This is a genomic window from Pseudoalteromonas sp. 20-92, from assembly GCF_030847595.1.
Classification (GTDB): domain Bacteria; phylum Pseudomonadota; class Gammaproteobacteria; order Enterobacterales; family Alteromonadaceae; genus Pseudoalteromonas; species Pseudoalteromonas fuliginea.
This window is the reverse complement of record NZ_JANJGQ010000002.1, coordinates 346029-403699: the sequence shown is the minus strand read 5'-3', so window position 1 is coordinate 403699 and position 57671 is coordinate 346029. Positions and strand designations below refer to the sequence as shown.

The 57671-nt window shown below is 38.5% G+C and carries 41 protein-coding genes (2 of these 41 cut by a window edge); 21 read left to right on the top strand and 20 right to left on the bottom strand.

All coding sequences use genetic code 11. From position 1 onward, the window contains the following. From NRL14_RS03675 to NRL14_RS03660, 4 genes are all read left to right on the top strand, one after another. Positions 1-209, top strand: partial view of a GNAT family N-acetyltransferase gene (locus tag NRL14_RS03675; RefSeq protein ID WP_306724037.1) — the final stretch only. 295 nt of this gene lie to the left of the window's left edge; the window shows 209 of its 504 coding nt (coding positions 296-504); its start codon lies beyond the left edge, outside the window; its stop codon occupies positions 207-209. A gap of 170 nt (positions 210-379) precedes the next feature. Next, the gene (locus NRL14_RS03670; RefSeq protein WP_306724036.1) at positions 380-1408 is read left to right on the top strand and encodes an NADP-dependent oxidoreductase; all 1029 of its coding nucleotides are present in this window, start codon (positions 380-382) and stop codon (positions 1406-1408) included. 50 nt (positions 1409-1458) lie between these two features. Further along, positions 1459-2076, top strand: coding sequence for a glutathione S-transferase family protein (locus tag NRL14_RS03665; protein WP_306724035.1), 618 nt, complete (start codon positions 1459-1461; stop codon positions 2074-2076). Between the two features lie 212 nt (positions 2077-2288). Continuing rightward, positions 2289-3908, top strand: coding sequence for a methyl-accepting chemotaxis protein (locus NRL14_RS03660; protein ID WP_306724034.1), 1620 nt, complete (start codon positions 2289-2291; stop codon positions 3906-3908). A 108-nt stretch (positions 3909-4016) separates the two neighbouring features. Here NRL14_RS03660 and NRL14_RS03655 read toward each other — a convergent pair whose 3' ends face one another. The 3 genes from NRL14_RS03655 to NRL14_RS03645 form a co-directional block, all read right to left on the bottom strand. Then, positions 4017-4325, bottom strand: coding sequence for a YkgJ family cysteine cluster protein (locus NRL14_RS03655; protein ID WP_007377413.1), 309 nt, complete (start codon positions 4323-4325; stop codon positions 4017-4019). A 344-nt stretch (positions 4326-4669) separates the two neighbouring features. Further along, positions 4670-5077 (bottom strand): phosphate ABC transporter substrate-binding protein, encoded by a 408-nt coding sequence (locus tag NRL14_RS03650; protein WP_007377412.1) that lies wholly within the window; start codon positions 5075-5077, stop codon positions 4670-4672. 253 nt (positions 5078-5330) lie between these two features. Beyond that, the gene (locus tag NRL14_RS03645) at positions 5331-7259 is read right to left on the bottom strand and encodes an ATP-dependent DNA helicase RecQ (protein ID WP_306724033.1); all 1929 of its coding nucleotides are present in this window, start codon (positions 7257-7259) and stop codon (positions 5331-5333) included. A 247-nt stretch (positions 7260-7506) separates the two neighbouring features. Between NRL14_RS03645 and NRL14_RS03640 the strand changes: the two genes are divergently transcribed. Both NRL14_RS03640 and NRL14_RS03635 read left to right on the top strand, forming a co-directional pair. Continuing rightward, entirely contained in the window at positions 7507-8811 is a 1305-nt protein-coding gene (locus NRL14_RS03640) for an NAD(P)/FAD-dependent oxidoreductase (RefSeq protein ID WP_007377410.1), read from the top strand. Between the two features lie 95 nt (positions 8812-8906). Next, complete coding sequence (locus NRL14_RS03635) at positions 8907-10406, top strand: DUF2235 domain-containing protein (protein WP_008139619.1); 1500 nt, start codon at positions 8907-8909, stop codon at positions 10404-10406. 543 nt (positions 10407-10949) lie between these two features. On the opposite strand, the gene arfA is transcribed toward NRL14_RS03635, so the two are convergent. Together arfA and NRL14_RS03625 are read right to left on the bottom strand one after the other, a co-directional pair. Next, the gene (arfA, locus tag NRL14_RS03630; RefSeq protein WP_008139265.1) at positions 10950-11150 is read right to left on the bottom strand and encodes a ribosome alternative rescue factor ArfA; all 201 of its coding nucleotides are present in this window, start codon (positions 11148-11150) and stop codon (positions 10950-10952) included. A gap of 204 nt (positions 11151-11354) precedes the next feature. Beyond that, complete coding sequence (locus tag NRL14_RS03625; RefSeq protein WP_306724032.1) at positions 11355-13895, bottom strand: TonB-dependent siderophore receptor; 2541 nt, start codon at positions 13893-13895, stop codon at positions 11355-11357. 672 nt (positions 13896-14567) lie between these two features. Here NRL14_RS03625 and NRL14_RS03620 point away from each other — a divergent pair. Together NRL14_RS03620 and hemH are read left to right on the top strand one after the other, a co-directional pair. Beyond that, positions 14568-15896, top strand: coding sequence for an HD domain-containing phosphohydrolase (locus NRL14_RS03620; protein ID WP_007377405.1), 1329 nt, complete (start codon positions 14568-14570; stop codon positions 15894-15896). A 74-nt stretch (positions 15897-15970) separates the two neighbouring features. After that, positions 15971-16990 (top strand): ferrochelatase, encoded by a 1020-nt coding sequence (gene hemH / locus NRL14_RS03615; protein ID WP_008139258.1) that lies wholly within the window; start codon positions 15971-15973, stop codon positions 16988-16990. A gap of 778 nt (positions 16991-17768) precedes the next feature. Here hemH and NRL14_RS03610 read toward each other — a convergent pair. Continuing rightward, entirely contained in the window at positions 17769-18926 is a 1158-nt protein-coding gene (locus tag NRL14_RS03610; protein WP_008139254.1) for a benzoate/H(+) symporter BenE family transporter, read from the bottom strand. A gap of 376 nt (positions 18927-19302) precedes the next feature. Between NRL14_RS03610 and NRL14_RS03605 the strand changes: the two genes are divergently transcribed. Continuing rightward, positions 19303-20007, top strand: a complete 705-nt coding sequence (locus tag NRL14_RS03605) for a hypothetical protein (RefSeq protein ID WP_149615043.1) — start codon at positions 19303-19305, stop codon at positions 20005-20007. A gap of 88 nt (positions 20008-20095) precedes the next feature. Continuing rightward, the gene (locus NRL14_RS03600) at positions 20096-20839 is read left to right on the top strand and encodes a reprolysin-like metallopeptidase (protein WP_007378991.1); all 744 of its coding nucleotides are present in this window, start codon (positions 20096-20098) and stop codon (positions 20837-20839) included. Between the two features lie 94 nt (positions 20840-20933). Here NRL14_RS03600 and NRL14_RS03595 read toward each other — a convergent pair whose 3' ends face one another. After that, on the bottom strand, positions 20934-22157 hold the full coding sequence (locus tag NRL14_RS03595; protein ID WP_306724031.1) for an alkaline phosphatase family protein: 1224 nt from the start codon (positions 22155-22157) through the stop codon (positions 20934-20936). Between the two features lie 190 nt (positions 22158-22347). Between NRL14_RS03595 and dgt the strand changes: the two genes are divergently transcribed. Together dgt and NRL14_RS03585 are read left to right on the top strand one after the other, a co-directional pair. Further along, positions 22348-23814 carry a dGTPase gene (gene dgt / locus NRL14_RS03590; protein ID WP_007378989.1) on the top strand — a complete coding sequence of 489 codons (1467 nt, stop codon included), beginning with the start codon at positions 22348-22350 and terminating at the stop codon, positions 23812-23814. Positions 23815-24052: 238 nt separating this feature from the next. Next, positions 24053-25561 (top strand): cell wall anchor protein, encoded by a 1509-nt coding sequence (locus NRL14_RS03585; RefSeq protein WP_306724030.1) that lies wholly within the window; start codon positions 24053-24055, stop codon positions 25559-25561. A 732-nt stretch (positions 25562-26293) separates the two neighbouring features. Here the strand turns inward: NRL14_RS03585 and NRL14_RS03580 are convergent. The 5 genes from NRL14_RS03580 to NRL14_RS03560 form a co-directional block, all read right to left on the bottom strand. Beyond that, on the bottom strand, positions 26294-27427 hold the full coding sequence (locus tag NRL14_RS03580) for a DUF1570 domain-containing protein (RefSeq protein WP_306724029.1): 1134 nt from the start codon (positions 27425-27427) through the stop codon (positions 26294-26296). 2 nt (positions 27428-27429) lie between these two features. Continuing rightward, the gene (locus NRL14_RS03575; protein WP_008138614.1) at positions 27430-27915 is read right to left on the bottom strand and encodes a hypothetical protein; all 486 of its coding nucleotides are present in this window, start codon (positions 27913-27915) and stop codon (positions 27430-27432) included. A gap of 321 nt (positions 27916-28236) precedes the next feature. After that, the gene (locus NRL14_RS03570; protein WP_306724028.1) at positions 28237-29334 is read right to left on the bottom strand and encodes a Fic family protein; all 1098 of its coding nucleotides are present in this window, start codon (positions 29332-29334) and stop codon (positions 28237-28239) included. Positions 29335-30552: 1218 nt separating this feature from the next. Beyond that, positions 30553-31470, bottom strand: coding sequence for a histone deacetylase (locus NRL14_RS03565; protein WP_306724027.1), 918 nt, complete (start codon positions 31468-31470; stop codon positions 30553-30555). 2 nt (positions 31471-31472) lie between these two features. After that, positions 31473-31937: a hypothetical protein gene (locus tag NRL14_RS03560; RefSeq protein ID WP_306724026.1), complete on the bottom strand. Its 465-nt coding sequence runs from the start codon at positions 31935-31937 to the stop codon at positions 31473-31475. A 773-nt stretch (positions 31938-32710) separates the two neighbouring features. Here NRL14_RS03560 and NRL14_RS03555 point away from each other — a divergent pair. Next, positions 32711-34774 carry a DNA phosphorothioation-associated putative methyltransferase gene (locus NRL14_RS03555; RefSeq protein ID WP_306724025.1) on the top strand — a complete coding sequence of 688 codons (2064 nt, stop codon included), beginning with the start codon at positions 32711-32713 and terminating at the stop codon, positions 34772-34774. Positions 34775-34812: 38 nt separating this feature from the next. On the opposite strand, the gene NRL14_RS03550 is transcribed toward NRL14_RS03555, so the two are convergent. From NRL14_RS03550 to NRL14_RS03540, 3 genes are read right to left on the bottom strand one after another with little or no spacing between them, the layout of a single operon-like run. Then, on the bottom strand, positions 34813-35502 hold the full coding sequence (locus NRL14_RS03550) for a hypothetical protein (protein ID WP_306724024.1): 690 nt from the start codon (positions 35500-35502) through the stop codon (positions 34813-34815). Between the two features lies 1 nt (position 35503). Beyond that, a complete protein-coding gene (locus NRL14_RS03545; RefSeq protein WP_306724023.1) occupies positions 35504-37990 on the bottom strand; it encodes a hypothetical protein in 2487 nt (828 codons plus the stop codon). Beyond that, a complete protein-coding gene (locus tag NRL14_RS03540; protein ID WP_306724022.1) occupies positions 37990-40884 on the bottom strand; it encodes a hypothetical protein in 2895 nt (964 codons plus the stop codon). The genes NRL14_RS03545 and NRL14_RS03540 overlap by 1 nt, the downstream gene beginning before the upstream one ends. Before the next feature lie 196 nt (positions 40885-41080). Here NRL14_RS03540 and dndB point away from each other — a divergent pair, with 196 nt between their 5' ends. Genes dndB through dndE form a run of 4 tightly spaced genes read left to right on the top strand, consistent with a single transcriptional unit; the run spans position 41081 to position 46045 of the window. Next, a complete protein-coding gene (gene dndB, locus NRL14_RS03535; RefSeq protein ID WP_182725028.1) occupies positions 41081-42166 on the top strand; it encodes a DNA sulfur modification protein DndB in 1086 nt (361 codons plus the stop codon). Further along, positions 42159-43742 (top strand): DNA phosphorothioation system sulfurtransferase DndC, encoded by a 1584-nt coding sequence (dndC, locus tag NRL14_RS03530; RefSeq protein WP_306724021.1) that lies wholly within the window; start codon positions 42159-42161, stop codon positions 43740-43742. Before dndB ends, dndC begins: the two co-directional genes overlap by 8 nt. A 3-nt stretch (positions 43743-43745) precedes the next feature. Next, positions 43746-45701, top strand: a complete 1956-nt coding sequence (dndD, locus tag NRL14_RS03525) for a DNA sulfur modification protein DndD (RefSeq protein ID WP_306724020.1) — start codon at positions 43746-43748, stop codon at positions 45699-45701. Next, positions 45698-46045 carry a DNA sulfur modification protein DndE gene (dndE, locus tag NRL14_RS03520; RefSeq protein ID WP_306724019.1) on the top strand — a complete coding sequence of 116 codons (348 nt, stop codon included), beginning with the start codon at positions 45698-45700 and terminating at the stop codon, positions 46043-46045. The genes dndD and dndE overlap by 4 nt, the downstream gene beginning before the upstream one ends. Before the next feature lie 522 nt (positions 46046-46567). Here the strand turns inward: dndE and NRL14_RS03515 are convergent. Further along, positions 46568-47812: a UPF0149 family protein gene (locus tag NRL14_RS03515; protein ID WP_096794215.1), complete on the bottom strand. Its 1245-nt coding sequence runs from the start codon at positions 47810-47812 to the stop codon at positions 46568-46570. A gap of 229 nt (positions 47813-48041) precedes the next feature. Between NRL14_RS03515 and NRL14_RS03510 the strand changes: the two genes are divergently transcribed. The 3 genes from NRL14_RS03510 (at position 48042) to NRL14_RS03500 (ending at position 51346) form a co-directional block, all read left to right on the top strand. Further along, positions 48042-48779, top strand: a complete 738-nt coding sequence (locus NRL14_RS03510; protein WP_033030064.1) for an ABC transporter substrate-binding protein — start codon at positions 48042-48044, stop codon at positions 48777-48779. Between the two features lie 46 nt (positions 48780-48825). After that, on the top strand, positions 48826-49563 hold the full coding sequence (locus NRL14_RS03505) for an ABC transporter substrate-binding protein (RefSeq protein WP_306724018.1): 738 nt from the start codon (positions 48826-48828) through the stop codon (positions 49561-49563). A 184-nt stretch (positions 49564-49747) separates the two neighbouring features. Then, the gene (locus tag NRL14_RS03500) at positions 49748-51346 is read left to right on the top strand and encodes an ABC-F family ATPase (protein WP_081824564.1); all 1599 of its coding nucleotides are present in this window, start codon (positions 49748-49750) and stop codon (positions 51344-51346) included. Positions 51347-52106: 760 nt separating this feature from the next. Here NRL14_RS03500 and katG read toward each other — a convergent pair. Further along, complete coding sequence (gene katG / locus NRL14_RS03495) at positions 52107-54287, bottom strand: catalase/peroxidase HPI (protein WP_306724017.1); 2181 nt, start codon at positions 54285-54287, stop codon at positions 52107-52109. Between the two features lie 670 nt (positions 54288-54957). Between katG and NRL14_RS03490 the strand changes: the two genes are divergently transcribed. After that, on the top strand, positions 54958-55866 hold the full coding sequence (locus NRL14_RS03490) for a tetratricopeptide repeat protein (protein ID WP_033016400.1): 909 nt from the start codon (positions 54958-54960) through the stop codon (positions 55864-55866). 20 nt (positions 55867-55886) lie between these two features. Here the strand turns inward: NRL14_RS03490 and NRL14_RS03485 are convergent, their stop codons facing one another. From NRL14_RS03485 to NRL14_RS03475, 3 genes are all read right to left on the bottom strand, one after another. After that, positions 55887-56207, bottom strand: coding sequence for a hypothetical protein (locus NRL14_RS03485; protein ID WP_007379036.1), 321 nt, complete (start codon positions 56205-56207; stop codon positions 55887-55889). Positions 56208-56216: 9 nt separating this feature from the next. Further along, positions 56217-56978: a nuclear transport factor 2 family protein gene (locus NRL14_RS03480; RefSeq protein ID WP_306724016.1), complete on the bottom strand. Its 762-nt coding sequence runs from the start codon at positions 56976-56978 to the stop codon at positions 56217-56219. An 81-nt stretch (positions 56979-57059) separates the two neighbouring features. Then, positions 57060-57671 carry the 3' portion of a ferredoxin--NADP reductase gene (locus NRL14_RS03475; protein ID WP_306724015.1) on the bottom strand. Its footprint extends 132 nt past the window's final position, so only the last 612 of its 744 coding nucleotides appear in the window; its start codon lies off the right edge, out of view; the stop codon is at positions 57060-57062.

The following is a 57671-nucleotide window of genomic DNA, read 5'->3' as shown; positions in this document are numbered from 1 at the left end:
CTATTGAACTTACCTGCGAAGAAGCGTTTGCGCAATCTAACCTAAATAGAATTTTTGGCGCTGTGTTTGCTGGTAATACTGGCTCTATGAAGGCACTTACTAAGAGCGGCTTTGAGCAAGAGGCTGTGCTTAAACAGGCCATTTATAAAAACGGGGTGTTTTACAACAATCATATATTTAGTAAGCTCAAAGCAGACTCATTACTCTAATTAAATCTGCGCAAAGGTTGAATTATCAACCACCCGCCCAAAACTCCTTTATCAAGGTACGAATTGTACATATTCATACTGCTTAGCCGCGCATTATTGTTTAGCTGAACACGATTTTTAAAGCGTGAACATTCGGTAAGTAGTTTATTTATATTAATAGGAGATCTTTTATGTCTACGACTAGTCGCCAACTTACTCTTGAATCACGCCCTAATGGCGCTCCAACAGATGAAAACTTTAAATTAAAAACGGTAGAGCTTCCTGCATTAAAAGACGGCGAAGTTTTACTACGCACTATTTACCTATCACTAGACCCGTATATGCGTGGTCGTATGAGCGATGCTAAGTCGTACGCAGATCCAGTTAATATTGGCGATGTAATGGTTGGCGCAACAGTGTGCCAAGTAGAAGAGTCTAAAAACGATAAGTTTAGGATCGGTGAATGGGTCCTTGCCTACACCGGTTGGCAAGACTACGCCATTACCGACGGCGAAGGCTTAATGCAATTAGGTAAAGAACCTGCAAACCCTTCATACGCATTAGGTATTATGGGTATGCCTGGCTTTACAGCGTATATGGGTTTACTTGATATTGGCCAGCCTAAAGAAGGCGAAACCGTAGTTGTTGCAGCAGCAACAGGCCCTGTAGGCGCAACCGTTGGTCAAATAGCTAAAATTAAAGGCTGTAAAGTGGTGGGTGTTGCTGGTGGTAGCGAAAAATGTGCACAAGCAGTTGAAAAACTAGGGTTTGATGCCTGTATTGATCACAAAGCTGATGGCTTTGCGGAGCAGCTAGAAAAAGCCTGCGATAAAGGCATTGATGTTTACTACGAAAATGTGGGCGGTAAAGTATTCGACGCCGTACTACCACTCTTAAATACCGCAGCGCGCGTACCACTGTGTGGTTTAGTATCGCAATACAACGCTACTAGCTTGCCAGAAGGCCCAGACCGTTTAGGTATGCTAATGGGTCAATTGCTTACTAAGCGTATTAAAATGCAAGGCTTTATCATTTTTGATGATTACGGTGACCGTTACGACGAGTTTGCACAAGACATGCAAAAATGGCTACAAGACGGAAAAATTCAATACCGTGAGCACATGGTAGAAGGCATCGAAAATACAGTAGGCGCGTTCAACGATATGATTTGCGGCAAAAACTTTGGTAAAACAGTGGTTAAAATTAATAACCCACTTTAATTTTAAACGGCTTGTAAGGCCAAGCCCTTACAAGCCATAAAAGGACTGACATGATTAAACTACACCATTTAAATAAATCCCGTTCTAAACGTATAATTTGGCTTTTAGAAGAGCTAGATGTTGACTACGAAATTGTGGCTTACCAGCGCAATAAAGACACCTTCCTAGCCCCTGACGAATTAAAACATATTCATCAACTTGGTAAGTCGCCGGTAATTGAAGACGGCGGTTTAATTATTGCTGAATCAGGTGCTATTACCGACTACCTTATTTCTAAATACGGCAACGGTAAATTTGCTCCAAAAGTTAATACAGCTGAATATGTTGACTACCAGCAATGGCTGCACTTTGCAGAAAGTTCAGCAATTTTACCGCTTTTACTTAAAATGTTTGTACTAAAAGATGGCGCTAAAACACAGTTTTTAGAAGGCTATGCCAACGCTGAAACAGCTAAAGTAATTAGCTACTTTAACGACCGCCTTGAAAGTAAACGTTATTTAGTGGGCGATACCCTAACGGGCGCTGATTTTATGATGTCGTTTATTGTTGAAATTGTTAAAAACTCAGGCCAATTAGCGCACTTTAAAAACCTCGTCAAATACGACGAGCAATTACAAAGCCATGAAAAGTTTCATACAGCTAATGAGCTAGAAGCAAAGTACGACTAATAAATGATTTAATATAGATAAACTCAAGAGGCCTTAGGCCTCTTTTTTAGCTTTATAGCTTAACCATAAATTTTATATACATATTTTTTACAAAAAAAACTTATTATTGTGCTAAAACTAGTAGTCATGGTGCATAATGCATTCATTATTCTAAAATTTCTTAATTGTACTGGTAAGCTTAAAACGAGTACTTTTCATATTTGGGACAAACCATGACAATAAATATGCGCTTAGCTACTGGTTTCGGCGTGATCTTATCAATGATGCTTATTTTAACCATTATCGGAATTTCACGTGTTAGCCTCATTAACTCTAATATTACTCACATAACAGACGTAAATTCGGTAAAACAGCGATACGCTATTAATTTTAGAGGCAGTGTACACGACAGGGCTATTGCAGTTCGCGATGTTGTGTTAATAACAAGCCAGAGCGATTTAAATACTGTTTTTAATAATATAAAAGAACTCGACGCATTTTATCAAACATCGAGCCGCGCTATGGCCGAGTTAACTACAGATATGTCGAGTACAGAGCGCTCTCTTATAAATAAAATTAACCAAATAGAACGACGTACCCTCCCTTTTATACAAAATGTAATAAGCGCTAAAAATGCGGGTAATTTAAACGAGGCTTCGAATATTTTATTAAACGATGCCCGCCCTGCTTTTACCGAGTGGCTCAATACCATAAATCAATTTATAAACTTGCAAGAGCAAGCAAATCAAATAACAACTATCGATACCCGCGAAGTAGCCAGCTCATTTAAAATATGGATGATTTCGTTAACGGCACTCGCTATTATCATTGGTGCAAGCGTCGCTTATATTATTAGCCAGCTGATCAGAAACTCAGTCGGTGGAGAACCGCAAGAAGCCGCTGAAGTAATTGCACTTATCGCACAAGGCGATTTAAGAGGCGATGTGCACTCGTGTTGTCCTAACAGCATGATGGCATCAGTAGAAGTAATGCAAAGCAAATTAAAAAACATTGTAGATAGTATTATTAATTCATCTAAAGAGCTCTCAACACATTCAGCAAGTGTGGCATCTGGCTCACAACAAGCACTAAGCGCAGCCGATACACAAGTAACATATACCAATTCTGCAGTCAGTAGTTTAGAAGAAATGAGTCGCAGTATTCATTCTGTTGCCGATGCAGTAAGGCAAACTGAAGACAATTCAAAAATTACGGCCCAGTTATCGCAGCAAGGCAGTACGGCAGTGCAAAAAGTAGCAGCCGAGATTGAACAAATATCAGTAACGGTAAAAGCGACGGTTACCCAAATAAATGTACTTCAAGAACATGTAAAGCACATTGGCGATATTTTAAGTGTAATACGCGGCATTTCTGATCAAACAAACTTGCTTGCACTAAATGCTGCAATAGAAGCCGCAAGAGCAGGCGAAACAGGCCGAGGGTTTGCTGTTGTTGCTGATGAGGTAAGGCAACTTGCCCAGCGTACCGGTGATGCAACAGGCGATATTGAAAAGATGATTTTGCAAGTACAAGAAAACACGCAAGCATCGGTAACAGCAATGGAAACCACTGTACCGCAAGTCGAAAACGGCTTAACGCTTACTCACGAGGCAAACGAGTTACTACACCAAATACAGCAACAAGCTAACGACTCATTAAGTAACGTACTTGAAATTGTTGAAGCAACATCAAACCAAGTAGCCACCGTGGCACAAATTAGTACCGGCGTTGAAGAAATTGCCAGTATGTCGAAAGAAACCAGTATGTCACTTAATAGTAACGCACAAGAAGCCGTTGCATTAGCTGACCTTTCAAACACGCTTAAGAAATATATTAGTTACTTTAAAGTTTAAGTGTTTAGCGTTTTACAGTAATTAAAAAAGGGGCTTTAAGCCCCTTTGTTGTAGGTAGCAATAAGTTGTATGTAGGTATAATCTAGTTAACTAACTTGGATGCTATCACTATATACCCGCTAAATCGCGCTCAGTAATACACTCACCCGACGCCATTTCAAACTCGCGGCATACCAATGGGCGGTTTTCGTAAATAGAGCACATAAGCGTATTTCTATCGAGCGCTTCGCACCAACCATCGTCTGCGCGCTTCATTACCTCGCTCCCCCATTTATCGTATTCAATATAGTTAAAGGGCACGCCGGTATCGGTTACTATGCGCACTTCTAATTGGCAACAACAGGCTTGGCAGTTAGCACATGTAACTGGCTCTGAGATAGTAGAAATATTTTCAACGGGGATAACAATATGCGGCATAGTGGCTTAAATAAGAGAAACTCGTCAATTAGGATACACGAGCAAACAAAACGTGCTAGTAAATTTTATTGTAGTTGATAAATATAATACTAATCCGAAAAAATACTTAATCAATTTGATTAGTTAATCTGATACTAAAATTTCTTATATACGACTGTATGGGTGCAGGAGGTAGAGCAATGCAGGGAGCAATTATCGATAACAACTAAATAACAAAATTTTTGTCTTGTTATAAACAATACTTTTTTACCTTAAAGTAGCTCATTTAATTAAACGAGCGGGTATGCCAATTAAAAAGATTAAGCGTGCTATTACTTAGCACGCTTGTTTGGTGTTTTTTAATATTAAAAGTTTAAAACCACTTTAACATCGCCCGATACCGCAGAGGTAGAAACAAAACCAATGGTATTTGGGTTAGTTGCAACCATTTTAATGACCTCAGCGTCATTTTCGAGCGCTTTAGGTGGCGTGCCTTTGCCTGTAAAAATAAGTTTTGACCAATATGCTCTCAACTGTGAAGCGCTTTTATTGAGTAACTTGCTGTTAAACTGCTCTGTAGCGGTATTTTTTTCTTCTTGAGATACAGGAATAATTGTATTGCCATTACTAAACGACTTTTCTTTTCCGGTGTAAATTCGAGTAATAACAGACTCGTCAAAGCTGCTATCATTCGAGGGATGCACAATAATGGCAAAATCTGCAAAGGCAACATTACTAAACAAAAACAGAACACATAACACTAATTTTTTCATCTCTATCCCCTTAAAAAAAAATACCAAACGTGGTTACTTTACTATTACTCATTACTGCTGATGAAAACGAGCCACTTTGTCTCTTTCTTGCAGCAGTTTTAAACACATCTAAAACAATCAATTTTGAAGTCTCGATGCTCACATCATCTATGTATGAACGAAATATCCACGTTGAGTATAGTTAAACCACGAGAAAACAAACAAAAATTTAACATTTTTTATCGTTATTCTGGTTTGGTAATTATTTAAATACCTATCTAGCAAGAAGTGTTGCTTTAATTTCGCTATAACGCATCTGCTCGCACAGTGCAAAACCACTCAGCTGGCGCACTTTATTACGCGCAAATAACGGCACACTCATCCCCGCTAAAAAGCGGCATTGGGTTTCAATACCCACATTATGATTACCCTTACCTGCCATATGCGCTAAAAACTCATCTACCTTTTGATAAATAAGTTGCTCGTCAATATAGGCAGGCTCTATAGAGTATTCAAGCTTAACCGCATGGCCTCTACACACACTACAATGCCCGCATTGCTCAGGTGCATTTTGATCGTCAAAATAGCGCGCTAAGTTATAGCTTAAGCAACTTTGTAGCTCAAAAAAGCGAACCAGTGCAGCAATACGTTTAATTTCGGCCTGTTCTTTATCGCTAAAGTAGTCGTGCAGTTGCTGGGCAAGTTCAGGGTTGTTTATAACCTCTCCATGCACTTTGTATACTTGGGTAATACGTTTAGTTTCAAGCGTTATTAGGTTTTTTTCGACTAGGTAGTCAAGAGCAGCCACTACACGTTTTCGATCAACCTGCGCGGCTTGTGTAAGGGAGTCAAAATTTAGCGTACCCCATATTTTTTTAAAATCGGTATGGCTAAATATTTGTGTTAAAAATGCTTGGCGCTGCTGGTCAAACTGGCTTAGTAGCTCGTTTTTATCAACCAAAAATTTGTATTTAAAATCGGCATAGTAGGCATATTGTGGCGTTATTGCGCCTTGCATTTCTAGTTGTACTAGCAAGGTTTTAAGGGCCAGTTGCCTAATATTACTTTCACTCGATAAGCTATATTCTTGCATTTCCCATTGCTGGTGGCTTTGGCGAATATCGTTAATTACATATTCAATACCGCTAAGCTCTGGGGTGTCGCCATATACAAAGTTTTCAACCGTATTTAGCCCATCTAAATTGGCAAGGGTGTAGCAATTTGATGGATTGCCATCGCGCCCTGCACGGCCAATTTCTTGGCTGTAGTTTTCTATCGATTTAGGTAAGTCATAATGTATAACAAAGCGAATGTCCGACTTATCAACGCCCATACCAAAGGCAATGGTAGCCACCACTACGTTAATTTTACCCGCCATAAAGTCATCTTGAATTTGCCAGCGTAGCGTATCTTCAAGCCCTGCATGGTAAGCAACAGCGTGAATACCTTGCGCGCTTAGCACATTAGCGACTTGCTCTGCGCTTTGCTGTAGCGTTACATATACAATACCAGGGCCACTTTGCGCGCGCACAATGTTGGTAAGCTCGGTATTTTTATCGGCTGTTTTAACACTCAACACGCTTAAATCTAAATTAGCGCGGTAAAAACCCGTTTGTACAATGCACTCAGGCGATATAGCAAATCGCTCTGCCATATCGCGTTTTACTTTTTTTGTGGCCGTTGCAGTAAGCAACAACACTAAAGGAATATTAAGCTCTTCGCGGTAACGTGGCAGTTTAAGGTAGTCGGGTCTAAAGTTATGGCCCCATTCTGATATACAGTGCGCTTCGTCTACCACTAACATCGAAAGCGCCACTTGGCTTATAAATTCTCTAAAGCGTTCGTTTTTAAATCGCTCAACCGAGACCATTAATACTTTAATTTTACCGTTTCGCACGTCGTTCATTACAGTGCTGCTTTGCATTTGATCTTGGCTCGAATCAAGGCTGGCAGCATAAATGCCTTTGCTATTTAAAAAGCTAATTTGATCTTTCATCAACGCAAGTAAAGGCGAAACCACTAAGGTTAAATTAGGTAAGTGCAAAGCAGTGAGTTGGTAACACAACGATTTACCCGAGCCGGTCGGAAATATAGCCAACGACGATTGACCATTTAAAAGCTGCTCTATAGTTTGTTGCTGCCCTGTTCTAAATTGGCTAAAACCAAAATGTTGTTCAAGTGACTGAATTAATGGCGTGGTCATAAATACCCTTTTCGTTGTTTTTCAAACAGCGATTTAACTGCACAGCTAAGCGATAAAAAAGTGAGTATAACTTATATGCCTTTAATCATCATTTTTTGCTGACATATCCTTTATTTAAGCGCAAAATAACCTCACTAAAGAGTATGTTATTACGTTTGCCAAAAATAATTTTCATAATACCCAAATAACCTCAAAACACTAAAAATAATACAGATTATTTGGGTATATTATTTTTAAGGGCAACGTTATGAGTATTACAATACCTAAAATCGTCGTTATTGGCGGTGGTGCTGGCGGGCTAGAGCTTGCAACCCAACTAGGGCATAAACTAGGGAAAAAAAACCAAGCAGATATACTGTTAATAGACAAAAACCGTACCCACATATGGAAGCCGTTACTGCACGAAGTAGCGACAGGCTCTATTGACCCCGATTTAGATGGCGTTGTGTACTCAGCCCATGCCGCAAAACATCATTACCGTTTTCAACTTGGTACTTTTTGCAATATAGACCAAAGCAATAAAACAATTACTCTCTCCGCGCTCAACGACGAGTTAGGCCACACCATTTTACCTGGGCGCACGGTACGCTACGATCACCTTGTTATTGCCATTGGCAGCGTAAGTAACGACTTTAATACCCCAGGTATAAAAGAGCATTGTTACTTTTTAGACTCAAGCCAACAAGCAGAACGCTTTCAGCATTCATTACTCGACAGCTTTACGCGCCTTCATCAGGACGACAATCAACAGCAATCACTTAATATTGCCATTGTAGGCGGCGGTGCTACCGGTGTTGAACTCTCAGCTGAGCTTTACCATGTGTCTGAGCTATTAAAGTTGTATGGCTTAACAAATATGTCCTCTAAACGTTTACATATACATTTAATAGAGGCAGGCCCGCGTATTTTACCTGCATTACCAGAGCGCATAGCCACCAGCGCCAAACGCGAACTATTAAAACTCGGCGTAAACGTACGTGAGCAAACGCAAGTAAAAGAAGGCACCGCACAAGGCTTTATCACCAAAGATGAAGAACACATTGATGCCGATATTATGGTGTGGGCAGCAGGCGTAAAAGCGCCTGATTTTATAAAAGATTTAGGTGTTTTTGAGTTGACCCGCAGCAACCAAATTCAAGTAAACGAGTTTTTACAAAGCACCGTTGATGAAAGCATTTTTGTGTTAGGCGATTGCTGCGCATTTACGCAGGCAGATGGTAAGCAAGTACCACCACGCGCACAATCGGCGCACCAAATGGCGCAGTGCGTCGAAAAAAACCTTATCGCCACGCTAAAACAGCAACCACTACGCGGCTTTAAGTATAGCGACCATGGCTCACTTGTTAATTTATCAAGCTACAGTACTGTGGGTAATTTAATGGGTAACCTCACCAGTAATACCTTTTTTATTGAAGGTAAAATTGCCCGCTTTATGTATATATCGCTTTATAGAATGCATCAACGCGCTATTCACGGCAGTGCAAAAACCTTTGCATTATGGATAAGCGAAAAAGTACTGCGTGTAGTTCGCCCAAAAATGAAGTTACATTAAAGGCGATTTAAATTAAAGGCAGTGAGCGTTATCACTGTCTTTAATTTTTAACATTGGCTGTGTAGAGTATTTAAAACAACTAAGGAAATTGGGTTATGACGGGCAAAACGCTAATTTTCAACTTTGATGGCACAGGGAATGAGCCCCGTGACGCAGAGCAATTTAGCTCAGAACACTTTAAAGAAGACGCCAGTATTTCTAATATTCTAAAATTACACTTACTGCTTGGCGGTAAATTAGAAGACTCCCCCATTACCCCACAGTCAAACCAACTCAGTTTTTATTATCAAGGGATAGGCACTAAAGGTAGTCGTTTAAAGCGTGTATTAAACCAAACATTTGCACCTCGTGGTGACGATGTAGCCAGTATTTTAAATCAGGCTTTAACCGATTTTAAAACTCATTACCAACTAGGCGATTCACTACTTTTAACAGGTTTTAGTCGAGGTGCAGCACTTGCCAGGCGCTTTGCAAAATGTCTGGAGTTATTAATATGTGAGCGAGTCTACCTTTGTGTATTTGATACAGTAGCCTCAATTGGCTTATCAAAAGTAAGTAAAGCAACGCGCGGCGCTGAACATGTTATTTTTGAAAACCACACCATAGCCACAAACGTATCTCAAGCTCTGCACTGTGTATCGCTTGATGAAAAACGCCGCGCCTTTGAACCCACACTAATGAACCATCAAAATAATATTACCGAGCTGTGGTTTGCTGGCGCGCATTCAGATATTGGCGGCGGTTACTACCGCGATGGCCTAGCCGATATTAGCTTGCGTTATGCACTTGAGTGGTTAATAGAGCAACCGCTTAATATTTCGTTATTAACTAGCCGCGATATAGATTACACAACACTACTACCCGATAACAACTTAGTTGCGCAAGATGATGTGACGGTTATTCCTGATCCGCTCGCATTAAGTCATCAGCAAAATTACTTTTGGTTTAACCCCTTATTTAAACTAGTAGACAGAGAATGCTATGTACTTATAGATAACGAAGCTAGCAATCTTAAACCTTTAGTGCATCACAGCGTTGCAGAGCGTATTAACAAGCTAACCAGTTACCGCCCAGAATCGCTTAAAAAACTGCATTACAAAATTAGCTATAACGACAACACCACGCTTAGCTTTATTGGTTTAAGCCAACATATAGAACTGGCTAATCAAAATATGAATGTGCTGAGCGTTAACCAAAGCCAAGATGTAATAGTATTTGCTAGTGAGCAATACAATGCAACTGGCCTTATGCTAGAGCAAGGCGCTACTTACCGTTTTACCCCATATCCAAATCAATACTGGTTTGACGATGGTATAAAGTGCACACCAATAGGTTGGCATCGCGATAATGTGAAGCTTGGCGTAAAAGAAATCCCAATGGCAGTGCTTGAACCATTTAGACGATTGCCTCATGCACAATGGTTTTCGTTGATAGGAGCGATTAATAAAAACGACGAGCACCTATTTAAAATAGCTGACGGCGCTGATATTAAAATTACTAAATCTGGTGAGTTTTGCCCATTTGCAAACGACTTAAGCCGCTTTTATGGTGCGAACGCAGGAAAAATAAAAGTAAAAGTAACAAGACTGGAATAGCCTGTAGACGCGCAGCTTGCTGGCGTGTAAAAACGCAGTTTTTAGGATATTAAGTAATGAGAAGCTTTGCTTCTCGCGTGAGCAAGCTCTACGCCTACAAGAAATCGTAACCGCAGCTCAATGATCATTCCCCTGTAGACGCGCAGCTTGCTGGCGTAACGAGTGCAGCTCGTCATATTTTAAAATGAAAAACAGACTTTAGATTAGAAGCTGCGCTTCTCGCGTGAGCAAGCTCTACGCCTACAAGAAATCGTAACCGCAGCTCAATGATCATTCCCCTGTAGACGCGCAGCTTGCTGGCGTGTAAAAACGCAGTTTTTAGGGTATTAAGTAATGAGAAGCTTTGCTTCTAACGTGAGCAAGCTCGACGTCTACACATCATATTCTGAAACTTGGGTATAAACCCTTCTAGACGCGCAGCTTGCTGGCGTAACGAGTGCAGCTCGTCATATTTAAAATGGAAAACAGACTTTAAAATTAAAAACGATGCTTCTCGCGTGAGTTAGTTCTGCGCTGGCGAAAGCCCTATTTGATCGGTGCTATTTAAGCGGCGATTAAATAGGACTCTTGTCCTGAATGCTTGTTGCTACGTTTAAACGAACCTTTGCCTTTTTTAGCTTTAACTACTTGTGGTTTAAATAATTTAGAGGTTACCAACGCTGCTAGTGCATTGTGGTTTATAACGCCTCGTCCTGTGTCTACCGCGCCGGTGTTTGCGGTTTTTGCTTTAGATTTTTTAGTCATATATTTCCTATCAACTAATGGTTATTTTAAGTTAAATAATAAAGAGGCTTTTATATTGGCCTATTTAAGAGATGGCGATTGTAGGCTTAATTTTCAACCGCGCAAGTATTTTTAATGCCCAACAGGTACTTTTTTATAATAAAAAAGCATAAAAAAAGCGCAGTTAATAACTGCGCTTAATATTACTTTAGTTTACTTTATAAATTAAAAACTAAAGCTTACTTTTGCGTAGTACGTTCTGCCGTCAAAGCCGTATGGCAATGCGCGTACAGGGTATTTAAATGCGCCGTTGGTGATAAAATTAAGTACTTCGTCATCACCTAATTCATCTGGCGTTTCGTCAAATACGTTATCGGCACCAACCGAAAGCGCAAACATGTCGTTAATTTGGTAGCTAACATTTAAATCAACTAACACAGCAGACTCAACCGTACTTGTTGGTTTAAATGAACCCGTAGGCGAAAGCTCACCTGGTAATGAAATATGGTCGTTACCAAAGTATTTTACGTCTGTTTCGCCAAAGTAGTTAAAGCGAATGGTTGATGTGTAGGCATCGCGTTCGTAGTCAAACGTAAGCGTTGCACGTTCGCTCGGTTGTCCGTCGGTAAAAAAGCTACGTTGTAAATCATCAAAAGCAACCGCTTCAGGAATACCGTCTTCTGCGTTTACGCTGTCAATTTTAGTATCGTTTAGGTTACCTGCAAAGGTTACTCCTAAATTACCGCCTTCAAATTCAGTGCGGTACGATGCAATAATATCAACACCTTGCGTAGTAGAATCAACCGAGTTTGAGAAGTAGTTAGCTTGCACAGCTCCCGTTGCTTGTAGCGCAGCAACCGCTTCAGAGCTAAACGATACGTCGTCAGCCGAAAGTAAGCTGCCAAGTGTAATACGGTCTTCAATTTCTACACGGTAAAAATCAACCGTTAACGAAAGCTCGCTTGTTACATCGTAAACAAAACCTGCACTGTAGTTTGTTGATGTTTCAAGCTCTAAGCTATCTACGCCTAGCGCACTTGGGAAAGCGGTCCCAGTGTTTGCCGTGAACGACTGCGTTAATGTGCCGTCTGAGCCTAAGTTAGTTGTAAAAGCTGTATAACCACTTTGTTGAAGTGATGGCGCTCTAAAACCAGTAGACAGTGCACCACGTACTGCAAAGTCATCTGAAAATTCATAACGTGTTGCTAATTTACCAATTAAATCATCTCCAGCATCTGAGAAATCTTCATAGCGTAGCGCACCACTTACGTTCCATGCGTCGGTGATCATAGTTTCTACGTCTACATAAACTGCGTAGCTGTTACGGTCGCTGTCGTTAGCCGCTTCAGGGCGTAGGCCGTTATAAGCTTGAAAACCACACTGTGCAAATTGATCCGGATCGTTTACTGATGGGTACGAGGTATCAATATTTGCTAGTCCACAGGCGTATGATGCTTCATCGCCAGGCACTATTTCGTAGTTTTCTTTACGGTATTCGGCACCTACTGTTACATATAAAGGCTCACTACGGCCAATATCTACAATACCGTTTACATCAAGGTTAACCGTTGTTTGATCGAATCTAAAACCACCTGAGTAACCGCCAGTAGGGCCAGAGTTTGCTGCAATATCGGTATCGCTTGCACTTGGGTTATTAAATAAATACTCAGCCGCGTAAGAAGCGTTTAATGTATTACGTGATGTAAAATCGTATTGGTTTTCACCATAAACAGCCGATACATCGTAAGTCCAATCTGTGTTTATATCGCCTTTAAAACCAAGCGCGACTGAAATATCTTGTGCTTCGTTATATATGCGCGGTAAAAAACCATCACTATATACTTGTGTTACGTTTTTAGACGCTTCGTTAAAGTTACGGTAAAAACCATTACCCAGCGCCGTGCGCTCTGAGTAGCCACCAAACGAGTAAAGCTCACCGTCGCCCATTGGTAATGCCATGTTGTAGAATAACGACGTAAATTCACTTTCTGAGTTACCTTGGCCCCAGCGTACATCTTCACTTAGCGTACCTGGTTCAACATTAAGCGAACCACCCGTATCGCGCTCGGCGCGGTTAGTGCCGTCGGCATCACGGTACTCAAGCGATAGGTTAATAAAGCCGCCTTCGTTACCTAATTCAAAACCACGGTTTAAACCTGCTGAAATAGTGTCGCCGTCACCTTCACTTGTGCCGCCGTATTGTACAAAACCCGTTGTAATACCGGTTGAGTTATTAAGAGATAAGTTAATAACACCTGCAATCGCGTCAGAGCCATACTGCGCTGCAGCGCCGTCGCGTAATACTTCAACGCCTTTAAGCGCTGTTAGCGGAATGGCATTCATATCAGTACCCGCAGCGCCTGCACCAACTGTACCGTTAAGGCCAAAAATTGATTGGTTATGACGACGTTTACCATTTACTAATACAAGGGTTTGATCTGGTTGTAAGCCGCGAAGTGTTGCGGGTCTAAATAAATCAGAACCGTCTGATACTTGTGTACGCGAAAAGTTAAATGAAGGCGCTGTCGCTTGAAGGCTTTGGCCTAATTCGGTAAAACCACCTTTAGTTAAATCATCCGCGTCAATTAAATCAATAGGAGAAGAAGACTCTGTAGAGGTGCGGTTAGATACACGCGATCCTAATACAGATATTTGCTCTATGTTTTTAGCAGCTTGCACTGGTGCTTCTTCTGCGTTAACAATGCTTGGTGCGCTAAACGCAAAAGCAACGGCTACAGCAAGTGTATTTAAACGGTATGTTGACATAGTGACGACCCTGTTTTTTTGTGTGTTCTTATAAATTATTTAAACCACTTTATTAGCAGCCTGTGCAAACATCCTAGCAACATATACAAATAAAAAGAAACAAAAAATGGTGTAATTATGCAAATATTTTATAACATAAGAAAAAAACACTTAAAAGTGCGTTAAATACATACAAAACAGGTATTAATTTTCAAATTACTAGCTTTAACGTTTTGTTTACAATGTAAATTGTAATGGTTATTGTCTGTTTTGACGGGTAATGAACAAAAAATACTCGTAACTTAGTCTAAGGCACTATTTACTTTTATTTCTTCGTCGAAAATAGCATATAGCGCAAACAAGCATTTTTAACTTGCCGACTACTCAGCAATTAACTTTAAGCATAAACATTTAGGGCGTGTTGCTCTTTGGTGGTTGAATTTGCAGTAGACTGCTTGGTTTTTAAGCAAGGGCCATGTAGTGTGGTTATTATCCATAAGTAGGCGATAACGCAGCATAAATACCAAACATGCGCTGCCCGAAAGGTTCTTTCTAGGGACTAATTTTAATCCACAAAGATCAACGCGCCCTAATCATCTTTGACAATTATGTAACTGGAGTGATTTTTTGAGCTACGCTTTAATAAAGTAATCTTAAATAAAAAATACATTATTGACTTGTAAGGATAAAGCTATGACAGACACAGCTAAAAAAGCTGCCATGACTCACATTGATGTACTATGCGTTGACGATGATGAAATAGTATTGCGTTCACTCACCCGTTTACTAAAAACAAACAAACTAACGGCGATCGCGTGCAGTAACCCCGAAACAGCTTTAACACATTTAAAAAGCCACGAATTTGGCTTAATCATCAGCGATATGCGCATGCCAAAAATGAATGGCGCACAGTTTTTAGAGCAAGCCCGTAAGCTTGCGCCTGACACACAGCGTATTTTATTAACAGGGTATGCCGACATAGAAACAACCTTAGCCGCAGTTAACCAAGGTCAAATAAGCGGTTATATCCAAAAGCCTTGGCAAAACGATCTGCTACTTGGCAGCATTAATAATAGCCTTGAAAAATTTCAGCTAAAAAAACAAAATCAAATACTTGAAGAACAAGTAAAAACTCAAAACTTAGAACTTATCGAATTAAACAATGATCTTGAACAACGCGTAGAAAAACGAACTAAACAAATCAAACAAGTTTTAAAACAATTAGAAGAAGCAAGTGAACGAGAAAAAATAGAGCATAAATCAACCGTCGAGCTTTTATATAACTTTATAAATGCAAACCCTTATCTCGATGGAAATAGGGCACAAAACATTGCCAATACCTGCACCCAAATAGCGCTCTATTTAAATTTATCGCAGAAAAGTATCGATCTTGCGCCGATGGCTGGCTACTTAGCGCAAATAGGGTTACTTGCCATGGATCCTGATCTTTATAAAAAACCAGTCAATAAATTAAGCGAGTCGCAGCGTAAAACATTTTATACGCACCCAAGCACAGCGCAATTAATGCTAATGCCAGCAACACATTTACATGATGTTTCTGACGCTATTTACCATCAGTTTGAGCGTTATAACGGGAATGGCATGCCTAAAGGTTTAGCCGGTAACGATATACCGATTGGCGCAATGGTGTTGGGTTTAGCGCGTGATTACTGGGATGCTTTTGAACAAAGTAATGCCGCAAATGAACAAGACCGCCATGTACATGCGCTCGATACTGTAAAGCTTTATAGCGGTACATTTTATCACCCTAAAATTGTACGTGCTCTTGAGGCTAGTCAAACAAAAATGCGTGAGCAAAAAAGCTCAGCTGGCTCAATACTTATTTGTAATGCTAGCGAACTTAAAGAGAACATGATTTTAGGACACGCTCTGCATAGCCACACAGGCATAATGCTATTACCAAAAGGCCATATATTTAGCCGCAAATCAATCGAAAAACTGCAACAGCTTGAAGCCAAAAAGCCGACTCCATTTAGAATAATGGTTAAAACCGCTAAATGATTGATCTAAATCGCAGTTTTTTTCGTTACAATGTGTCTAAAATAAATTAATGACTTTGCTTGAAGGAGCACACCGTGTCGCGATTTTCTGCCGTTACCGACAATCCCCACGATCAGCGTTTTAACCAAAAAACGGGAATATTGCTTACCAACTTAGGTAGTCCTGATGCGCCGACGGCTGCAGCACTGCGTATTTACTTACGAGAGTTTTTATCAGACCCCCGTATTGTAGAAATACCACGCCTAGTATGGATGATTATTTTGCATGGTATTATTTTACGAGTCCGCCCTAAGCGTTCAGCCAAATTATATGAAAGTATATGGACCGAAAACGGATCACCACTAACCCATATTACACGCCAGCAAAGTATTAAGTTAAATACCCTACTAAAAGAAAAAGGCTACACCAATACCGAAGTTGTTATGGCAATGCGCTACGGCAATCCATCTATTGAAGCTGGCCTTGAAGCCTTACGAGAAAAGGGATTAACACGTATTGTTATAATGCCAATGTATCCACAATATTCGAGCCCAACTACGGGTTCTACGTTTGATGCTGTATCAAACGTACTGCGTAAATGGCGCTGGGTACCAGAGCTACATTTTATAAACGGCTATCATAAAAATACACGCTATATTGAATCGCTTGCAAACAGCATCAGTGAAGATTTAGAAGCCAACGGCATGCCACAAAAATTGGTTTTTTCGTACCACGGCATGCCTAAATTATTCTTAGAACGAGGCGACCCGTATCATTGTTTGTGTTTACAAACGACCCGCTTAGTAGTAGAAAAGTTAGGCTTGGATAAAGATAAAGTAATTAGTACGTTTCAGAGCCGCTTTGGCAAAGCTGAATGGTTAAAACCTTATACCGATGCAACACTTCAAAGCCTACCAAGTGAGGGAATTAAAGACATAGCGATTATAAGCCCTGCTTTTAGTGCTGACTGCCTCGAAACACTTGAAGAACTTGAAGGCGAAAATCGTGAAATTTTTGAAGAAGCTGGTGGCGAAAAATACCGTTACATTGCGGCACTCAATGACCGAGACGATCACATTGAAGCCATATATGATGTACTAAAACCGATGTTATAAACGTTCATAACTGCGAGTAAATAGTGACTTTTAAGCGGTGTTAGCATTAACACCGCTTTTTATTTTATAAAACCTCACCTACAAAAATTAAGCACTCAACTTATAGGTGCGAATTTACTTCGTGCTTGTAAAAAGTTAAAAATTAGCGAGGTATAAAACCTCACCTACAGCAATCAAACACCCAACTTGTAGGTGCGAATTTACTTCGCGCTCGTAAAAATTTAAAAATTAGTGAGGTATAAACCTCACCTACAGCAATCAAACACCCAACTTATAGGTGCAAATTTACTTCGCGCTTGCAAAAAGTTAAAAATTAGCGAGGTATAAAACCTCACCTGCAACAATTAAGCACCCAACTTATAGGTGCGAATTTACTTCGCGCTTGTAAAAATTAGCGAGGTATAAAACCTCACCTACAACAATCAAACACCCAACTTGTAGGTGCGAATTTACTTCGCGCATGTAAAAGCTTAAAAATTAGCGAGGTATAAAGCCTCACCTACAACAATTAAGTACCCAACTTATAGATGCGAATTTACTTCGCGCTCTTAAAAATTTAAAAATTAGCGAGGTGTAAAACCTCACCTACAACAATCAAACACCCAACTTGTAGGTGCGAATTTACTTCGCGCTTGTAAAAGCTTAAAAATTAGCGAGGTATAAAACCTCACCTACAACAATTAAGCACCCAACTTGTAGGTGCGAATTTACTTCGCGCTTGTAAAAACATAAAAATTAGCGAGGTATAAAACCTCACCTACAACAATTAAGTATTAACTCAATCCTTTCGGGTAATCATTACCGTGCACACACCTGCGATAATTCCCCAAAAAGCAGATCCGACCGAGAGCAGCGTTAAATCTGACGCTGTAACTAAAAATGTTACAATGGCAGCTTCAGTATATTGCGAGCCATTCAATGCTTGCTGCAAACTATTCGCAATAGTGCCAAACAGTGCAATACCTGCAAGTGCCAAAATAAGTGCTTGTGGTAAAGTTGCAACTAGCCCAACTAACGTTGCTGCACATAACGCCATTATTATATAAAAAACACCACCAGCAATACTTGCCCAATAACGCTTATCAGGGTTTTTATCCGCTTCTTCGCTCATGCAAATAGCGGCGGTTATTGCAGCTAAATTTATAGAATATGCCCCAAATGGTGCAGTTATAATATTAATGAAGCCTGTCACATTAAGTGATGCAGAAATAGGTACTTTATAATTATGTGCTTTGAGGACGGCTATACCGGGCAAATTTTGCGACGTCATGGTGACAATATAAAGTGGTAAACCAATGCTAATACATGCTTGTAAGTTAAACATGGGAGCGGTGTAAGTAAATTGGCTCATTTTCCAATGCAATGCAGTCGTATCAATATTTCCCATACTCCACGCCAGTAATACACCCACAATAAGTACACTAAGCATTGCAAAGCGGGCAAAAAATCGCTTACCTACAAAGTACATAAGTACCATTAAGCCAATCACTAAAGGCATGTCGTTCATGAAATTAAACACGTCAATGCCAAACGTAACAAGTACACCAGCAAGCATGGCACATGCTAGTTCACTGGGAATACGGTTCATTATTTTTTCAAACCAGCCCGTTATGCCTGACAAAAAAACTAACAACGCCGATAACATAAATGCACCAATCGCTTCATTCAAGTTATACCCTTGAGCGCTTGAAATAAGTAATGCAGCCCCAGTAGTAGACCATGCAATTAATACCGGCACTTTATAATAATACGATAAACCAATGGAACTAAGCCCCATAACCAAACCAAGCATTAAAATCCAGCTGGCAACTAAATCAGGAGTGCCTCCTAGGGTAATTACGACTTGATAAATCAACGCAATTGAACTCGAAAAGCCAATAATAACCGCTACGAGTCCTGCTGTAATTCGATTAAGCAACTGATCAGAAACCGCCATAAATCTCTCTAATATTTATTTTTATGTACACAACATACGTGGCTAATATTTTCTTTGCAATTAACTATTACGCTACAAAAAGTGAAATAAATTCATTTTTATTTTTTACCTAAATTAATGACCAAACCAACATAAAACTATTGTATTAAACAGAATAAAAAAGTTATCACAAACAATCTAAAGCCCGCTAAAACACTGACAAAACCAGTACATAACCACTCAATTTCTGTACCTATAAAAAATAACCATAAGTTTAATAAGGGATTTAAAAATAAAGTGCTTAACACTTTTTGATTACATTTATTCGCTTGATCTAATCTAATTTATGCTATAAAACGTAACAAATAGTTAACTTAAAACACCAAAAGAGAAACAGATGAAAAAAGTTGCAGCCTTAATTATTGCCATTCCCTTGTCGGCATTTGCACTTTATGAACTATTTATTCATACCGATCACACTGCAGAACCAATTGCACCTGTAGCAATTGACTTAGTGCCGGTTAGTACTCTTCGTACACAAAATACACATGCGCCAGCCCCTATTGATATGAGTAAAGATCCTATTAATGTCAAAGCGGTTTCAGCTCCAAAACAAAATATGACATTTAATGAATTCGATGCTGTAAACCGCCTCTCAAATAAAGCAAAACAAGTACTTATAAATGCAAAAGTGTTACCAACTGACTTACATAATGAAGCTTACATTGAATTTGACTTAGCTTCATTGCAGGCATTAAAAGCGGGCGAAAACTTCGACTTAGCAATCCCTCAAACAGCCGAAACGTTCACGGCAGAGATCACTAATGTTATTGAATCAAGCAACGGTGATAAAAGTATATTTGGCCGCGTAGTTGGCGTAGATGGCGCAATGCACAACACAGTATTAACCGTAGGAAAAGACGCCGTATACGGGCAATTTACGGCACCTTCGGGTAATTACGTATTTGAAAGTAAAGGTAAGTATGGCTGGATAGCTGCAAAACGTGATTTATATAAAAATCATATAGAGCATGACGTAACGGCACCTAAACCTAAAATTGAAAAAGGTGTAGACATATTTGCACCAAAAATAGATGGCTAATTAACCAAATTAAAAATTTGAGCGCACCCGTTGCGACAATATTTTAAACACCAAAAATCAACCACACTAAGAGTAAGGAAATACAATAATGAAAAAAGTAATCACTACAACCGCTGTTGCAGCAGCACTATGTGTAGCAAGTGTTGCACAAGCAGAGACTATTGATATCGGTATTTTATATACAGATCAGTCAGCAGCGGCTACTAGTAATATCAACACTAAAATCAATCAGCTAATTGCCTTCACAAATCAGGTTTATAGCCAAAATGGTGTAGGTATTACGCTGCGTTTAGCGGGTACACAAAACCTAGGTGACTATGCCATTACACCATCAGAGCAGTGGCTTGATTCGGTAACCGAAAGCAGCTATGTAGATGGTTTACGCAGCGATTGGAAAGCCGATATGATTGCCGTACTAGGTACTGGCGAAAGTGCTGGAAATGGACTTATTTCATGTGGTTTAGCATGGGTTGGACAAGGTACTAACGGCAACCTATACAACTCAATGAGCGACCGCATGTATTCAATTACAGCTATTGATTGTGGTGCAACTACGTTTGTACATGAACTTGGTCATAACCAAGGCTTAGCACATTCACGTAAACAGGGTGATACTTCTGGTGGTGTATACACTGACGGTATGGGTCACGGTGTACAAAATGAGTTTGCAAGTATTATGGCCTATCCACATGTATATGGAAGTGCAACACAATACGACTACTTCTCTAATCCTAATTGGAGTGTAAATAACATACCATTTGGTGTAACTAACCAGTCGTATGCTATTCGCACTGTAACAGCAACTAAAACAAGCATTGCCAATTTTAAATAAATGCTTATAAAAGTGGGTTATCCATTACCCACTTTTAAAAAATAAACATTATAACCTTCCCCCAAGAGCGCTTAGCGCTCTTTTTTGGTAAAGCTTAATGTACAACCATTTTTTGCTTTATAGCGGGCATTAACGTTTTACCGTCACCATCAACTTTGCTTAATAATTTAAGACCCATTACTTTTGCAAGCACAGGGTAAATATCAAGATTACTTACTTTATCTAAGCTAATTCCTTCTTTAAAAGCAGGGCCACTAGCTATAAACGTAGCAGCCATGTCATCGGTATAGGCATAGCCATGCGTACCTAAATACATCGGCTTTTTAGTATTAGTGAACACCGCAGGTGCTGTGGTTTGTACAACGATATCGCCCACACGCGTACCTTTATTATAATGATAGCCTGCTAATTGTTCATCAGTTAAAACGGTATAACGTCCTTTAGCCGCTTTTTCTAAACGCGCTTTATAGCCTGCTATATCAACATTTTTAGCATTCGGTTGTGTATAAATAAGTAAACGAGGGCCTGTATTTTTAACTAAAAAGTTTTCATCTTGAGGCAATGTTGTTACATCAATACTTTTATCTGGGTTTACGCTCGTCATACCGTGATCCGATACAATTACTAGGTTTACGTCTTGCTCTAATTTGCGTAAGCGAGTTTGTAATTGCCCCATCAACTCATCAAGCTGTTTAACTGCATCTCGAGTTTGTGGTGCGTCTGGCCCAAATTCATGACCCATGCTATCAACCAACGAAAAGTAACTTGCAATAAAACGCGGGCGCTGTGCTTTTGGTAAACTTAACCACTGAATAATTTGATCTACACGGCTTTGGTAATCGCTATATTTAGAATAATGGTAAAAGTAATCGGGGGTCATGCCGTTAAATAACGCATCCGACTCAGGCCAAAAGTACGTTGCTGATTTAAGCCCCTGCATTTTTGCTAAATTCCAAAGAGGAATACCTTTTACCCAAGTGCTATCGCCAAGTGCTTTACCCATACTGTAACACTCATTTTTGCGGGCTTTATCGCAAAAGTTATTATCAACAATACCGTGATTGACAGGAAGTAAGCCCGTAATAATAGAAATATGATTAGGAAACGTTTTAGTAGGATAAACAGGTATTAACTTTTGCGCGCGAACGCCGCGATCGGCCATTGCCTTTAAATTTGGCGCACCGTGCTTTTCAATGTAATCCCAACGCAGACCATCAATTGATACAAGCACCACCGTTTGCTCTTTTGCTGCAAGTGCAACATTACTCATTCCTGTTAATAGGCAAATTGATATTACCTTTAAGATCCACTGCTTCATTATAAATACCCGCCTAGTTAAAAGTGCGCTAAATACTGAAAATAATGATTTGATAATACAATTGATTGCCCGCAAATGATACAAGCGCCTGTACCTAACTCATCTAGGTGTATATATTAACGTAAGTATATTAAAAAAGAATGACACCGCGCACTCACTTTGCCAGTCATCAACAATAAAAAGGACAACGATGACTATTGATTTTAGTAAAAAAATAACCCCTGCGCGCATGTATCGCACAACATCTAACTTGCAAATGGCGCTTGAAAGCGACCGAGGTCGTATAATAAACAGTGCCGCTATTCGTCGTTTGCAACAAAAAACACAAGTATTCCCACTTGAGCGTAATGCAGCCGTTCGTTCGCGCCTTACTCATTCGCTTGAAGTACAACAAGTTGGTCGTTTTATAGTGCAGCGTATTTTTGCTAATTTAAGCTACCAACAACAAAAAGACTACGGCCTAACAGGACTAGAACGCCCACTAGAAAGCCTAGTAGAAATGGCCTGCCTCATGCACGACATAGGCAATCCGCCATTTGGACATTTTGGCGAAGCAGCTATAAATCATTGGTTTAATAATAATTTGCTAAGCGTTACACCCGAACGTTGTAAAGAGCCAAATACAGGCATTGGCGTTGTTTTTAAACACCTTGCACTGGATATTTGTAACTTTGAAGGTAATGCGCAAGGCATACGTATTATTCACTCTTTGCAAACACTCAATCTAACCTACAGTCAAAGTGCGGGGATTTTAAAGTACACCCGCCCAGCAGGCCTTGATACAAAAGACATACCACAAAATAAAAACTACTTAATGAAAAAAGTTGGGTATTACTACAGCGAAAAAAGCTTCGTAGAAACACTACAAAAGGAATTAACCATAGAGCCTTATTGCCGTCATCCTGCCAGTTATATAATGGAAGCTGCTGATGATATTTCATATTGTCTTGCCGACATTGAAGACGCTGTAGAAAAAGATATTATAAGCACTGAGCTATTATGCATTCAGCTTAAAAGTCACTATAAAAAAGCACTTATAAATCTCACCATTGACGATTCTGAACACCTAGATTTTGTAGATAAAGCCGTAGACTACGCACTCGAACGCGCCAAAGCACAACCATATAACTTTAACAGTGAATTTTTTATATACTTGCGCGTTTCACTCCTGCACCCGCTGGTGAGTCATGCGGCAAAACGCTTTATCGAAAACATAGAGCCGATTTATCATGGCGACTTTAATCATGCCCTTTTAGAGGACAGGAGCCACTTGCATGCTGTTACCAAAGCATTAAAAAATGTCGCGCTTAAATATGTGTTTTCAAACAAAGAAGTCGAAAAGCTCGAACTGCAAGGCTATAGAATCATTAACGGCCTACTTGATTGCTATAAACCATTACTATTATTAAATAGCGACGATTTTAAACGTGCGCTCAATGGCGATTCACGATTGTTAATCGAGTCAAGATTAGTTAAAAAGCTATCTAAAAAGCACTTAAACAGCTACTCACATGCCATTAACGCCATGCAAGAAGAGCCTGATCACTTTGCCGCATACGAGTTTTATTACCGTTGTAGATTGATTCAAGATTACATAAGCGGCATGACCGACCAATTTGCCTACGACGAGTATCGTAGCTTAATGGTAATAGACTAATAACGCGGTAAGTTTTAGGCTCTGTCGCCTTTTAGGATTAAAATTTGTTCAATTTAGGGGCAGCGCATGTTTGGTATTTATGCTGTGTTATTGCCTATTTATGGGGAGCAACCACACTGCATAGACTCTGCCTTGCCTAAATACCAGACATACAACCTCGAAAGATAAGCAGGCCCTAGATAAATTTTAGTTTTGCGCTTAAAATCGAACTATTAATGTTTAAGCGCTATTTACCTTTATGATCACTTTACTAACACGTCTTACCTTTTGTTTTGCCCTATTTTATAGCGTTAACAGCGCAGCATATAACGAAGCCATGTGCATACTTATAAAACAAGAAATACAGCAAAATAGTGGTGATAAAACAAGTCGAAAATACAGAAACGCAATACGCGACTACAACAATAACTGTAACAAACCCAAACAAGCCCAAACATACCCAAAGCCGCCAATAGAAACAGCTCCGGTTATAACACCAGTGCAATCTCAAGTTGTGGAGCCAACACTTAACACGCCACAAAATCCAGCAACACTACAAACGCCACTGCCCGTTAGTATTGAAAATGAGCAACAACAAAACACGATTGAACAGCCAAATATTAATAATGAAGTAATAATAAATGCAGAGCCTCAAGCCAAATCAGTTATTGATCAACAAAGTACACAGCCACTAAAAAGCAGTGTACCTGTAAAGGTTAAAACACCAGCAAATATAACTGCTCCCGTAGCAAAACCAGCACCGGTTATTGTACCTGTACCAATAGATCAAAGTTCGCTGCTTTTACCTAGCTTATTATTTGTAATAGTAATACTTATTGCTGTGATGGTATTAATACGTTTACGTCGCACTAAACAAAGTAAAGCCGAAATTATTGCGCCTGTGGTAACTGAAACACAGGTACTTAAATCACAAAAAATAGCCCCACCATTAAACGTAACTACGAAAGATGCGCCAACCAAGCAAACGCCAATCAATGCGCCTGAAATAATAGATGAAAATAAAACAATAAAGAGCAACCAGCCACAATTAAAAGCCAATAAAACACAAAAAATAAACACCGACCACAACAATATTGACGAAGTCTTGCCTACAACATTAGCGCAAACAAACGAAGCAACGTTTACTGAAATAAAACCAAAATCAGAACCAAACTACACCGAATTTGCAGCAGCCGCTAAAACCACTGAAGCGCAAGTTAACAAAGCCAATCGCTTCACTGAGCCACAAGTACAAGAACTTGACCCCCATGCTCAGCCGATAAAAAAACAACCTAAACAAACAACACAATCTTCTGCAACCGTGCACAGTAATACACTCATAAATAATGAGATAAAACCGGTTATCGCAAGCCCAGAACCGTTAAAACCTAGCGAAACTACTGACGATTTACATACACCTAAAAAAGTAGCGACCCCAGAGTTTACCAACTTTAGTTCCGCGCACAATTTTAAAGAACCAGAAATACGCACCTTCGATCCAAATGCTCCGCTACCAGGCGAAAAAGTAATGCCAAAAGCAGCACCAAGGCCTATAAACGCAGAGCATGAAACAACAAAGAGTGCAGCTGAAAAAAAAGAAACAGTAAACAAAGCAAGCAGCAATCCATTTGCAAACTTATCGCTTGATGAAAGCTGGGATCCAAATTCGGCAGAAAAGCCAACTATAGAAGAAAAAAAACGCGCACCTAAATCACAAGCACTCATTGACGCAGAAGAACGCGCTAAAAAAATGCAAACCAAAGAATGATCTGCCTGCGATAAAAACGTAAGTGCGATTTTACATCGCGCTTTTGCTTATATAACCTTAACGCTCACCTAACACCTGTAGACGCAAAACTTGCTTGCGTGAAAAGCGCAGCTTTTAATTTATAAATGGGCTTTATCGCCACAACCTTGTACATGCCTAAACACAATGCGAGGTATAAAACCTCACCTACAACAATAAAAACACCGCGCTCAACAAAGCGTAGGTGCGATTTTACATCGCGCTTTGGCTTATATAACCTTAACGCTCACCTAACACCTGTAGACGCAAAGCTTGCTTGCGTGAAAAGCGCAGCTTTTAATTTGTAGATGGGTTTATTCGCTACAACTTTGTACACGCCTAAAACACCATGCGAGGTATAAAACCTCACCTACAACAATGCAAACACCGCGCTCAACAAAGCGTAGGTGCGATTTTACATCGCGCTTTGTTCTTGGTTTCAATAAAACACCATGCGAGGTATAAAATCTCACCTACAACAATGCAAACACCGCGCTCAACAAAGCGTAGGTGCGATTTTACATCGCGCTTTTGTTCTTGATTTAAATAAAACACCATGCGAGGTATAAAACCTCACCTACAACAATACAAACACCACACTCAACAAAGCGTAGGTGCGATTTTACATCGCGCTTTGGTTTTAATTTCAAATTACTATGAATAACGCATAAATAACCGTAATCCGCTCATTAACCTCATCAATATACAGACAGGTTAAAAATTATGAGCCCTGAAAGGCATTTTTAACCACTGAGAATACTCACGCTTAAGATTTGGTAATTGCGTATACAGCATTTTTTTTAACTTTTTTGCAGACAACTTACTACACGGTGATTGTTGCTCAGTAAGCATTATACTTTTTAGTAAAGCTCTACCTGCTTGTGTATCCATTAAAAAATAAATAGCAGCCCAACTACTTGCATAAAGTTTGCTGTTATCGCCTTTTTTCCACGTATCCTCTAAGCCGATTAACCAATTAATTGTAAATACACTTTTAGTAATATTGTTATTCTTTGTCCACGATCTATTTGGTTCAACAATACCTGTTTGCATATTATTTTTAGTCAGCTCAAAGTACTCCGCAAACCCTTCATTTAGCCATCTTGGTGTGTAACCCAATACAGCCTTATTTATGGCGTGCACCGCTTCATGAACCGACGTACGCATTGCACTTTGTCCATTATCATAATGAATAAAAGCAGAATTACTCCCGTGAAAATACATACCCGCAGTGTTTTTAGGGTCACCACCGCGATGCTTTATTGCCGACTCGTAAGCACTGCGAGTAGCCAAAACCGTTAGGTTTAGTTTCACCTTTTTAAGCGCATGCACACCAATTACTTGGCCATACGCCTTAAATACCGTATTGAGCTTAATGCGCAACTCTTGATTAAATGACGACGGTAAATTAGGTGTATTTAAAGTAAGATCAAAATAATCTAGCGATTCAACAAAATCAGGATTGTAAGTTGCTACTGCAAAGTCAGGCTTTTTATCACTAAAATGAGGAACGCCCTCACTGTCGGTCCACGTAAATATATCGCCATTACGTTTATATTTAACCTCACCTAACGATACATCTACGCAACGCGTATTGTTAACTTGTGATAAGTGATTATCGGCAGATACTAACGTATGTTGCAATGTCGTTGTGCTTACTTTTTCGGGCCGTTTTGTACTTAAAGGCTCAGTAACTATTTGCGATGCTAGATAGTTATATATGCGTTTAACCTCACCAATTGGGTCACTATAATTAAATACCCGTCCAGTAAAATGATTAGCAATAAGTGCCGACGCAATTAGCAGCACAAAAAATACAAACACCACGCGTAATTTAGTTTTAAACATATTTATGGGTGCTCTTTCCACTGTGCTTCAAAAAGATCTTTTTGCTTCCCCCTATATTCGCTGCACCACACAAAGTCGGCCGACCCTATCCCTTTTTTACGGCAACGTTTAGGTAGTTTATAAAATGTTGACCAAGCATCAAGCTTAGCAGCATCTTTATAGCTATCGCTGTGCAAAGACATGTTTGATACTTTTTGATTGAGTAGCCAATTGCTATTAGGCGTACGAGTTGAGGTAGAAGAAGTAGCCTGATAAGCGCTACCTCTCTTTTTAGGCTTACTGCAGTGATTAGCAAGCTGGGTAAATAAGAATTTATCGCGTGAGGTTAAATACTCGCCTTCTTTAATACTGTATCCATGTCTAAACCTAGACCGAATAGTTTCGCGTTCTTTTTTAATGCTATCGCAACGAGTTTGGAAGTAGGCCTCATCAGCATATAGTTTTGTAGTAAATACTGTGGTTAAAATTAGTAAGATCCATTTAATCATTATTCATTCCCTGAATTAAAACTTTAAAAGAGTGTACCTATAAATGTGAAAAAACACATCAACATTACTAATCAAAAAAGCAAAAATTAAAGCTATGGGTGGGAGTTCACATTAGCCTTGGCTTTAATAAAGCGCCCACGAGGTATAAAACCTCACCTACAATAATTTAAACAACACTCTCAACGAAACCGTAGGTGCGATTTTACATCGCGCTTTGGTCTTGGCTTTAACAAAAACACCATGCGAGGTATAAAACTGCACCTACAACAATTAAAACCCCTATTCGCCTCACATGGCGAGGTAAATAGGTGTTTAATTGCCTCATTGGACAACCTTGTAACGTGTACTACGCCCACCTGCGGCGGTTTTTTTAATGAATCCAAGCGTTTGCAAGTCCGATAAATGGCGTGTTGCGGTTGCACGGCTAACCTTAGCCACTTTTTGATACTGACTCGCACTAATACCCTGTTCAAATTGGCCATCGAGTAACTTATTAAGCACTTTTACTTGCTGCTCACCTAACTTTGTTTGATCTTTACTTGCCCAGTAATTGGTTTTAAAAATTGTTTGCTCAATATTATTAAGCGTATGGTGTATCGCATTATTGAGCGTACGTAAAAACCACTTAATCCACTTTGTAATACAAAGCTCTCCACGCTGAGTTGCTTCAAGCACTTCGTAGTAGCTTTTTCTGTCTTCTAAAATAGCCACCGACATAGCGTAAAACCGAATTGACTCAGCATGTTCTTGCGCTAATGCCAGGTCGGTTATAAGCCGTGTAATACGCCCATTACCATCCTCAAGTGGATGTATTGTTACAAACCATAAGTGTGCGATAGCTGCCCGAATAAAAGGGTCTATTTGAGGTTCATTTTGCGCTTTGTTAAACCAGTTAAAAAATAGCGAAAGCTCTTTATTTACTCGCTCTTTAGGAGGCGCTGTAAAATGTAATATCGGTTTATCTAAGCGCCCCGACACTACTTGCATAGGCTCGTCACCACGCAATTGCCCGCCTTCAATTTTAGTAAACAAGCTTTGCTCACCTGCAAACAATAAGCGATGCCAATTAAGCACTCGCTCTAAATTAAGCGCTGAGTCTGTGTTATTTATCGCATCAAGCATAATCTCTGCAAGATTATCGCTTTGCACAGTTGTTGGGTAAGGCTGCTCATCAATATTGAGCTTTTTTGCAAGTGAAGAGCGAACCGAAAATGCATTAAGCTTTTCGCCCTCAATCGCACTGGAGTGAATAATATTTGCAAGTAAGGTATCAAGGGCCTGCTGCTTTTGATGAGCAGTTTGCACGCCCATACGCCCTACTAATAAACCTTGATTATATGAAAGCTCCCTTAGCAAAGGAGCAAGCGCCGCATCATCCCACGTAAAGTTTGGCCAGTTTTGCTGTTGCCATATCCACATAGTCTTTATGTCCTAAAATTAATTAGCTTCAGTCTACGTCAATTATTCACCTCATACAATGAGGCGAATAATTGAGTTAATTGCCTCATTACTTTTAAGCGCTACACAGAGAAGAAATAAACAAGCAATTTAAAACGAGGTGTAAACCTCACCTATAATAATTTAAACACCACATTAAACAAAACCGTAGGTGCGATTTTACATCGCGCTTTTGGTTTATATAACCTTAACGCTCACCTAACACCTGTAGACGCAAAGCTTGCTTGCGTGAAAAGCGCAGCTTTTAATTTATAAATAGGCTTTATCGCCACAACTTTGTACATGCCTAAAACACCATGCGAGGTATAAAACCTCACCTACAACAATACAAACACCACACTCAACGAAACCGTAGGTGCGATTTTACATCGCGCTTTTGCTTTTAAACAAAGCTCACTCAAACACCTGTAGGCGCGAAGCTTGCTCGCGCGAAAAGCGAAGCTTTTAAAATAATTGACTTAATATCGCGTTGGCGTTGGCAACCAAGGGGCGCATAGCGCTGTCTCCCTTTAGAATCACACGGCCCCCTCAATTTCACTTATCTTTAAACACAAAATCAATATGGACGTAAACGCCATGAAAGCATCACTTCCCTCGAATCCATGCGAGGTAATTACTCATTAATTATGTGTTTGCAGGTGAAGTCGAAAGGGGGAGAATTACCTAAGCAGCAGCCTTAAAATTTGCTGTAGACGCGAAGCTTGCTCGCGTGAAAAGCGCAGCTTTTAATTTGTAGATGGGTTTATTCGCTGCAACCTTGTACACGCCTAAACACAATGCGAGGTATAAAACCTCACCTACAATAATGTAAACACCACTCTCAACGAAACCGTAGGTGCGATTTTACATCGCGCTTTGGCTTTTAAACAAAGCTCACTCAAACATCTGTAGGCGCAAAGCTTGCTCGCGCGAAAAGCGCAGCTTTTAAAATAATTTACTTATATCGCATTGGCGACGGCAACCAAATATTGATCTGATATACAGATAAGTTTTACTGCAAGTAACTCCCTGCTTAAGTTGGAGCTTATAGGCCCCCCATAAAAACCATTGTCGACTCCAGATAATTATGTTTTAAAAATTGTGGCAAAAACTTATATTAGAAAATCTGAATAATGAATGAAAGGCTTTAGTATCTTGTAAAATAGTAACAAAATCAAAGATATTAGTTGGATTTGTATTTTATAGTACTGAGCATGCTTTAATCGCAGCAGTTATAGCTAAAGCACTTTGTTTAGAATACCCTCCGCCACCAGTGACAACAGTTGGTATTTCAAGACTTTTCAAGTGAGAAAGTATGAATTTCTCCCGTTCAGCAACATCTTTAACGGTAAGTTTAAAACCACCTAATTTATCAATAGCCAACACATCTGTTCCGGCAATAACAAATGCTAGGGAATAATCAGCTTTTACTAACTTGAGTGCTTGATTTAACTTCTCTAAATATTCATGGCCTTCAACACCACTTTTCAATGGAACAGGAAAATTGACTCTGTTACGCGTAAAATCAGAGGTTGGATAAATATCTGCATTATATACATCTAATAAATGGATATTTTCATTGTCTTTGAAAGAATAGGCATTACCGTTACCGTGATGCGCATCAACATCTATAATCAATACTTTATCAGTTTCACTTAACTGACCATTCTTACGTAATTGTTGATAGCTAATTCCAATATCATTATAAATACAAAAGCCTTCCATATTAACGTTGCTAGCGTGGTGAAAGCCCCCTGATAAATTCCACATAATATCGCCAGAGCCCAATGCTTTTTCAGCCCCAAGTAAAGTTCCCGCAACAGCTAAGCGCATAGGTAACAAAATTTTATTATCGAGAAAATCAAAGCTAACAAAAGGAATTTTAGGAACTTCCAAAGCCCTAAATACAAGCGTTTTACTTAAAACCAACTTTCTCATTAATTCATTGAGGTATTCATTGATCACGACAGATGAAACAGGCCCCATTGGATGGATTATTTCAATATTTAAGCTATCAAGCTCTGTAATTACTTTTGCAAACTTCTCACCATCAAACGGGTGCAAGTATTTTAGTAACCCTAATTGATAATTAAAGCGGGGCTCATAAATAATTTTCATGTCTATGCATTTTCCGTTTCTGCAAGTTCCTTAGCGTAACGTAATACTTCATGGGGTGTCCATATGCCCCCCCCTAATGTTCTTGCTAATTTACCATATGCACCGGCATTAGGTTTAAAACTAGGCTCTTTATCACAGGCTACTTTTAAGCAATCCGCAACAACATTTGAACAATTGAATTTAGCTAGTTGGTATTGTGGTATGTTTTCCATCAAAGAAACAACGTAATCTTCTAGGGCACTAGTGTTAGCGTCTGAAATAGTAACAGTTATTGGACGGCAGTTACCCTCACTTTCAATATCAAACTCCAAAGCTTGCATAAAGTGCCCTGGACGGCGTCGCTTTATTTTTAAATCTTTTTTACCAGCATCATCAGCTGGCCAAAAGCTAATGTAAGTAGTACCAAATGATATTGAAGCATGACCAACCATACTCCCGTGAGGTAACCAGACGTGTACTTTTAACATATCAAAATCCTTTTGAATTTCCTAATTTAGGTTCACTCTATATTCCTACGATTCAAAAATCAATTCAAAACATAAGTTGATCCTTAGATTTTGTTATTATGATTGATAAATTTCGAGGGTATTGCGATAGGATTCCTTAACACCCTATATTACGTTTAATTCTGAACCTGATGATATTGATGACGTTGATTTCAGAATATCGCATTGGCGATGGCAACCAAGGGGCGCATAGCGCTGTCCCCCCTTAGAATCACACAGCCCCCTCAATTTCACTTATCTTTAAACACAAAATTAATATGAGCGTAAACGCCATGAAAGCATCACTTCCCTCGAATCCATGCGAGGTAATTACTCATTAATTATGTGTTTGCAGGTGAAGTCGAAAGGGGGAGAATTGACTAAGCAGCAGCCTTAAAATTTGCTGTAGGCGCAAAGCTTGCTCGCGCGAAAAGCGAAGCTTTTAAAATAATTTACTTATATCGCATTGGCGATGGCAACCAAAGATAAGTAACCGCCGACTTCTCTTTGGAATCTCTCGGCGCCCCGAGGGTCACACTATTTCCTCAATTTAAATTAATGATATGAACGTAACCAGCGTAGATAGGCCATCCATGGCCAAGCTACGCTTTTAACAGCATCCATGCTGTTAATTACTCATCATTAATTAAATTTCGGGTGTGATCACGGGGGGATGTCTTAGCAACTGCTTTCATGTTTGTCGTTGGTTATAACGTTATGTATATTTAATTATCTTAGCTGCTCGAGTCAATTTAATGGATTCCAATTTACCCTCATCATTAAGCTTTTCTAAATACCGTGACTTAGTTAAAAAACTTAAACATGGTAAATCATTACCTACCGCTATTTATTTACATAAAAGCTCGCTTGAAACAGCACTTCAGCCAGAGCTACTAAGTTTTATTCAGAGCACTATAAACCAATTAAATATTAATGAGCCGTGGAACTTACTAAAACTCTATAAACGCGATTTAAAATTCACCTTATTAAACTATCCCGACTTTGATGACTATGCTTATCCTGCACTGCATACTAGTTATACAATCGACGCGGCAGAGCTAACAATAAAAACAACAAACTATAGCAATTCGGATAACCCACCTATATTGCACCGAAAAGAAACATTTGTTTCGCCCTTCTACAATAACTACAACGCCTTTAAAAAAATAACAAACGAAGGTGAACAAATAGGCTTATACCAAAACACTAAAAACATTGGTTTTAAACAACAATGGAAAAACTTAATAAAGCGTAAAGGTTACAAGCTAGACGAGAAAGGAATGCTTCATAAAGTCGCAGAGGTTAAACAGCCCAAAATAGAGCAAAAAACAGAAAAAATACAACGCCATTTAACTGCAATAAATCGCAATAGGCTTTCTGCTCCTTTTCAAAAACTCGCTAAATACGGTTATTTAAATGGAGACTATTCAATACTCGATTATGGTTGCGGGCTAGCAGACGATGCTACAGAACTTGAAGCCCATGGATTAAATATAAATGCATGGGACCCAGTGCACCGCCCCAATGGGTGTAAACAAAATAGCGATATAGTTAATTTAGGGTTTGTACTTAACGTAATCGAAAACGTACATGAGCGTACCGAAACACTAAAAAACGCTTACAATCACACAAATCAGCTACTTCTAGTGTCGGTAATGCTCGCCAACGAAGCTAAGCAAGAACATTTTAAACCTTATAAAGACGGCATAATAACTAAATGGAATACCTTTCAAAAATACTATAGCCAGGCTCAAATTAGAGCTTACATAGAGCAAACTTTAAACGTTAAAACCATGGCGTTTGGGCAAGGCATAATTGCTATTTTTAAATGCCCACAGTTAGAAGAAGCACACCACCTAGAGCTACAATTTCAAAATTATAATTGGCAACATATAACACAAAGAGCGCAACCAAAGGCGTTACCTAAAGCTCAACAAAAAACCTTATTTGAAAAACACCAAACACTGCTTAATGACTTTTGGCAACATTGTCTTCACTTTGGTCGTTTACCTGCAAACGACGAGTTTGAGCAAAGCACAACACTGCGTAAATATTTCGCTAGCCATAATAAGGCATTTAACTTGCTACAAAATTACTATGAACAAAGTGAATTTGAGCAAGCACAGCAAAAACGCAAAGACGATTTACTCGTTTACTTTGCACTTAGCTTATTTGGTAAACGCCAAGCTAAAAGTCATATGCCTGCAAGGCTAACGCGGGATTTAAAAGTTCACTTTAACGATTATAACCAAGCGCTTGAGCAAACTAAAAAACTGCTATTTTCAATTGCTGATCCTGCTAATATTGGCAATGCATGTTACCAAGCTTACGAGCAAATTCAGCTCGGGGAAATGCACGACAACCACTCATATATCCTACCCACTCGCTATTTAAACCAACTCCCCGCAACACTACGTGTTTACATAGGCTGTGCCGTGCAATTGTATGGCGATATAGACGACGTAGATTTAGTAAAAATACACATGCGATCGGGCAAAGTTACATTTTTAAAATACGATGACTTTAATAAAAAGCTGCCACTGCTCACTGAGCGAATAAAAGTAAAAATGCTAGAGCAAGATATAGACTACTTTTACTACGGCGATGCTTACCCCTATCAGCCTTTTTATAACAAAATAGATTATTTAAAAAAAGGCTGTAGCGAATACAAAAGCCAACAACGGTTTAATAAAAAATTAGCCAATATGCTAAAAGGCGTAACTAAAGCAGAGAGGCCCAACTGGCCCATATTGCAGAAGGTATTTGACTATTGGGGGGTTGAATTAAAGGGAGATAAATTTTTTAAAGCTAATAAGTAATCGTTGAGTAAAAGTTCTACTCAACGCTTATGTTTAGATTACAAGCCAGCACGCTTGCCAAGCAGCCCATTCACCTTGTCACCAAAAAAATGAAGGTCGCTAATAATCTCTTTGTGGCGTGATTCAACTTCACTGTTTATCACATGGTGTAAACGATGAAGTGCCTGCTTTTCAGTTAGTAGCCCAGTTTGCTTCTGACAACTTATCAAAGATATCTTATATTGAGCGGTTCTGTAACGAGACCAAGCACGCGTGTACCCTTCTAATCGATTTATTAAGTAGAATATAAATGTCATTCCTAGGCCAATACCTAGTAGGGGTATAACACAGGCTTCCCAATTCAACTGCAATATTTTTAATAAAGCAGGCACAAAATAAATTATGATAAAGCACCAATTAGATTTTGACTTGATAACGCCTCTATCTGTCACGAAATCAGGAAGTAAGCTAATAGTTAAAATTAAGCAGGGCAACGATATTAAAAGCCATAGTTCGATACTTTCGTAATTTCCTTCAAACTTGTTTATACAAAATAACGAGCCTGCAAACATGGCTAAAAATAGCCCCTGTTTCATCGCAAAACGACAAACGTTACTCTTTTTTGCAAACCAGTTAACGTAACTATTTAAATAATCAGAGTAATTGCTACATTGGCGTTCAAAGGTTTGGTATTTAGTAAAATCAGCCCATTGAGGTGAGCTTACTTTTTTTGATTTTTCTTTTTTCATTTTAATAACTTAACTTCTTAAATCGCCAAATTTTCCCATTACGTACTATTTGCTCTAACTTTGCAATTGCATCCATAGAGGGTAACCGTTTATCCAACTCGATAAGAATATGTGCATATTCATTACGCAAATTAGTTGAAAATATACCGGGATCATCAGAACCTAATACTACTGGCACTTCCATGCCTTTTTCATCGGTTACACCTAACCAATCAAAAATATGGTGCTCACTGTGATTTTCATAAAAACTAATTCGTACGTTACTTGTTGGAAGGGACTCAATCGCCATATGACGACGATTAATTTTACCTAATACATATTTTTGTAGGATACGGTAAACTTCATATGTAAATGCTTTTTCGCAAGGGCAAGTAAGATCAACTTCTATCAATTCCTCATATTCAGAAACATATTTTGTATTATGAATACCATGATATTTTTCGAATATCTCGAAAGCAACTTCTCGCTCAGCTTTAATGGTTTCAATATGCGCTAACTCTTTGCGGGTGTCATCTCGTAGGTAACTGTTGTACGTACGCTTTAATTCAAAAGCTAAAATAGGGTCTAAGTAGCGCAATTTCCAAGCATCATAAAGATCTTGTGCCGAGTACCCTTTTTTATAGATTTTTGCTGAAAGTTTACGAATTTCACCTTCCATTAAATGCAATATGCGTCCTTCAATATCACTTTCACACAATATACGATATGCAAATACTAAGTCGTCCAATCTTTCTCCTTGCTTCATAACAAGGGTACTACCAATTCTATCACGCCAAAGTGATGGATTTATTCCAATTGCAGTTCCATGACCAATTCGATTACCTGTTTTTAGCTCTAAGAAGTCGATTGCTTCAGCTACAGTTCTGATCCCCGATAATAGATGAACAAAATCTTCACCTGCATGAAAAGTAAAATTGTGATAACCATTAGCTCTAAGTCGTCTAAACACAGGTGCAAATGTTTCAGGCCCTGCATCTAACTCATTAGACGCCGCATCAAAGCCAAATAAAAATTCATTCAGTCTGCTATACCTATTCGTCAATGCAGCCATAGCTCGACGAGTTTTTTCTATTTCATTTCTTAGCGAGAACTGCCTACATGTCCAGCCAAAATCATGCTCTCCTTTTTTTAGCTTTATCAATCTGCTATCTGGTTTCTTTATAAAATGGGCAAGTAAGCCAAGCTTAAGACTCCCTCTACTTTGCTGAGCAGAGCTCAGTAAATCAATTAAACCATAAGGAACAGTATTATTAGTCGAGTTAGATTTTTTTTCACTATTGAATTTATCAAAATCTTTTAAAATAGACTTTAACGTAGCTATATTATCTTCTAGTTTTAGACTGGGTGCATAACGCCCCTCCAATAAAGCTATATCACTTTTTTCTTTGTAGGAAAATTGGTGAAAACGGGAAACAAATTCAACCTCGGCTGAGCGCCGCATCTGATTAAAAGTAATTTTTTGAAACTGTTCAAAACCTATATTCTGTGTTTGCTGTACAATTAATCGCATAAACTGACACTTTAGCAATAGATAATAATAAAGAGCTTGAGCAAATTCATCATCATTTCTATGCGAACTTAAATAGTCAAAAATAAGTATTAGAAATAAAGTTTCCTCAGTAAGTGGGGTTTTATTTTTTTTATCTATATGGCTTAATAAATTTTTAAACTGCTCAAAAGCTTTTAACCCGTCTAGCTCAACTGGATCGATTGATGTAAAACTTCCAACCATATTGATACTTACAATATCAATACTCTCATCCGGACTAAAGACTTTGTTTAGCAAGGCGCCCCTCAAAAGCTTAGCCGTTCTTAATCGTTTGAACTGTTTTCTTTGATTAAATCCTAATTCATCGGCACGATACTGCTCTTTAACTAAGTTATTATCTTTTGCCCATAAAAGGGAATTAGCAAATTTTTTTGGTTTTTCAAGCGCAACTTTCCATACTTGCTCTATTTCCGTAGAACCGCTTAAATGGACATGCAAGTCGTCTAACTGTAGCCGCTCTATTAACTCATCTAATCTAGGATCTTTAATTGAAGGTAGTACGCTATATCTCACTTGTGGAGATATTATTTTTTCTATGTAATTAAGTAATTCAGTACGACTGAATATATTTGGTGAACCATACTTTTCTCTTAAAGACTCGGCAACTGCTATTATTGGCGGTACCTCTGTAATTAACTCTTGCCACTCGCTAAATAAATCTGTTTTAACAAGAAGTTGGCCGTTTGCTGTTGGTTCTACATATCGGGTCGATAGCTTGTTCAACACTTTAAGTAGAAAGTCAGAAAGACTACTCCCCTTCGTATCTAGTAATAAGCTTTGTCTATTTTTTATTATGTAATCCGGTCGTTTAGTATTTCGACGATGTACACCTTGAAACAATAATTGGCTTAGCTGATTTGGTAGAATAAAACCATTTTCAGTATAAAGCTTTAGGGCCTCAGAATTACGAAAACTTTCTCTAAGTAGCTCTTGAGGCATTATTTCTTATCGCCCAATATATTATTTTCACTTTGATTATCGGGTTCTTTTTCATTAATAACAGTGGTTTCATTATCTTGCTTTTGTTTTGCTGTGGCCTCTTTAAATATGCCTGCTACGTTTTTAAATTTCTCACTGGTGTTTAGAGGGACACTATTCAAAACATCCCACAAACCATAGAAATTAACTTCACTTTCATTGGCTTTCCATGTTGCAGTTATTGCAGACTTATAATCTAATGTTTCTTGGTTGGCACTAGTGTACGAATAAAATTGGGCCACATGAGTGTTAAACCAATTAACACCTTGGTAATGAACCACTTTCTTTTCAGAGTGTGGGTATAAAAAGACACCAATCAATGGACATGATAAAAAAACATCTAATAGTGGGTATTCGCTTAAATCTAAGGAGCTCTGCTTCTCTAACTCATCTTTTCCAATATTTTCGATAAATACACGGTCCGAGGTCGGATTGGATTTACTATTTAACTTTTTAGAATTAAGTGAATGCTTATTCTCTTCAAAGTGTAATGCACTTAAAAAAGCAATTAAATGACGATGTAAGAGGTTACCCAAGTAGGGATCTAACTTTCTATTCTCTTGGCACATTGAATCCGCATTTTTATAGTATCTTTTTAAGGCGCTCTCTAAAGTTTGTTGGGAAACTGAAATTGTTTGAAACCTTTTTTTAGTTTCAGCAATCCATATACTTAAAGCTTCAAAAAATTGGCCCCAAGTATTTTTTCCTTCAGTATCGAAGTCAAGCTCGTCTTCCTCTCCATCGTCAATTAGACTTGCTTCATCATCAAGAAACACCGGCTTTGGTAATATTTCTTTATCTACAAGATCTTTTAATTTTTCTGTAATCTCGTCTTCTGTTTCGACTATTAAAATTTCTGCGATACTAGCAATCAACAAAGGAAAACAAATATAGCTTTTTCGTTCACCTTGACTAGTGTTTGTTTTCACAGTCAATAAGTGAACTAAATTAGGAAGCCCACCAAATGTTGAAGGTAAGTCTGATAACCTATTGAAAATACCTTTTTGCCCAGTTAACTTATCATTTTGTAATTCGATTACTTTCCAATACTCTCTAAGATAAATATTTTTCTGTGCCTCAATTCGACTCTTCTCAAAGTCTATCTTTTCAACAAAGTCTTTTAGAATGACTCGTTTTTCTTTGCCCTTGGTGTCTTTTGATGGTTTGTATCCCCAAACCCTTTTCAAGGCACTATTTATTGTGAAACTTTGGTTATCCGGAACACTAATAGCCAATACTCTCATGCTACTCGATAAGTGAGAAATAATAGAGGATGCACGTAAGCTAAAATCGTACAGCTCAGGTGAGTTTTGAGTGTTTAGATATTCAAACAGCTCTTTATCCATGTTAGGAATGAATTGAAATATAAAATTAACCGAACTATTTCTTAAAGAGCAAGCTATAAAACTTTTCGGCGATATATGTTTAGTAAGAGCCGTCAAAGATGAAAAAGTAATTGCTAACTGATTTTGATTAAAGTGTTCATATGTTGGTAAGTATGGCTCTAGCTTGTTCTGTAGCTTATTTGCACTTAGCCAATGCCAGTAAGCATTAAAAACTCTATTTTCAAATGAAGTTGAGCTCATTAATCCATCTGTATCAATATTTTGTGATAATAGGGCTGAAGAAAATATATCCGTAAGTCTATGATTGACATTTGTAAGAGCATTTCTTAACTCTTCGTAACTTTGCTCTTTAGTGAGCTCTTGAGTAGTTTTTAGAAATTGCCAAATAGTTCTAGCTGGCAAGCTGAGAATCGCATCGATATAAATCTGATTCTTATTATTTCTACCTAAAATTTTATTAAAAATTTTATTAAGATAACTTTGCAAACTTTCACTAGTACCCTGTCCTGCAGTAACTTGAAAAGACAAAGAATCACCTTTTTCTTCAACCATTTTACGTAGACTCTTCATATGAATACGATTCTCAGGTTTAAGAACTTTTAATAAATATTGTTCTTCTAATCGATCAATTTTCTGTATTAAAGGATCACTTGCCCAAGTATTTTGATGATTATGAAATTTATTATTTGGTCTATCATAATTCAGAACAGTGTCACCTATGGATTCTAATACAGCTCTTCTAATAAGAGTTCTATACAAATCAATATCACCAGAAATTATGATTATTAATTGCTTGTGTGTTAAATATTTTCTTACAGTTTCTAAGACCGGCCACCCTCTTTCAAATTGAGTATCAATATCATCAAATGTAATAACAAGAGCCTCTTTCCCCATTAGTTCAAGTGACGATTTGATAAACTGATTCAAAGCAACTTCTAAGCTAAGACCTTGCTTTGCTTTTTGTAGGCCTGACTCTAAAACATAATTTTTATCTTCCCATTCATCCCCATAGTTTGTCTGAGCACCTATACCATCTATTTGGCACAATCCACCGGCTAAATCCGTTAATGTTTTTTGCCATATTGAATATTTTTCGTTAGAGATATTAGTATTAGGGAAGGACTTGTCTATCTTTGTTTTGATCAATGATATTATTAGTACAAGAACATTTTCTTTAGAAGATACTAAAGTAGGGTCTATTACTGGTAAAACTAAATTTTCACCATCCTTGTCATTAGCCAAGTCATCTAAAATATTTCTTATAAATGTAGATTTACCAGTCCCCCTAGCACCGCAAATAGTAATTGCGTTATGAGCACGCTCATAAAAGAGCTCACTATCATCTTCACTTTTCAACTTTATATTTTTTAAAAAACCACTAATTTTTAGTTCAAAAGAAGCTTTAGCGTCAATCTGAAAAAGTTGATTATTTCCAAGACTAATAACGTCTGTTGGCATATCAAGATTTAGTTCAATAGTATTTTTATTTACATCTGTTTTAGCTGGCATTTAAATATCCTTTTTAGATTATTATTCATTAAATCATAACTATAAATAATTCAAAGTCGAAAAAGGAACAAACATCAAAATAAAAAGTTAATGCAAACTGAACAAGAAAAAACTTTGTTATTTTTAACAAACGAATGATTATAACTTACCATTTAAAATGTTACACTTTGCTAAAAATAACAAACTAGAATTAATTATGTTTGAAAACAAATATTGCTATTCATTTCCAGCAGTAAGGGGGCAACAAGCAGGTCGCCCTTTTTACATTGCTACTTGCCCACTTAGGATTATTCCTAAAATATTTTTATTTGATGAAGAGGAAGTGCCAGCAGAGCTACGAGCACAACGTACTTTGAATCGGACACGCCTCCCTGAAATGGTACGTTATTTAGTTGATAACCCAAAGGAGTATGTATTTTCGTCACTTACTGCGTCAGTTGGGACGGAAGTACGGTTTATACCTCATGATGGGGCTCATGATTTAGGTGTATTACAAGTACCTATGGATGCTGAAATATTGATTAATGATGGGCAACATCGCCGCGCTGCCATTGAAGAAGCATTAAAAGAAATGCCAGAGCTGGGGCAAGATAATATATCTGTTTTGTTTTTTGTTGATGAAGGGCTAAAACGTAGCCAACAAATGTTTGCCGACTTAAATAAATATGCTGTAAAGCCGAGCCCTTCTATTAGTGCGTTGTATGATTTTAGGGATTCGTCTGCTGGTGTTGCACGTTACCTAGCCACAGAGATAAAACCTTTTGTGGGCTTTACTGAGATGGAGCAATCAACTGTTTCTCCTAAGAGTGCAAAGCTATTTACTTTGAGTAGCATTAAACAAGCTAGCCAAATACTGCTGAGTAAAACGGCAAAGTCACATTTTGAAGATGGAGATTTACAAGTAGCGGTTAGCTTTTGGCAAGCTTGTTTTGGTGTTATAGCAGAGTGGCAACAAGTGCATAATAAAGAGCTTTCACCTGCTAATTTTAGGCAAGAGTATATTCATGCTCATGGCATTGGTTTGCATGCGTTAGGGCGTATGGGTAAGTCGTTAATTGCTCAGCACCCTAGGGATTGGCAGCATGTTCTGCAAAAGTTAAACAAAATAGATTGGCGAAAGAGCAACCCGATATGGGACAATAGAGCATTGCACCACGGTAAACTATCTAAAGCTTCTAGTAATATCAAACTCACTGCGAATATTTTAAGGCAGGCTCTTGATTTACAACTCGAAGGTGACGATAAAAAACTAGAAGAAGAATTTGCTAAAAAACATGTTTGAATTTCAAAATTATGACGATATCCATGACTACATGGACTTTATTAACGACCAAATCTTTGCTGATCGCCCTTTAAAAGATCAACTTGCAGAGATCCAATATTTATATATGCGTGAAAACCAGCCTTGGGTTGTTGCTTTTAGTGGTGGTAAAGATTCTACAGCTATATTAACGCTTGTATATTTAGCTCTACTTGGTTTGCGCCCTGAGCAACGAACTAATAAAATTTACGTTGTGTTTTGCGACACTTTGGCAGAAGTACCTATTTATCTGCAAAAAGCGCTAAATGCTATAAATACACTACAACGCGCAGCGAGTATTACAGATTTACCAATAGAAACTCGCGTTATTACCCCTAAAGCCAGCGATACTTTTTGGTCTCGCTTACTTGGGCGTGGATATCCTGCGCCTAATTTAAAGCTAAATCGCTGGTGTACTGAAAAAATAAAGCTAAATCCATTTAAAGATTTTGCTAAAACTGAATTTAGTGCAGACCAAGCTCCTATTGTAGTTATTGGTTCTCGTTCTCAGGAAAGTAAAAACCGCGAGGATATATTAGAAAAATATCATTCTGGTAAAGAGTACTTTGATGAAACTGATCCGCATTACCGTAGGTATGCGCCAATAAAAGATTGGCAAGTTCAGGAAGTTTGGCATTTACTCGGGCAACAAATTGCTCCAGGGCAATATGCAGAACTAGGTCCTTGGGAAACGCCTTGGGGTACATCTAATATTGCTTTAGTAGAACTTTACGACAGTACGAATTCGACTAGTGGTGAATGTCCTTTGGTTGAAACAGCCTCGTCTCCAGGTTGTGGTAAATCTCGCTTTGGCTGTTGGAGCTGCACTGTAGTTACTAAAGATAAAGCAATTGATGGGCTTATCGCAAATGGTGAAACTTGGTTGCAACCTTTAGCTTCTTTTAGAAATTTTTTGCATTCTACTACTGAACCCAGTGTAAAAGGGTTATATCGTCAAAATCGCAGACGCGACGGTAAAGTAAGTGTAAAGCACGGTATGCAAGAAGAAAAAGATATTGAGTTTATTCATGGCCCATACTTTTTGCATTTGCGTAAAGAATGGTTAGAGCATCTATTAACGATGGAGAAGGAAATTAATGAGCAAGGCCGTGAAGTTTCATTAATTACAGAAGCTGAACTCCATGAAATACGCACTCAATGGCGAAATGATCCTTTAACTCCTGACTGGGCTGATGACTTACCTAAAATTTATAAGCGTGTATATCCTAACGGACCCGTTGAGTTTTTAGAGGATGACGGTAATACATTTACTAATGTTGAATCTGAAATGATTAACCATATGGCGAAAGTTCATCAAATTGATGCCGAGTTAGTTAAAAAGTTAATTGATTTAGAGCTTAGTTTGTCGGGACTAGGCAAGCGCCAAGGTATATTTAATCGTTTAGATAAAATACTCCGTCAAGACTGGGGGAATGTAGATGCTGCAAAACAAAAACGTGAATCAGAAAAAACGCTACAGTACTCACTATTGCAAGATATACATGAAATTCAAGCTGAGTTAGACGGAATTGACTCACTAATAAACAGTGATTTATAAACAATGATTATTACGAAGCTAAGTTTAAATAATTTTAGAGTGTTTGCAGGTAAGCATGAAATTGATTTAAGACCTGAAAAAGATAAACCGATTATACTTTTTGGTGGTTTAAATGGGGCAGGTAAAACAAGTATTTTAACTGCAATACGATTTGTTTTATTAGGTAGGCAAGCCTTTTCTGACTCACTTTCAAATCCTGCTTTTATAAATGAATTACAAAAACTTATTAATAATAGCGATGGTAAAACAGATAATAAGCGAGCATCTTTAGAGCTTGAATTTAATTATGTAAGGCAAGGTATTTGCTACAACTATTGCGTGAAAAGGCATTGGCAATACGGTTCCATTGACGAACTCGTTATTGTTGAGAATGATATTGAAAAATTTGAGCTTAATTACGAACAGGCTCAGGCTTTTTTACTTGAATTAATACCAGCAGGCATTGCCGATCTCGTTTTTTTTGATGGTGAAAAAATAGCCGAACTTGCCGAAGATAATTCTGGAGCAATTTTACAACATGCAGTAAAACGCTTACTTGGGTTAGATATAGTAACTCGTTTAAAAGAAGACTTAAGAATCTATCTGCGAAAAGCAGGTATAGCAGCAAGTGAAGAAAAACTTAAAGAACAGTATCACGCATTAGAATCTGAAAAAGATGAATTACTTGCGCAGGCTTTGCTAAAACGAAGCCAAGCTGATTTAGTATTCAATAGTATTACTGAACTAAACCGTAAAATAACGTCTGCTGAACAAGAACTGCTATCTGGTGGTGGAGCTTGGGCATCGAGTCGTGAAGCTACAATAAAATCTATAGATATAAACATTCAGAACAAGGCTGTGCTTGAAAGCCGGTTGCAACAAGAACTAGAAGGCGACTACGCCCTCAGTTTAGCTCAAAAGACACTGACGACCCTCCTTGATGAAATAGCTAAAACTCTCGATGCGGCAAAGAAAGTTGCTTTTAAAAACCAGCTTAATTCATTTTTAGAACAGCATAACTCAAGACAATTTTTTGATTACAAAGATCAGCTTTTGAGCGCTGCTAGTGAATACAGTAAACCGGAAGATGATTTAATAACGTTTGATTTAAGTGAGCAACAAAGTGCATTGCTTCATGCACAAGTTACTCAACGCGCACTTAGTTCTTTAAAAAATGCCAATGCTTTAAAACTCGAGTTAGTGGGACTACAAAATATAATTGAAAACGCTTCAATTAATATAGCTAGAGCCCCAGAGCAAGAACAGCTACAACAATCTTTTGATAAATTAAGACTTTTAGAAAAAGAAAAAAACACCTTTGTTAAAGATTATAAAAATATACTACTTGAAGCTAAAACACTCTTTAAAAGTGCGCAGGATTTAACAAGTAAATTAGTTAAACTTCAAAAAGAAATGAAAACGGCATTTGGCGAGGAAGACTCGGCTATTAGAGCTAGTCGAACTATTACATTATTAGATGAGTTTGCGACTGAACTGGCTAAATTAAAACTTATAGAAATTGAGACCAAGTTTATAAAATCTTATAAAAAACTCAATAGAAAAGAAGATCTTAAGATTAGTATTAGTATTGACCCTCAAAGTTATAATGTAATTTTGTTAGATAACTTTGGTAATAACATTGATAAAAATGGTCTGTCTGCTGGTGAGAAACAAATTTTTGCTATTGCAATGCTTGATGCATTAGCTGCAATTTCAGGTAAAAAACTCCCTGTAGTAATCGATACTCCTTTGGGTAGGTTGGATTCAAATCATCGAGATAAACTTGTTCAGCACTATTTTCCTAAAGCCTCTGAGCAGGTAATTATTCTTTCTACCGATACTGAAATAAATGAGCAATATATAAAGAAAATGAAAGATTCTATTTCTCGTAAATATGATATTAGTTTTGATCAAATTACAAAAACATCTTCTGTAACTACTGGTTACTTTTGGGATGAAGACAAGGTAGGTGCTGTATGATTTTGCCTAATAGAGGAATGAAATTAACTAAAGAAACTGATGAATTTTTAAGGCGTTTAAAGGGGCGAACAAAGGTAACACCTAATATTTTAGCTAGAATGGCTTTTTTTATATCTGTTGAAAGCGGCAATCGCTATAACAATGAGCCTATTGAATTAGATGGAACCCTCTCTTTAGATAAAGTAACTTGGCTTGGGGATACTGCATTGGCAACAGAAATGACTTTGCAGATGTTATATCCAGAACAAAATACTCAAGAAAATACAAAGGCGTGGGCTTACCACGTAATGCAAGGCTCTAAAAGCTTCAGGAACGCAAAAAGTATTGGAGATTTAGTTTTTTAATTTCCTAAAGGATACTTAGTTTTATATAACAAAGTTAAAGCCCTCTATCTCCCCGTGATCATATCCAAAAAATTAATGAGTAATTACATACAGAGATGTAAGTTAAGCTTTAACTACGCCAAGGATGGCGAATATGGGGTGCTTGCATTTGTAGCAATTTTAAACTTAATGAAACGGCGTACCCTCAGGCTAGCTATGAATTTAAAATCAAAACGGCAACTATTCTACACTCGCTATTCTTTGACTCTCCCCAACGAGACATAAACTCGCCTTTAATTAAAAACCTCAGTTCTAAGATATCAGTCTGTAATTAAATACCACCTAATCAGTCATAAATGAGAGCAGAATACGCTTTAAAATGGTGCAGCAGTTAGGCGATATAATTCGCCAGCACTGCGCATAACAAGCGTGATCCCTACTTTTGAATAAAAACCTAAAAAACAGTTATACATTTTAAAATTTAATCTGCGGTATACTAAGCGCGACATAAATCACGCTTAGCACTTTTTACGCGTTTAGTTATTACTTTTTTCTTAGCCAAAAAAGACTCGCGGGAACCGAAATCCATGCCTGTTTACCTAACGACTCAAGGTAAACACCCACCTCTTCTTTACTGCCTGGGCTGTAATATGGTGGCTGTTGTTCTTTTAGTTTTTCTTGCCCGGTGAGTATTTTGGTAAAGTGTTTATTTTGCTGCTGGAGCATTTTTTTGTAATCGTTTGCGGGTTTTGAATCGCCATGCATTACAAAAGCACTTAGCGCACGGCTTGCTGTTGCGTGTAGTTCTTGAAAATCAAAGTCGGCTAATAAAGCCTCTAACTTCTCCCACTCTTTATTTATAATTAGGCAGTTCATTAATAAAAAGCGGTTTGCTTGATTATCGTTTGGGTTTAGCTTTAGTAACTCTTCGAGTTCTGATTGTGCTTTTACGGTATAACCATGCAGTGCGTGTATTTTTGCTCGATGCGCGCGAAGCATCATATAGGGGCGAGTTTCTTGTAGTCCCCAAAAATGCCCTGTGTTGTCTTTAATAAATTGCTTAGTTATAAGCCCACCTTCCATGATTTCTAGCAACATTTGCATTGGCTCAAGTGCTTTTAGCTCTGTATCGGCGAGTACAAGTCCAAGTAATTCATCAAGCTCATCTAATTCATTTGGTTCTTCGTCTAAAAAGCTGTTGTTAAATACAGCCTCATCTTCGTCACTTAAAGTTAGGTCGTTACTAAATCGAAGTTCAAAAATAGCGTCGGCCATAAAATAAACATAATTACGTTTATATTCTTGGGCGTTATATTGGGCAAATTCACCAAATTCTTTTGCTGCTGCTTTTTCACTAGAAAATGCTTTTAAAACGCTGTTTAGGTTATTAAGGGCCTGTTTTTGCTCTGCATCAAGCATACGCTTATTTATATGTTTAAGCGCCTGTAAAACCCCTTTACAGTAACTTGGTAGAGGCATATTCGGTTTAAGTGAATCACGGTAATCTTGTTTAGATAGGCTACACTTAGCAGGCATTTTTAATTCGTTTTGAATTACTTTTTCCATGCACTGGTTATACAGAGCCATTAAGCTTTCTAAGTATTTTAGTTCAGTCGCATTTTGAACATTAAGATCTCCAAATAGATCTGGTTGCCACTCACTAGGGTTAAGCATTTGTGGTAATACACCCAACCCCATTAAATAACCCTGAATAAAGTAATAATCTGGTTTTTTAGTGCTCAATTCACTGAGTTTTACAACATCGTTACGTATTTTGGTTGGCGACATAACTTGCTCTACTATTCATAAATTTATTTGTAGTGTACCGATTGATAAAGTTAGCAACAATATTTTTTCTTAAGTTTATAAAATAAGTGCAATTGTTAAACTTAAACGCTCAGCTATCTTTCTCTGCTTAGTGAGCTATTTACATTTTTACACAACCCCAGCACTAAAATGCTCAAGCTAGTTTATACTGTATTAAAAACAAACAATAATTAATTGTATTAGAGGCGTAATGAATAAACTAATAACCCTATTTATTTGCTTAATTTTTAACGTGTCGCCTACTGTGTTTGCTTGCGAAAGAACTTTAAGTGTTGCATCGCACGATGCATTTTGGCCGCCATATGTGTTAGGTATTAATGGTGAATTACAAGGCGCAGAGGTAGATGCACTTAACATTATATTTGCCGGCTCGCCTTTTTGTTTTAAGGTTGAATTACTGCCTAATTCAAAGCGCGCTTTTGTTGAGCTTAAACATGGCCGAATTGATTTAGGCTGGGCGGCTAGCTATACCGATAATCGTGCTAAATATGTTCATTTTAGTGAAAGTTACCGTACGGAGGTAATGCGTTTATACGAAAACAAAAACAACCAGCACAATGTTGATAGCTTAGAAGATATTTTTAAACAAGGCCTTACTGTAGGCGCTAACTTTGGTAGTTATTACGGTGAAGAATTTGAACAATATAAAACAACGTATAAAAAACAAATTGAGTACACCAGCGCAGTGAGCAAGCGCTTCGAAATGCTTAATAAGCAACGTATTGATTTTGCAATTGAAGATGAGCTAGCGAGTGCTTATTTTATTAAACGAAGCTCAAACTTAGCACCGGTTAAAAATATCAAATTTATAAATAAAGACGCAATACATTTAATGCTAAGCAAAGATACGGTGTCGGTTGAAGAGCTTGAAGTAATAAATAAACACATAAAAAACAATCAAACGGCACTTAAGGCGCTATTTGAGTAATGTTTAATTGCCAGCTATAACCGCAAGCGCAATTAATTGGAGTGTAATGAAAACTATAATAGTCGTTTTTGCTGTATTACTGTTAAGTACCTTTAATACGCACGCATGTAATAAAACTTTTGAAGTTGGCACAAATGAAAATTACTGGCCACCTTATGTTGAGCTAAAAAACGGGGTGTTGTCGGGTATTGAAATTAACGTTATAAAAACGTTGTTTAAAGGCTCCCCTTTTTGCTTGAAATTTAGCGTATTACCTAGCTCTTTACGCGCACAAGAAGAGTTAAAGCAAGGCCGTATAGATATTATGTTTGCGGCAACTAAAACTAAAAAACGAAGCGAATTTGCGTATTTTAGCCAAAGCTACCGTGACGAGGTTATGCTGCTCTATAAAAATACGCTTTCCCCTAATTTAAGTTCAATTGAACAACTATTTAGCCAAGGCTTTAGTATTGCCGTTAATCGAGGTAGTTATTATGGCGCGCAGTTCGAGCAACTTAAAAAAGCATATCCTAAGCAAGTTGTGCTTATTTCGACCGCCGATAAGCGCTTTGAAATGCTCAATAAACAGCGGGTAGATTTTGTGATTGAAGACGCTTTGTCGGGGCTGTTTTTTTTAAAACAATCATTAAATATTGAACCGGTTACTAATATGGCATTTTTTAACAAAGCCCCTGTGCATTTAATGCTGAGTAAAAAAACGGTTACGCTTGATGAACTATCGGTTATTAATCAATTAATTCAAAAAAATAAAAAGGCCACAGAACGTACTTATCAAACTTATTAACTGTTTTGAGCTGTAAAATCACTTATCGCTATCTGTTTTTGCTTTAATTTAAAGCGCCTTTTATCTTCCCTTCCTCTTGGCTGATCTATATAATTCGCCAGCTAATTTACCCTATTGTCTGGTTCTTGTTTGTGGCGTGTTGCTGCAGCGTACTCCTGTCAGTACTTATCTAGGATTACCTTTTTTGATCTCCACCGCAAATATTACGATGCAGTTTGGCGCAGAGCCGTTGTTTGAAAACATTTCAGCTAAATTTGGTAACGGTAACCGTTACGGTTTAATTGGCGCTAACGGTTGCGGCAAGTCGACTTTCATGAAGATTTTAAGCGGGGCGCTTGTGCCAAGCGCGGGTAATGTATCTATTACTCCAGGGTTAAAAGTAGGTAACCTAAGCCAAGACCAGTTTGCCTTTGAAGAGTATAGCGTTGTAGACGCTGTAATTATGGGTGACGTTGAGCTTTGGAAAGTAAAGCAAGAACGCGAACGTATTTACTCTTTGCCAGAAATGAGCGAAGACGATGGTATGAAAGTAGCTGAACTTGAAAGCGTATTTGCTGAAATGGACGGTTACACGGCAGAAAGCCGCGCTGAAGAAATTTTGCTAGAAGCGGGTATCGATAAAGAATTTCATTATGGATTAATGGCAAACGTTGCACCTGGTTGGAAGTTACGTGTGCTTTTAGCACAAGCGTTATTTGCAAACCCAGACATACTGCTACTCGATGAGCCTACCAATAACTTGGATATTCATACAATTACGTGGCTTGCCAACGAGCTTAACAAGCGTAAATGTACGATGATTATTATTTCGCATGACCGTCACTTTTTAAACTCTGTATGTACACATATGGCCGATATAGATTATGGCGAGCTGCGTATTTATCCTGGTAACTACGAGAAGTTTTTAGAAGCGGCAGGGCTGCAGCGCGAGCAACTTTTAGCTGAAAATGCTAAAAAGAGCGCTGAAATTGACGAGCTACAAGACTTTGTTAACCGTTTTGGTGCTAATGCTTCAAAAGCAAAACAAGCAAGTTCACGCGCTAAAAAAATGGATAAAATTAAACTTGATGAAGTTAAATCGTCGAGTCGTATGAGTCCATCGCTTTCGTTTGACGAAGGTAAAAAAATGTATCGTCAAGCGCTTGAAGTTAACAAGCTTGGCCATGGTTTTGATGGCGAAAAGTTATTCACTGGCGGCGACCTACTACTAGAAGCTGGCGCTAAGCTTGCTGTTATTGGCGAAAACGGGGTAGGTAAAACTACTTTTTTACGTTGTTTAGTTAACGAGCTTAAAAGTTTAGAGGGTGAAATTAAATGGTCTGAAAATGCGACCTTTGGTTACTGCCCGCAAGACAGCACTAAAGATTTTGATAACGATTTAACCTTGTTTGATTGGATGTCGCAGTGGCGCACAGTTAATCATAACGATTTAATGGTACGCGGCATGCTGGGTCGTTTGTTGTTTACAGCTGACGATTCAAATAAAAAAGCGCGCAACTGTTCGGGTGGTGAAAAAAACCGTTTGTTATTCGGTAAGTTAATGATGCAAGACGTTAACGTACTGGTAATGGACGAACCGACTAACCACATGGATATGGAAGCCATTGAAGCGCTTAACAATGCGCTTAAAGACTTTGAAGGCACGCTAATTTTTGTAAGCCATGACCGTGAGTTTGTATCGTCATTAGCGACGCGTATCATTGATATTAAAGATAAAAAAGTAATCGACTTCCAGGGTACGTTTGACGAATACCTTTCAAGTTGTGAAGAGAAAAAAGCGTAAATTTTTCTCATTACTTTTAAAAACGGTGCTAAATTTAGCGCCGTTTTTTTATGGGTGGTAAATAGTGAATTTGGGGATTTTTGCATAACCCCTGTAGACGCACAGCTTGCTGGCGTGTAAAAACGCAGTTTTTAGGGTATTAAGCAATGAGAAGCCTTGCTTCTCACGTGAGCAAGCTCTACGTCTACAAATCATATTCTGAAACTTGGGTATAAACCCTGTAGACGCACAGCTTGCTGGCGTGTAAAAACGCAGTTTTTAGGGTATTAAGCAATGAGAAGCTTTGCTTCTCACGTGAGCAAGCTCGACGTCTACAAATCATATTCTGAAACTTGGGTATAAACCCTGTAGACGCGCAGCTTGCTGGCGTGTAAAAACGCAGTTTTTAGGGCATTAAGTAATGAGAAGCTTTGCTTCTAAAGTGAGCAAGCTCTACGTCTACAAAACATATTCTGAAACTTGGGTATAACCCCTGTAGACACACAGCTTGCTGGCGTATAAAAACGTAGTAATAAGAAGCTACGCTTCTCACGTGAGCAAGCTCTACGTCTACAAGTCATATTCTGAAACTTGGGTATAAACCCTGTAGACGCACAGCTTGCTGGCGTGTAAAAACGTAGTTTTAGGGTATTAAGTAATTAGAAGCCTTGCTTCTCGCGTGAGCAAGTTCGACGTCTACAAATATATGTTTGCCACTGCGTTATAAATAAAAAAGGGGGAGTAATTAATTACTCCCCCTTTTTTACTTTCATCGCGCAGATTATTTAATATCAAACCTGTCGGTATTCATTACTTTTACCCATGCATTTACGAAGTCGTGAACAAAGCGTTCTTTGTTGTCGTCTTGCGCATAAAACTCAGCAAGTGCACGTAAAACCGAGTTTGAGCCAAATACTAAATCAACACGTGTTGCAGTCCATTTAGTTACGCCGCTTGTACGCTCTACAATATTGTACAACCCTTTTTCAGTAGGCTCCCAGCGGTACGCCATATCCGTTAAGTTTACAAAAAAGTCATTACTTAAGGTGCCGACATTACTTGTAAATACGCCATGCTGACTGCCATTGTGGTTAGTGCCTAACACGCGCATGCCACCAAGTAATACTGACATTTCTGGTGCACTTAAACCCATCAACTGGCTACGCTCTAGTAAAAGCTCTTCCGCGGATACTACATAGTCTTTTTTCAGCCAGTTTCTAAAGCCGTCATGAATGGGTTCAAGCACATCAAACGATTCGGCATCGGTCATGTCGTCTGTGGCATCACCGCGCCCTGGCGCGAACGGTACGGTTACAGCAACACCAGCGCTTTTAGCTGCTTGTTCTACTGCGGCTGTTCCGCCTAAAACAATTAAGTCGGCGATGCTAACTTGCCTGTTTAAACCTGCTTGTACTTTTTCAAGTGCAGCTAGTACATTTGCTAAACGCGCTGGCTCATTACCTTGCCAATCTTTTTGTGGTGCAAGACGAATACGTGCGCCATTTGCGCCACCACGGTGATCAGAACCACGATAAGTACGAGCACTGTCCCATGCCGTGCTAATTAAATCAGCAGCGCTAACGCCGCAACTAAGTAACGTTGCTTTTAAATCACTAATTTCGGCGTTTGTGAGTGTGTAATCAACGGTAGGTACTGGGTCTTGCCAAATAAGATCCTCGCTTGGCACATCGGCACCTAAATAACGTGATTTAGGACCTAAATCGCGGTGAGTTAATTTAAACCAAGCACGAGCAAACACATCTGAGAAGTAATCAAAATCGTTATAAAAACGCTCAATAATTTTACGATACGCTGGATCCATTTTCATGGCCATATCGGCATCAGTCATTATTGGGTTTAAACGAATTGATGGATCTTCTACATCAACAGGCTTGTCTTCTTCTTTAATATTAACCGGTTCCCACTGATGAGCGCCTGCTGGGCTTTTTGTTAATTCCCATTCGTAGCTTAACAGTAGTTTACAGTAGTCGTTATCCCATTTAGTTGGGTGGGTAGTCCATGCCCCTTCAATACCAGAAGTTACTGTATCGCGACCAATACCACGTGTTGTGGTGTTGTTCCAACCAAGACCTTGCTCGTGTACATCAGCAGCCTCTGGCTCTGGCCCTAGGTTTTCGGCTTTACCGTTACCATGCGTTTTACCTACGGTATGCCCACCTACGGTAAGTGCTGCTGTTTCTTCATCGTCCATTGCCATACGCGCAAACGTTTCGCGAACTTGTGCTGCTGTTTTAAGTGGATCGGGTACACCATTAACACCTTCTGGGTTAACGTAAATTAAGCCCATTTGTACTGCGGCTAACGGGTTTTCCATTGTGTCTGGCTTGTCTACATTGGCGTAGCGTCCGTCGCTTGGTGCGAGCCATTCTTTTTCAGCTCCCCAATATACGTCTTTTTCAGGATGCCAAATATCTTCGCGCCCGCCTGCAAACCCAAAGGTTTTTAAACCCATTGATTCGTATGCCATGTTGCCCGCTAAAATAATTAAGTCGGCCCACGAGAGTTTATTGCCGTATTTTTTCTTAATTGGCCATAATAAACGACGCGCTTTATCGAGATTGCCATTATCAGGCCATGAATTTAGCGGAGCAAAACGCTGATTAGCTGTACCGCCACCACCACGCCCGTCAGCTAGTCTGTATGATCCTGCTGAGTGCCATGCCATGCGAATCATTAAACCACCGTAATGGCCCCAATCGGCTGGCCACCACTGCTGGCTTTGCGTCATTAAGTGTTTTAAATCGGTTTTTAAGGCTTCTAAATCTAGTGTTTTAAATGCTTCAGCGTAGTTGAAATCGCTGTCATATGGAGTCGTTTTTGTATCGTGTTGATGAAGTATGTCTAAGTTAAGGGCGTTTGGCCACCAATCGGTATTTGGATTAGACGTTTTAGTATTACTACCATGCATGACCGGACATTGGCCTGCTTTAGGGTTGCTCATTCTGAAATCCTTATAGTACAAAAGTAACGGTTATTTTATTTAGTTGGTTTATAACTTAGTACACCGGCCTAAATACTTATGTGTATTTAATATAGGCTTATAAATTATGCTATACCAGCACCGAACGGCTGTTTAAAACGATTGTTGTCATTTATAATTTTGATAGATAGTTAGTTGTGTATATTTTTTACTGCACTTTGTAATTGTATTTAAAATACGAGATTAAAATACGAGATTAAAATACTTATCTTAACTTTTTTAGAAGACCTGTGATCGCACTGAAAAATTTCGGCGTATTGATAAGTGAAGGGCTCAAAAGTGGCTTTGATTTACTTAAGCGCACATTGGAATATCCCCCTTCACCATGAAATTATAGTTATAACGATAAAGGTGTATTACTTAAGCCCAATACACCTTTACTTTATAAACCAGATACCTTGTGTATCTTCTTATTTTAACTAACTGAATTGAGTTAAGTAATTGTTCAGCTAAATTCAGTTAGTATGCAATTTATCTCCTGTATTTCCCTGCAACTTTTGTTGTTTTAGCAGTTTTGGCCAGTTCACCTTGAACTGGCTTTTTTTTGCAAAATTTTTGGCTTCACTAGCTTTGTGCCTTTTAGCTGTGCGTGTTAAAGTTACACTCGCAATTAATTTAACTAGGCATACCAATGCGTTATTACATATCCTTACTTTTTGTTTGTTTTACATTTTTTTTGGCTACTGTGAACGCAGCAGAACAAAGGCCAGAAGTGCTCACTGCGCAAGAACAACAACATGCCCTTAGCCAACTAAAGGAGCCTATGTATAAACCACTTTTAGAACGCTACGTTTTAGATGAACTAAAAGCAGTACGACAAGATCAACAAAAGCTACGTGAAGATGTAACTAAACAAGTTACCCACGCCCAACTAGATACCGCTGATCGTGCGCTCACATACACAACCGATACCATTAATAATGTGTTTTTTATTATTACTGCCACGGCATCTATTTTGGTTTTAGTGGGTTGGAACTCGCTACGTGATGTTAAAAATAAAGTAGAAGATATTGTAAATACACGCGTAAGTGTAATTACGGATGAATACGAAGACAGATTAAAAATTCTTGAAGAAAAACTGCGTGTACGCTCTGAAGAAATACTCAGTAACCAAGAACGTATATCGGTTACCAACGAGGTTCATTCGCTATGGATGCGCGCCAATTTAGAAAGTGATTTTGCAAATAAAATTGAAATATTTGATGAAATTTTAAAACGTAAACCAGAAGATGTAGAAGCAATAGCTTATAAAGCTGACGCACTACTGGAAATTAACGAAACAGCACAAGCAATTGAACTATGCAATCAAGCCATTGATATAGATAGTGATTATGGCTACGCATACTGGCAAAGAGCCTGTGCTTTTGCCCTAATACATGAGCATGCAGATGCCCTAGCCGATATTAAAATGGCACTAGATTACTCGCCTAATTTACGTAATGAACTATTACACGAAAGTGCATTTGCAAGCTTACACGATAACGAGAGCTTTAATACAATTGTGGCTGGTGAAGCGTCTGGAATACAATTAAATTTATAGTATGCTGCATGCAGTGCATTTTAACGTTTAAAATATAAATCTATTGCTTTAGCGAGCAGCTCGTCGAGCTGCTCTTCAAAATTATCTATATCAATATCAAAATGATTTAAGTACGCCTTAGCTTGTACTTGCGATAAGTTACGGCTATTTACACTGTATTGACGCTCATCTTTTTGTTTATCGTAACGAGGTAAAAAGACAAACAAGCCGTAATAAGGCGATTTAATATGCTTGTTAGCAAAACGGCAAAAATCTTCTATATGGTTAGCACCATCAGGCCCTAAGCAGCCTGGCTCAACTCGGTACATTAAGCGAATTTTTCTTTCGTCACTTATTTGCATAACAGTCCTTTAACGGAAAAATAAGACGCGTATTATTTTGCCGTCTTTAATTTGATAGCTCGAAATTAACTCTGAACGTTTATCTACAACGTTTTTATCAGTGGAGCATGTTTCTGATAACTCATGATCTATTACTATGTCACCATGCACTATGCGCTTAATTGGCGATGAGTGAATACATTTGAGCTTTTTAAACATTAGCCCATAACGTGCGATTAGTTTTTCTTTACCTTTAAATAATAGCTCATTTGGGAAAATATAAAACTCTACATCTTCAGAGTACACGCGAATAAACTCTTCAATGTTACGTGCGTTGTAAGCGTTGACCAATTGCTCAACCACGGCAAGTGACTCACGTGACTGCTTTGCCTTAGTTTGCTGCTTAGTAGTAAGTGCCTCTTTAGCTTGCGTAACTGCTTTTTCGGCCTCAGCAACAGCCACTGCTTTCTCTACTTTATTTTTTGGCTTTTCTACTGGCTGTGGTGCTTCGTTACCGAATACTTTTGAATCATCTGTTTTAGCGGTGTCGATTACCTGTTTTTTAAGTTCGGGCGCTTTGTATTCAAGAGTATTAATTTTATCGTTAGCTTCTATTTCAGTTGCAAAGTTATCTGTGTTGGTCTTTTTTGAGACTGAGTCACCTTTATTTGTAACAACTTGCTCTGCACTTTTGAGTTTTGGCTCGGTTACTTCAGGTTGTTGATCTGAGGCATAACTAATCAATGCAACTGTGGTGATTAATGAAGCTAAAATAATGGATAACGGTTTCATAACTTTCCTAATATGAACACTAAACGCGTAATGTGGTGCAACATAACAAATTTTAGAGTTTGCGGGTAGTCATTCAGCCACTTACCAGTACTGTTCGACTGTTATATGTCCAGGCTCTCTGCGCCTATTACGCTTAAAGCTTTTCCCTATAAGAAATTCGGTTGTGTCTTTTACCATTTGTGGATTGCCACAAATCATAAATTGGGCATTATTTGGTGCTGGATCTAACTTTACTTTATCAAATAGGCGACTACTTCGAATTACATCAGTAATACGCCCATGTAAGCCCTCTAACGGCTCTTCTCGGCTCACAACAGGTATATAATTAAGTTGTGTTGGGTAAGCTTTTAAAAGCTCATTTATAAGCGGCTGGTAACTTAAATCACTATTAAAACGTACGCCATGCACTAAGTTTATATGCTGATACTTTTGCCATACCTCAGGTTGTTGCAATATTGATAAAAATGGCCCGATGGCTGTGCCAGTGCCTAACATCCACAGCTGCTCACTTTGTGGAATTTCGTCAAGCGTAAAAAAACCTGTTGCACGGCGCTCAATTAATACGTTGTCGCCTGGCTGTAGTTTTGCTAAGCGCGGTGATAAAAGCCCGTCAGCTACGTTGATAAGATAAAACTCTAGAACTGAGCTATCGGGTGAATTAACGTATGAATATGCACGCGCTATACGTTTATC

Bases quoted from the DNA above. Each gene is read 5' to 3' on its own strand.
- NRL14_RS03670 (WP_306724036.1), top strand. From the start codon at position 380: ATGTCTACGACTAGTCGCCAACTTACTCTTGAATCACGCCCTAATGGC.
- NRL14_RS03665 (WP_306724035.1), top strand. From the start codon at position 1,459: ATGATTAAACTACACCATTTAAATAAATCCCGTTCTAAACGTATAATT.
- NRL14_RS03660 (WP_306724034.1), top strand. From the start codon at position 2,289: ATGACAATAAATATGCGCTTAGCTACTGGTTTCGGCGTGATCTTATCA.
- NRL14_RS03655 (WP_007377413.1), bottom strand. From the start codon at position 4,325: ATGCCGCATATTGTTATCCCCGTTGAAAATATTTCTACTATCTCAGAG.
- NRL14_RS03650 (WP_007377412.1), bottom strand. From the start codon at position 5,077: ATGAAAAAATTAGTGTTATGTGTTCTGTTTTTGTTTAGTAATGTTGCC.
- NRL14_RS03645 (WP_306724033.1), bottom strand. From the start codon at position 7,259: ATGACCACGCCATTAATTCAGTCACTTGAACAACATTTTGGTTTTAGC.
- NRL14_RS03640 (WP_007377410.1), top strand. From the start codon at position 7,507: ATGAGTATTACAATACCTAAAATCGTCGTTATTGGCGGTGGTGCTGGC.
- NRL14_RS03635 (WP_008139619.1), top strand. From the start codon at position 8,907: ATGACGGGCAAAACGCTAATTTTCAACTTTGATGGCACAGGGAATGAG.
- arfA (WP_008139265.1), bottom strand. From the start codon at position 11,150: ATGACTAAAAAATCTAAAGCAAAAACCGCAAACACCGGCGCGGTAGAC.
- NRL14_RS03625 (WP_306724032.1), bottom strand. From the start codon at position 13,895: ATGTCAACATACCGTTTAAATACACTTGCTGTAGCCGTTGCTTTTGCG.
- NRL14_RS03620 (WP_007377405.1), top strand. From the start codon at position 14,568: ATGACAGACACAGCTAAAAAAGCTGCCATGACTCACATTGATGTACTA.
- NRL14_RS03610 (WP_008139254.1), bottom strand. From the start codon at position 18,926: ATGGCGGTTTCTGATCAGTTGCTTAATCGAATTACAGCAGGACTCGTA.
- NRL14_RS03605 (WP_149615043.1), top strand. From the start codon at position 19,303: ATGAAAAAAGTTGCAGCCTTAATTATTGCCATTCCCTTGTCGGCATTT.
- NRL14_RS03600 (WP_007378991.1), top strand. From the start codon at position 20,096: ATGAAAAAAGTAATCACTACAACCGCTGTTGCAGCAGCACTATGTGTA.
- NRL14_RS03595 (WP_306724031.1), bottom strand. From the start codon at position 22,157: ATGAAGCAGTGGATCTTAAAGGTAATATCAATTTGCCTATTAACAGGA.
- dgt (WP_007378989.1), top strand. From the start codon at position 22,348: ATGACTATTGATTTTAGTAAAAAAATAACCCCTGCGCGCATGTATCGC.
- NRL14_RS03585 (WP_306724030.1), top strand. From the start codon at position 24,053: ATGATCACTTTACTAACACGTCTTACCTTTTGTTTTGCCCTATTTTAT.
- NRL14_RS03580 (WP_306724029.1), bottom strand. From the start codon at position 27,427: ATGTTTAAAACTAAATTACGCGTGGTGTTTGTATTTTTTGTGCTGCTA.
- NRL14_RS03575 (WP_008138614.1), bottom strand. From the start codon at position 27,915: ATGATTAAATGGATCTTACTAATTTTAACCACAGTATTTACTACAAAA.
- NRL14_RS03570 (WP_306724028.1), bottom strand. From the start codon at position 29,334: ATGTGGATATGGCAACAGCAAAACTGGCCAAACTTTACGTGGGATGAT.
- NRL14_RS03565 (WP_306724027.1), bottom strand. From the start codon at position 31,470: ATGAAAATTATTTATGAGCCCCGCTTTAATTATCAATTAGGGTTACTA.
- NRL14_RS03560 (WP_306724026.1), bottom strand. From the start codon at position 31,937: ATGTTAAAAGTACACGTCTGGTTACCTCACGGGAGTATGGTTGGTCAT.
- NRL14_RS03555 (WP_306724025.1), top strand. From the start codon at position 32,711: ATGGATTCCAATTTACCCTCATCATTAAGCTTTTCTAAATACCGTGAC.
- NRL14_RS03550 (WP_306724024.1), bottom strand. From the start codon at position 35,502: ATGAAAAAAGAAAAATCAAAAAAAGTAAGCTCACCTCAATGGGCTGAT.
- NRL14_RS03545 (WP_306724023.1), bottom strand. From the start codon at position 37,990: ATGCCTCAAGAGCTACTTAGAGAAAGTTTTCGTAATTCTGAGGCCCTA.
- NRL14_RS03540 (WP_306724022.1), bottom strand. From the start codon at position 40,884: ATGCCAGCTAAAACAGATGTAAATAAAAATACTATTGAACTAAATCTT.
- dndB (WP_182725028.1), top strand. From the start codon at position 41,081: ATGTTTGAAAACAAATATTGCTATTCATTTCCAGCAGTAAGGGGGCAA.
- dndC (WP_306724021.1), top strand. From the start codon at position 42,159: ATGTTTGAATTTCAAAATTATGACGATATCCATGACTACATGGACTTT.
- dndD (WP_306724020.1), top strand. From the start codon at position 43,746: ATGATTATTACGAAGCTAAGTTTAAATAATTTTAGAGTGTTTGCAGGT.
- dndE (WP_306724019.1), top strand. From the start codon at position 45,698: ATGATTTTGCCTAATAGAGGAATGAAATTAACTAAAGAAACTGATGAA.
- NRL14_RS03515 (WP_096794215.1), bottom strand. From the start codon at position 47,812: ATGTCGCCAACCAAAATACGTAACGATGTTGTAAAACTCAGTGAATTG.
- NRL14_RS03510 (WP_033030064.1), top strand. From the start codon at position 48,042: ATGAATAAACTAATAACCCTATTTATTTGCTTAATTTTTAACGTGTCG.
- NRL14_RS03505 (WP_306724018.1), top strand. From the start codon at position 48,826: ATGAAAACTATAATAGTCGTTTTTGCTGTATTACTGTTAAGTACCTTT.
- katG (WP_306724017.1), bottom strand. From the start codon at position 54,287: ATGAGCAACCCTAAAGCAGGCCAATGTCCGGTCATGCATGGTAGTAAT.
- NRL14_RS03490 (WP_033016400.1), top strand. From the start codon at position 54,958: ATGCGTTATTACATATCCTTACTTTTTGTTTGTTTTACATTTTTTTTG.
- NRL14_RS03485 (WP_007379036.1), bottom strand. From the start codon at position 56,207: ATGCAAATAAGTGACGAAAGAAAAATTCGCTTAATGTACCGAGTTGAG.
- NRL14_RS03480 (WP_306724016.1), bottom strand. From the start codon at position 56,978: ATGAAACCGTTATCCATTATTTTAGCTTCATTAATCACCACAGTTGCA.